Consider the following 57,671-nt stretch of genomic DNA (forward strand, 5'->3'; position numbering starts at 1 on the left):
AGGTATTCTATGGCTGCACGAATTACCCGAAATGCGATGAGGTCTACTGGGACAAACCGGTTGCCGAGCCGTGTCCGAAATGTGCGGCCCCGCATTTACTGCAGAAAACCACCAAGAAAGACGGCACGTTTCGCTATTGCAAAAACGAAGAATGTGATTATAAAATGGCTGTCGGCAATTCCGAAAACACGTCTGTCAGCGAAACGGAAACCGCAGTTCCGGTCGGATAGGTTTGGATGAACGAGAATATTCAATTCTTACAGGCATTCCTAAAGAACCCTGGAAAGGTCGGTTCGATCACGCCGAGCTCGCCCGAGCTTGCGCAGAAGATGATCAGCGGCCTAAAACCCAACGCCGATGACGTCGTTTTGGAACTTGGCGTCGGGACGGGAGCGATAACAAAGTTTTTGCAGGAGATCGTCCCTGACGACCGATCTTATCTTGGTATCGAACTCGACGGCGGACTTGTCCGTTCGTTGCGAAAGAACTTTCCGGATATGCGGGTCGTTCGCGGAAACGCAGTTGACACGTCGGCCATCCATCAACGTTCCGGTCTCGGAAAAGTGGGTTACATTATTTGTTGCCTGCCCTTCGTCTCGTTGCCTAACGAAGTTGGTGAAAAGATACTGCTCGAGATCGACAAGTTCATGCAGCAAGGCTGCACCTTCCGAACGTTCCAGTACGCTCACGGATATTATTTTCCATCTGCAATAAAACTCCGCGAATTCATGCGCGATAGGTACGGCAAATCAAAACGAAGCCAACTGATAGTGAAAAACGTCCCGCCTGCATACACGTTGACCTGGTCGACAAAGTAAGAAACTTCATGTTCGCTGATCAGATTTAGGTCAGCTGTGTGATATAACGTTGTTAATCCCTCGATTTCTATCAGTTCTTAGGAGAATCAATCAATGTTACGACGCAGGTTTATTGGCGCTTTCTTAGCATACGCGATCCTTTTACCAACAGCAGGTTTTGCTCAGCAAGCCGTAGGTATCGGCTCAACTCCGACCGCCCGTGTTTACACAGCCCCTAAAGAAGTGATCGACAAGATCAAAGACGAAGGGATGAACCGTTCTCAGGTAATGCAGACCTTAAGTTATTTGACGGATGTGATCGGAGGCCGTTTGACCAACTCGCCGAATATGAAGAAGGCGAATGAATGGACTCGAGACACGATGGCGAAATGGGGCATGCAGAATGCCAAACTCGAAGCTTGGGGACCCTTTGGCCGCGGTTGGTCTCTAAAGAGCTTTAGTGCCCAGGTCGTCGAGCCCCAAACGATTGCCGTGATCGCATATCCGAAAGCATGGTCCACCTCGACAAAAGGTGCCATCACTTCGGATGTGGTCTATTTCAATCCGCAGAATGAAGCTGAAATGGAAAAGTTCCGCGGCAAGCTTTCGGGCAAGATCGTATTGATCTCGGACATGCGCGAGGTCAAGGCCGACTTTGGCGGAATGGGAACACGCCGTTCAGACGAAGAATTACAGAAAATGGCTGAGGCGCAGCCGCAGGCAGCGCGCCCTGCCGGTCCGCAAAATCAGGGCGGCAATGCGGCACAGCGACAAGCGATGCTTTTCGGCATCAAGAGATGGAATTTTCTTTTGAGCGAAGGTGCGGCCGTTGTTGTCGACAGCAGCTCAAAAGGCAGCGGTGGGACATTATTCGTTGGCGGCGCGACCGCAGTTCAGGATCTGCCGACGGGTGACGCCCCGATCGGACCGCGGTCGGGCTTGAGGGTTTATGACAAAGCGTCGGAATCGCGGATCATTCCCCAAATGACGATGACCATCGAAGACTACAATCGGCTTGTAAGGATGATCAATCATGGCGTTACGCCGAAAATGCGAGTCGATATTCAAACCCAATATCACGATGAGGACCTAATGGGTTATAACACCGTCGCCGAGATCCCCGGAACCGATCCCGCTCTCAAGGACGAGATCGTCATGCTGGGAGGGCACCTCGATTCGTGGCATTCGGCAGGAGGCGCTACCGACAATGCGGCCGGAAGCGCAGTTGCGATGGAAGCGGCTCGGATCCTTATCGCGTCGGGGCTTAAGCCTCGGCGGACCATCAGGGTCGCACTATGGTCGGGCGAAGAGCAGGGATTGAACGGGTCGCGCGAATATGTGAAACAGCAATTCGGCGAAATGCGCGGCGCACCGGCATTCGGCCCTCCGGCCCCGAATGCTCCGAGGCCCGAACTGGTCAAGACCGCCAATTACGATAAATTGTCCGCCTATTACAATCTCGATAACGGAACCGGCAGGATCCGCGGTGTATATCTGCAGGGAAACGCCGCTGTTAAGCCGATCTTCGAAGCGTGGCTGGAACCGTTTCACGACATGAATGCAAAGTGGTTAACGATACAGAACACCGGGGGAACAGATCACCTTTCGTTTGATCGTATCGGGCTTCCGGGCTTTCAGTTCATTCAGGATGAGATCGAGTACAGCACTCGGACACATCATTCTAACCAGGACAATTACGATCGAATTCAGGCAGACGATATGAAACAGGCCGCGACCATAATGGCTGCTTTCGTTTATCAGACCGCGATGATGGATGAGAAGATCCCGCGAAAGTCTATGCAGTAGTCCGATTTCAAAGGGCCAATTCCATGAATAAAACCCCTGAGTAAGGATTCTCATAATAGGCGTCGATCGGGCGAAAGCCGTGAGCTTTGTATAAGCTGACGGCTTTTCCCATTTTTGGGGGATATGTGTCGAGACGCATCCTTTCGTATCCGATCGCGCGTGCATCAGCGATGAGAAGCTTGATGAGCGTATTTCCGATACCGTGTCCCCGAGCGGTCTCCCGAAGAAAAAGCCGCTTCATCTCGCAAATATCGCCGGTGAGTTCTCGCATTGCAATGCACCCGACGGGTTGATTGTCGACCAATGCAATATACAAGCGGCCACGCGGCGGGGCATATCTCCCCGGAAGGTTGCGTAATTCGTCTTCGAATCCTTGAAAACACAGATCTAGCCCGAGCCACTTCTCGTATTCTCGAAACAGGGACCCGACAGTCTCAAACTCTTCGGCGGTCGCCGCCTGTTTGATGATCACATCTGAACCTGAGATCACATCCATATTACATATGAGCTTTTCTGTTGAATTCGGAATGGTACCGCGATAACCTAATAGTATACCGTTACCTGCAAGCGCTTCGATCAAGGAGAATCTAAAATGGACAGACGCGCATTCCTAACGAATCTATCTGTGATATCCGGCGGCCTGGCCTTGGCCGGGGCATCGCTTCTCCGTCGCGAAGCAGTGTTTGCGCAAACAGGCGACGTTCTCAAATACAGAGCGACCGGCTTCGGCGAGCTCGTACCAACTGCCGCAAAGAACACAGGTGAAACATATCTCAGCTTGCCGAAAGGCTTCGAATATAATGTTTTGGGCAAGGTCAAAACACAAATGTCTGACGGGCGGCCGACGCCGGCGGCTCATGACGGACAATGGACGTTTCGGGTAAAGAACGAACTCCGGATCGTGAGAAATCACGAGGTTTCAGGCGGTAGTGTTCCAAAAGAGCAGGCCGGCATAGGGAGTCGAAACCACTACGACGAGACCTGCGGAGGCGGCACCACAACATTGGTGATCGATCCGAAAACGAACACACTTATTCGTGATTTCGTCAGCCTTTCCGGCACCTTGATAAATTGTGCCGGCGGCCCGACTCCGTGGGGGAGTTGGATCACGTGCGAAGAGACGACACTTGGCCCGAGCGTGCGAACGCGGGCCTCAGACGGCCGCAAAACGGGCGGCTATCCAAAGCCGCACGGGTATTGTTTTGAGGTGCCGGCATCGGCCAATAGCGAGGTTGTTCCGGTTCCATTGAAAGCAATGGGCAGATTTACCCACGAAGCGGTCGCTGTCGACCGCCGAACAGGCATCGTTTACCTAACGGAAGATTACAATCCATCAGGTTTCTACCGATTTATTCCTAAACGAAATAAACGCCTGGCCGAAGGCGGTGTCCTTCAAATGCTTGCGGTTGAGGGTAAACCCGAATTTGACACAAGGACAGGCCAGATCACAGGCGGTTCGTTGGCTTCAATCTGGGTTACCATCGACGAACCGGATCCGGCTGCGGCCGATATCGACCCGTCGGCCGTATACAAACAAGGCAAGGCAAAAGGCGGTGCCGCATTCGCGCGGCTGGAAGGCTGCGAGATCGATCGCAGTGGCCGAGTTTATTTTACCGCAACCAGCGGGGGCGAAAGCAAAGGCGGCCAGATCTGGATGTACGAACCGGCCGGAAAGGACGCCGGACGGTTAACACTTGTTTTCGAATCGGCCGACCAACGTGTCCTTCATATGCCTGACAATATTTGCTTGATGCCGAAAAGCGAACTCCTTTTCATTTGCGAAGACAGCGATTACGCGGGTCAAAATTCGATCAATCACATTCGGGTGCTTACGCCTGAAGGCAAGATCGCCGATTTCGCACGCAACATCAGCAAAGATTTCAGCCGCAGCGAATTCTGCGGATCGACATTTTCGCCTGACGGTAAGACGCTTTTCGTCAATCTCCAACTCGCAGGTGTCACGCTCGCGATCTGGGGCGACTGGTCAAGATTCAGGGCCTGATCCATTTAACCTTACGACCTGAAATACCCGCTGCGGAAAAAAAAGAGGTCTTTACGATGGCGGGTAATTGTCCTTTGAATCGGAATAGTTCGAAGCGTTTTGATTTGGTAAACTAATGTCGAAATGGAATTAGCGGTCGAAAAATATCGGGTAGCAGACGAACCATTCTATCTGCCGATCGGGAAGGAAGTAGAGTTGTTCGAAGCGGCGTATGCCGCCAAACTGCCGGCAATGCTCAAGGGGCCAACGGGCTGCGGCAAAACTAGATTTGTCGAGTACATGGCAAATCGGTTGAACCGGCCGTTGATCACAGTTGCGTGCCACGAAGACCTTTCGTCAACCGATCTAGTCGGCCGGTTCTTGCTCGAAGGTAACGAGACGGTTTGGCATGACGGTCCTTTGACCTCGGCAGTTCGGGCCGGAGCGATCTGTTACCTGGACGAGGTCGTCGAAGCCAGAAAGGACACGGTGGTGATCATCCATCCTCTGACCGACGACCGCCGGCGTCTACCGATCGAGAAGCGCGGTACCGTCATCGAAGCACCGCCTGAATTTATGCTGGTCGTCTCATACAATCCTGGGTATCAATCGATCCTGAAGGACCTTAAGCAATCGACGCGGCAGCGATTCGTTGCTCTTGAGTTCGATTATCCTGAGGCAGACGCCGAAACGCAGATAGTTGCGAAAGAAGGTGGTATCGATGAAGCAATGGCCGCAGATCTTGTTCGTATCGGACAAAAGGTCAGAAACCTGCGCGGACACGGCCTTGAAGAGGGTGTCTCAACGCGCCTGCTTATCTATGCCGCACAGATGATCGCGAAAGGCATCGCGCCGGTCGACGCCGCAGAGGTCGCAATCTGCTCGCCTATTACCGATGACCGCGAACTCCAGAGAAGCATCCGTGAGATCGTCACCACGATAATCTAATGTCGAGTTTACGAGTGGTCGCACATCTGATATCAAATTCCGACCGCATTGATGAAACGCGCGAGGTCTTGCTTGGGCTGATCGGACCGACGTGCGCAGAAGATGGATGTATCCGATACGAACTTCATCAGAATACTGCCGATCCGGCGGATTTTACGTTTATTGAGGAATGGACCGATGATGCCTCGCTCGATGCACATCTTAACTCTCCTCACCTCATTGCAGCGCGTGCTAGACTTGAACATCTACTTGCCGGTCCGGCAGATATTCGGCGCTATCGACTAATAGACTAAATCGATCCCATTTATCCGGTCTTTATTTATGACGAACCGCCGTGACTTTCTAAAGATCCTTGGATTAACGACCGCCGGTATTGCGGTCGGTTCGCAGCCGATTCATGGACAAACGCGACGCCGAAAAACGTGCGTTATCATCGGTTCTGGTCTTGCCGGTCTTGCCGCTGCCTTTAAGCTCCAGAATTCCGGTTGGGAGGTGACAATACTCGAGGCCCGCAACCGAGTTGGCGGCCGGGTCTTTTCGCATTCCCTTCCGGAGAACAAGGAACTGATATGCGAGCTTGGTGCCGAATGGGTCGGCGAAAGCCACGAACGCATCAAGGCTCTCTGTTCCGATTTCAACATACCGCTTCAGAAGCATCAGTTCGAAGACCATCTGCTTCAGAACGGAAAGGTCTCGCGGCCCGGCACGTGGGGCGTCTCAGATCAGGCACGATCAGCTTTCGAAAAGATGATCGCAGGCTATGAAAAACTGACTGCTCTCCAGAAGAACAAACTTGACCGTACCGATTGGTGGCGTCATCTCGCCGACATCGGTTTCAGCAGAGACGATCTTATACTTCGCGACCTGGCCGACAGCACAGATTTTGGCGAATCGATCCGCCACGTTTCTGCATTCGCGGCCCTTGCCGAGTACGCAGAATCCAGCCCCAAGAACGAGATGGACTATAAGATGACGGGTGGAAATTCGCGGCTAGTTCAAGAGTTCGCCAAACGGATCGGTACTGCGAATATCAGAACCGGCATCAAAGTGACCGAGATAACCCAGCGTGCCGGCATCGTCACCGTAAGGGCAGGTGAAGAGACGTTTCGTGCTGACGCATGCATTTGCACCGTACCAGTTCCGAGCCTGCGAAAGATAAAGTTTGACCCTCCGCTTCCTTCAGCTCAGCGCGATGCGGCTCAAAAACTTACGTACGCCCGGATCATCAAGAATTCGGTTCTTTACGATAACCGTTTCTGGAAGGATGAGAACTTCTCGATGGTCTCAGATACGACCTCGCATTACTACTTTCACTCGACCCAAAACCAGCCGGGAAAACAAGGCATTCTTACTGCGTATGCCATCGGCGATAAAGCCGACGTACTGGCATCGCAGGACGACATACGCCGAACTCAGATCGTTACGCGCGACCTTATCGATTTCAGTTGGGCGGCACCCAATCTTGCACGCGGGATAGCCTCTTACGCTTGGCAACGCGACGAATACACCGAAGGTGCCTATGCCCTCTATCGGCCTGGTCAATGGTTCGGGATCAGGCCGATCCTCGCCCGCCCACACCTTAAGGTCCTTTTCGCCGGCGAACACATCGCCGATTGGCAGGGCTTCATGGAAGGCGCGATCGAAACCGGCGAAGCCGCCGCCGCAATACTCACAAAGTAGATCACCTGAAACAGATCAGTTGACATAGCGCGCCGGACCGTGCCCGATCCTCTCGCCCTTCCCAAAAACAATTCACATTTTGTTAACATATCGGCCACTTCCTGTTAACTGTCCGCGCTTATCCTCAGTTTTGCTTCAAAGACAAAACAGATAATCGACAACCGGGCTGAACGGCGTATCTCCGTTCTGAATCTCGCCCGGCTGACGCAATTTTTCAATCTTTTTCAAATTTCGAGGAGTGACAATGATAACGAAACTCATAACCAGATGTCTTACGTTGGCCATTGCGTTCATTTGCGCCCAAGCCGCGTTTGCACAGGCGACAGGAAGCCTGACCGGAACGGTCAGGGACCAAAACGGCGCGGTTATTCAAGGCGCGACCGTTACGATCACGAATAATGAAACAAACCTGACCCGGACCGTCGTCACAAACGCAGACGGACGATGGACCGCTACTTTGCTTCCGGTCGGCACATATGGTGTGTCCTACGAGAAAGAAGGATTTAAGAGATCCGTCGACCAGGACAATAAGGTCGAGGCATCGGTGGTCAGGACGGTCGATGTAACCCTTGAGGTCGGGGCAACCGATGTATTCGTTGACGTAACTTCCGATCAGCCGCTAGTGCAGGCCGAATCTGCCGCCGTATCGCGTCAGATCACGGGTGAGCAAATAACCCGAACTCCGACATCTACGCGTAGTTTCACAGGCCTGCTTTCTGCGGAAGCAGGCGTTTCTTCAGAATTATCACCGGTTGGTGTCAACGGCAACGGCAACATTTCGCCATCGGTGAACGGGACTCGAACGACGTCGACCAGCCTGTCGTTCAATGGCATCGACGCGACCAACATCACAAGCAACGAAGGAAGCCTTAGCGACAACATCTCACCCGCACCCGAAACGCTGCAGGAGGTCAAGCTCCAGACATCGCTTTACGATGCATCGACCGGAAGGAGCGGGGGCGGCAACTTTCAACTTGTGACAAAATCCGGCGGAAATCAGTTCACCGGTACGGCGTATTATTACCTTCAAAACAAAGCGTTCAATTCGAACGAGTTCTTTCTGCAAGAGAGCGGAAACGAAAAGCCGCGGGCGGACCGAACCGAAACGGGATTCACGATCGGCGGACCGATCATCAAGAACAAGTTCTTTTTCTTTGGCGGTTATCAATTCACCGACGCCAACACGGGCTTTGTCCCGACGGCGCGAACTCGAACGATATTGCCGATCGCACTGAGCGTGCTTGGTGAGGATCGTTCAAAGGCGGCTATCGCCGCGGCGTTCAATCAGTTCAACGGATGCGCCGGTGCAAATTGTCTTACTGCAGGCGACATCAATGATGTTGCGTGGCGAATTTTCAACTTGCGTAATCCGGTCACCGGCGGTTTCATTTTGCCGACGATATCTAATTTCCGCGCTCTCAATATCGTTGACCAAAGCGGGGCAGGAAACTTTCAGTCAGGCGTGTTCCCGACCGTCACAAGCCGAACGATTCAGCGGAACAACCCGCTGGTCGAGGTCATTTCGGTCGAGCCTTCGAAGTTTCGGCAAAATCAGTTCACGACACGGCTCGACGGTCAACTAACGGAAAAGAACAACCTGAGCGGGACTTTTTTCTTCTCTGATTTTCCAGCCCTTGATTCCTTTCCCGACCCGAGCAGCCTGGCATCACCCTTCACATTGCGACGCGCGGACAAGAACCGCACCCTGTCGATCGGTGACACACATATTTTCACGCCGAACTGGATCAACGAGATCCGATTCGGGTACTTCTACCTTAACAATGCTCGCCGGCTTGATGACCCATTCCTCACGGACGAGCTCAGCAATGCCGCCGTCGGAGTAACGAATCCGGCGTCGACATTCGATAACAGCGTAGCTACTACACGTCTCGGGCACTACATTGGGCGCAACAATATCGCCAATTTCTCTTTCGGCGGCCCGAATGATTCGTTCAACCGACGCAAACAGGTCACCTACAGCATCGGCAACAACGTCAATTGGCTATTCAAGAACCACAATTTCAAATTTGGCGGCGAGTTCAAGAGTCACCAGTACGACAGTGATCTACCTGAAGAACAGGCGACCGAATTCGAGAAATTCGATTCTTTCACACAACTACTGACGGGAAACGCGACCGAAGCCGACACGCAGTACGGCATAACGGCAAAGCAGTTCCGCTTTAAGGACCTTGGATTCTATTTTACCGACGACTGGAAAGTTAACCGCAAACTGACGCTGAATGTCGGCCTCAGGTACGAACTGTTCATGTGGCCGACCGAGAAGAATGGATTTATCGGGAATTTTGATCTCGAGCCCTATCTTCCGTGCTTTACATCGGCTGGAACCAATTCGCTTTGCGATAACCCCACTGCTGGCTTTGTCATTCCGAAAAATGTCGGATCGACCGGCCTTGCCGTTGTCGATGGCGCAGTTGCGGCAACAAGGCTCGCTGATAACAACCACACATTGAAAGGACAGGACCTTAATAACTTCGCTCCTCGTATCGGGGCAGCATACGCGGTCAGCGATAAGCTTGTTCTTCGCGGCGGATACGGCTTGTTCTACGATCGCCCGTCGGCCGCATTCATCAATACGATCTTCTCGAATTATCCATTCCTGCGAGAGGTCGAGATCACCGTTCCGAGCGGCAACGTACCTATCGCGACTGCATTCTCGGGCGTACCGACAAACATTTCGCTCAATCAATGGCTGCCGTTTAGGATCCTCAGGTCGGCCGGTGCCGGAGGAACGTATTCGATCCGAGACAACACGCCCGTGTTCGTCGACTCAAGAGGAACCCCGCAGGGTTCCGGATGTAATCCGGCCACCGGTCTAAATTGCATCCGCGGAAATATTGCCGAGACCTTCGAGTTTCGTGCCATCGACCGCGACCTTCGGACGCCGTATGTTCATCAGTGGAACGTCGGAATGCAGTATGAAATACTCAAAGACCTGCTTGTCGAAGCTCGCTACATCGGCACCGCAGGACGCAACTTGCTGATCGCACGTGCTTTGAATCAAGGATTTGACCTCAATGATCCCAATACCCCGGATCATATCTACGAACGATTTAACCAGGCGTATCTGGCCGCCGGTTCGCCAAACGGACCGCTTAATGCCGGATCGTCAGCAAGAGCCAGAGGAACAGGTGTGGCATTCGGATTTCTGAATTCGGTCACAGGCCAGGTCGATCTGAACCTTGCAAACCCGGCAGGCCAGGTCATCAATTTCGAGGCTCGTGTTCCGATTCTCGGATTCAACGTTCCCGAGGCGATACTGCTTCAGTCGCAGGGGTATTCAAACTACCACGGCGGCCAGTTCAGCCTTACGAAGCGGCTCTCGCGAGGTCTGCAATTCAATGTCGCGTACACCTTCTCAAAGTCGATCGACATCATGTCGTCCGATCCGGGCAGCACTGCGGGTGGCGGCAAACCTGACGTGCCGAACACAGGGTTCATTGCTCAAGGTGACGCCCGTAATATCGAAAACAATAAGGGGCTGTCCGATTTCGATCGGACGCACCGTTTCAGTACGAACTTCGTATGGGACATCCCGACCGGCAAGTCTGCCAACGCATTTATCAAGGGATGGTCGATCTCGGGATTCTTCCAGGCTCAATCCGGAACGCCATTCACGGTGTTCGCTTCAGAGCCGGAGCTCCAAACGGCCGCACAGTATTCGAGCGTGACCCGCGGTGCTGGCGGGCTCAACAGGCCAGGATTCGGACGCCCAAATACGGTATGTGCAGCGTCGCAGGCGATACGAAGCTATAGTACGAGCAATCTGAACGCGATCGATGGTTCGTGCTTCACATCGGCACTCGGACAGTTCGGAAACCTTGGCCGGAACACTTTCCGAGGGCCTTCGCAAAACCGCTTTGATCTGAGTTTCGCAAAGAGTACAAAGATCAACGAGCGAATGAGCTTTGAGCTTGGGTTCGACCTGTTCAATGTGTTCGATACCGTAAACCTCGCGAGTCCGAATAGCGACCTTCAGGACAGCGTCGATTTCGGCGTGATCACGAGCACGGTCGGCGGCCCGCGGGTCGGTCAGTTCAGGGCAAAATTCCGGTTCTGATCAAAGACGATCGAGTAGGGGCGGTATAACAAGAAAAGGTGATGCGCATCGTCGCATCACCTTTTTAAATTTCCGGTCGATACTGTTTAACGAACGGCGGTCTGCTTCTCTCGCGGGTCATAAGGATTCGCCTGAAACCTTTTCACAGCTTCCTGCGCGTTGTCGTAATTGTCGCCGAGCTTTTCAGCACGCGAATACGCAGCGACCGCTCTCGTTCTGTCACCCTGAGCGTCGTACGCATTGCCGAGTTTTATCTCTGACCAGACCTGAAGCCAAGGCGGGCTGAGGGTTCCGCCGAGAGCCGCCCTGAAATTGTCTTTTGCAAGGTCGTAATTTCGCTGCTCGAGAAAGAGCAGTCCGAGATGGTAATAGATCCACGAATTCGAGCGATCGAGTTTCAACGCTGCTTCGAACTGCGCCTGGGCTTCGACATAATTTCCTTCCTTGAATTGTTCAATGCCCCGACGCGCGATCGAAGACACCCGCAGATCGGGCGAAATTCGCAGCAGCTTAAAACCCGGATCGATGATTATCTCAAGCGGCTTACCGTCAGATTCGATGTTGAAATCGGCGCTCGCCTCATCCATCTGCAGCTGTACCGTCTTGTAACCATCCTCGCCTTCATATCTCAACTGCACATCGACCGGCAGTCGCAAATTGTCGTAATTTTGCTTTACGGTTCCGCGAGCAACGAATTTGCCGGCGCGGGTTCGGATGATCAGGTAGTCAGCAGTAAACTCAGGCACGCCGGTGCTCTCTACCCAACGGGCGAAGAAGTAACGCATGCTTTGGCCTGCGACCCGCGAAGTTAAACGTTCGAATTCGTCGATCGACGCATTCTTGCCGCGGAATTCAGTCAGGAAGGTCCGCAGCAATTGGTCAAATCGCTGAACACCGATGGTTTCGCGAAGCAGCTTGAAAACGAATGCTCCCTTCGCAAACATTATGTATTGATAGGCGATCGACTGGTCGTCCAAATTGGCGGGCGTGCGAAGCAGCGAAGCGGTTTGTTCGAAGGTCAACGATTTCTCAAGCAGCTCGCGACGCAGCGCATCGAGCTGCGGGCCGGTCAACTGGCTTTCGCGCAGCGAGAACGCACTGTACTCAGCAAGGCCCTGCGATAGCCATGCGTCGTCAAATGACTTGAGGCCTACCGTCAATCCCCACCATTGATATGCTGCCTCACGCTGCAGTCGCTCTTCAGTAATGCCGCGTGCCTGAAGAAACTGGCGATCGGAGATAAAGAGCATGCCGGCGGCAGAATAAAATTCGAGGCTTTCGTCGTCGATCTGGACAACATTCAGCCTTTTGCCCATCTCTGGCTCGCCGAAACGCTTTGTGTAATATTCGAACGCTCGGCCAAGTGTTTCTCCATAACTATCTATGAATTCGCCGCTACCGGCACGAGTGTAGAAATTGATCTCATATTCGCCGAACTTCAGATTTCGATTAACAAACTTTCCATAGGCGAAGTTTCCGACCAGACCCGGCTTCGATTGCGTGAACCTCGCCTTTCCGGTTCCCGCACTTGCGGCAGGGGTGTCATTAAACCCGACCACTTGCAGGCCATTCGGAACGTTGATCGTAATGTCAGACGTCGCAAGGTCGGCGGCATAGTCGTGGAACGGGAACCAGCGTGCGGCATACATCAAATATCCTTGGGTTTCCCCAACGTATGCGAGCCGCTTGTTCAATAGCGGTCCGCCGCTCGGCGTGTTAAGAACACCGCTGTATTTGAACCTGAGCGTGACCGGAGTGTCCTTGGTAACGCTTTCGCCAAGGTCTATACGGACACTCGGGCCAAGATCTGAAACACCGACCTGATCCTGGACAAATGTTATCTGCGCGATCGGCGAAGGGGTTGGACGCGGCTGTGTTTGACGTGGTGACGTTCGTACGACCGGCGGCGTGCTGACCTGCTGAGGACCGATCTTCGAGATGGTCTCGATCTTAAGCGAACCGTTAAGTTCAAACGCGACGGTACGAAGATCTTCGAGCGGTAGAAAAGTAACGTCAGCCGTGGCAGTCAGTTTGTTGTCGATCGGAGAGAGTTGGACGTCAATAACGTAGCTTTTCACGTCGATCGACGCACGATTCACCTGCTGAGCGGCCGCCGGAGCGGTCGCAAAAATCATCAAACCAACAAGGAATACGGAAATACCGATAGATTTCTTCATTCTGATAGTAATTACCATCGCTTGGAATAGGTTGCCAATCTAAGATGATTTTGACCCTAAAATCGTTTGCTTTACCGACAAAACCATTGAAATTACTTGAGAAAATCAACTGACACGACCTTTTCGGCGATCTCGCGTCCGAAAGCCGCAACCTTTTGATGTTCGGGATGTTCGGTGTAATGGTCCAGTTCTTGCCGCCCTGCGTAAACCGCAACCAGCCCGGTATCGAAGGAGCGGTCAAGCTGCAAAATATCGCTTCCGACATCAAAGCTAATGATATCGGGGATTATCGAAGGCAATGCCTTTAATCGTGCAATATGGTCAGCTCGCTGTTCGGCCGTGGTTCCAGGCTTATATTTCCAGCAAACGATGTGTGTGAGCATAGGTCATTTACTCTCGCACCATTCTTTAGTTACCCGGTGGCGAAAATCGAACATCTTTTCGATCCTTGGCATTATGAAAAGCGGCACGGCCAGATCGCCGATAAATGAAAACGGCGGTTCGAAATCGATCTCGTCACGAAGCAAAGCACCTTCGTCGTCCGGCAAAATGATGTGTTTATGCCGCCAACTCGCAAATGGCCCCGAGATCTGAACGTCCTCGAAAGAGCGCGGCGGGTCGTAAGCGGTGTGCTCTGCCACCCATTGCGACGGAACCAAGCCGAAGATCTTCTGTTCGATGATCGCCCGCGATCCGATCACGGAAATATCAGCCTTTTGAACTAACTTTGCATTTTCCCAAGGAGGAACCAGCCGTTCGAAGGCATCGGGTAACTCATGAAATGCAAAAACCCTCTCGGGTGTTGCTTTAATGACTGTCTCCTTTACAAACTTCATTAAGCTCAAAAATACCACAAGCGTGCGACGATAAGCATTCGTTTCGCAGGCTTTGAAAACAGATCGTTAAACTGCTTTAATACCGCAACTCAAGAAAGATGACGGAAACATCAGGCGATTTAGGTGCCTTCTACAACGACCAGGTCTCTAAGGCAAAAATATGGCAGGTGATCGGTGCATCGGCTGTCGGCACAATGATCGAATGGTACGACTTCTATATCTTCGGAAGTCTTGCCCCGATAATAGCCCCGCTGTTTTATCCGCCGGGCAACGATACCTTTGCATACATTGCGTATCTCGCGACCTTTGCGGTCGGCTTTGTTGTAAGGCCGTTCGGAGCATTGTTCTTTGGTCGGATAGGCGACATTGTCGGTCGAAAATACGCGTTTCTGGTGACCCTGCTGATCATGGGCGGAGCGACCGCGGTCATCGGGTTCCTCCCGACATTTGAAACGATCGGTTACGCTGCGCCTATAATTCTGCTGCTCGTTCGCGTTCTGCAAGGCCTCGCACTCGGAGGTGAATACGGCGGTGCGGCAGTTTATGTCGCCGAACACGTGCCCGATAACCGTCGCGGATTCTACACATCATTCATTCAAATAACCGCAACACTGGGACTTTTTATGTCACTCGCGGTGATCCTCATCATCCAGAACATGATGAGCCCTGAACAGTTTGCGGGTAAGGCGGATGGCATCAGCGGTTGGAGAATACCTTTTCTGATCTCGATCGTCTTGGTCGTCATTTCACTCTATATCAGGCTGAAGATGGAAGAATCGCCGATCTTTCAGCAAGTGAAGACAAGCGGGATGACGTCAGCAAATCCATTGATCGAAGCCTTCACAAAATGGCGAAATCTGAAGATCGTCCTGATCTCGTTATTCGGCGCAACCGCAGGACAGGGCGTTGTCTGGTACGCCGGTCAATTTTATGCCTTGTTCTATTTGCAGTCCATTTTGAACGTTACGCCGACGTCGGCCAATTATATCGTAGCGATCGCTCTGCTATTGGCGATGCCCTTTTTTGTTTTCTTTGGAGCATTGAGCGACCGCATCGGTAGAAAGTGGATCATACTTGGCGGATGCTTTCTGGCAATGGTCACATACGTTCCGATCTATCAGGCTATGCAGGCGGCGGCCGGCTCCGAGGTCGTAACGGCGACATCGCAGAGAGACCCGGTCACCGGCGCGATCAAGCTTACACCGCAGACGATCGGGATCGACGGAGAAATAAAAAACGCCGAGAAAGTGCTGCCTTACACTAACTTCAACGATCTTGTATCGAACCGAGCGACCTGGCAGCTTGTCCTGCTTGTCTTTATTCAGGTATTTTGGGTGACGATGGTTTACGGGCCGATCGCGGCTTACTTGGTCGAGGCGTTTCCCGCAAAGATCAGGTACACCGCGCTGTCGCTTCCGTATCATATCGGCAATGGCGTATTCGGCGGTCTGCTTCCTGTCATTGGCCTAAGCCTGATCGCGCAAACCGGGAACATCTACGCTGGCCTCTTTTATCCTATGGCGATCGCTGGCCTGACATTTGTTGTAGGGTCGATCTTTTTGAAAGAGACGCATGGTCATAAGATCTGGGACGAGGTCTCACCAAATTAGAGTTCGCAAATGCTGATTCGAGAGGCAACATCGAACGATATTCCTTCGATCTTCGATATTAGGTTTTCGGTCATAGAAAATGTATTGTCGGATCCGAAAAAGGTTACGGTCGAGATCTGTAACGATTTTCTGAATCGCCGAGGGAAGGGTTGGGTCGCTGAGGTAGATGAGACGGTTGCAGGCTTTTCAATCGCATCTCTTGAGGACGGCTCGATCTGGGCGCTCTTCGTTCGACCGGGCTTTGAAGGGCGAGGCGTCGGAAGGGAACTGCTTAAAAAAGCGATGGACTGGTTATTCGCCGCTGGTGCTAGCGAGGTACATCTGACCACCGAACCCGGAACCCGCGCCGATGGATTTTACTTGAAACAGGGTTGGTCGCGCGGTGAAACGACCCCTGAAGGCGAAGTTCGATTTAGTATCCGGCGAACCTGACCGCTCGCGTCAGCTTACATTTTTCTGCAGGCTTTCCTTTAGAATGTTCCAAACCTTTTCGAGATGCCGTTCCTCGACGCGGATACTGCCGACTGAAAGCCGCATCGTGAACGTACCATTCAGCTTCGTATGCGAAAGGTAGGCCTGGCCCGAGGCATTGACCTCGTTCATCATCGTTTCGTTCAATGAATCGAGATCATCGACGCCGGACGGACAGGCACGAAAGCAAACAAGTGCAAACGGCACCGGCGCCATCATCTGAAAATCGGGCGAAGCTTCTACCCACGAAGCAAATGTGCGTGCCAGACGGCAATGTTCTCGTATCCTCGAAGCCAGCCCTTCGCTGCCAAAGTACCGGATCACCATCCAGAGCTTGAGCGCCCGAAATCGTCGGCCGAGCTGGATGCCGTAATCCATGCCGTTCTTTATGCCGCTTTCATCGCTTGTCCTGAGATATTCCGGAACGAGTGAGAATGCCTTCTTCAATTCACCGAGATCACGGCAGTAGAGGACCGAAAGATCGAAAGGTGTGAACAGCCATTTGTGGGGATTGATCACGATCGAGTCGGCCCTCTCCCATCCGCTGAACATGGGCTGCATTTCCGGAACCACAGCCGCCGAGCCCGCATATGCGGCATCGACATGAAGCCAAATTCCATACTTCGCGCATATATCTGCCACAGCATCGACCGGATCGATACTGGATGTCGAGGTCGTGCCGATGGTCGGGATGACGCAGATCGGTAAATAGCCGGCCTCGGTGTCTTCCTCGATCGCTTCAGCAAGTTTCTCCGGAATCATCTCAAACCGGTCGTTGCACTCGATCTTTCTGAGGCTCTGTATACCGAGGCCAAGCGTGATGCACGCCTTGTCTATCGACGAGTGGACATGTTCGGAACAGTAAACACGAAGGAGCGGAAGATCGTTGCGGCCGCTCATCCCTAATTCTCTAATGTTCAGCCCGATACGTTCGCGCGCGGCCGCAATGGCGTGCATTGTTGATACCGACGCCGTATCGTAAATGATGCCTTCGAATTTCGCCGGAAGGCCCAACATTTGTCTCAACCAATCCAGGACGACATCTTCAAGTTCGGTTGATGCGGGCGACGTCCGCCAGAGCATCGCTTTCATATCGAACGCCGCCGAAAACATCTCGCCGAAGATCCCGACGGATGAGGCAGACGTAGAAAACAGGCCATGAAAGTTTGGATGGTTCCAGTGCGTTACGGCCGGAAAGATGAGCCGATCGATGTCATGCAGGACCTCGCCAAAGTCATCTCCGGACGCCGGAGCATTCCCGGGAAGGTTCTGCTTTAGCCAGTTCGGTTCGATCTGCGACAGGACGGGAAACGACTCGATCTGTTCAAAATAGTCAGCGATCCGATCGACGATCTCATAACCATATCGTCGAAACTCTTCAGCCGGCATATCGCCAAGATTGTTGTCCCTGTTCATGATATCGCACCAATTAGTCGAAACATTAAGCTTGTAATTACTGCAGCACCGATTATACAATGCTTGCAATCTCACTTTTCCCATTTTCGGATCCACTTCGAAATAAATAATCAAAAAACGAATTGGCGCTTTGTTCAATGAGGTATAAATGAATCAAAAACTGTTCCATCTATTTCTATCTCTTGCCGCATTCTTAGCGTTCCCGGCGATCGCCGCGGCTCAGGAGAAAGGACTCGACGAAAGGATCAATGACGCGTTCAAGCCAGTTGCAGACTGGTGGGGAAGCATTATCTTTTACCCGCTTCCATTTGATGCCCCTTACAACATACCGATCGTTCTATTGCTTTTGATATTTGGCGCGGCGTTCTTTACGGTCGCGTTCGGGTTTGTAAATATCCGTCGTTTCGGATTGGCATTGCAGGTAGTTCGCGGTAAATACGACAACATCGAAATGGCCGCCGATCCTGAGCACGCCGAGCCGCACGACGCAGATCCGCATGCCGAGGTCTTTATTGTCGAAGGGGATGTAATTGACACCATCAGGGATGAAAGTCATCACGGCGAGGTAAACCACTTTCAGGCGCTCGCGACCGCCGTGTCAGGAACAGTTGGGTTAGGCAACATCGCCGGTGTTGCGGTTGCCATCGGGATCGGCGGGCCTGGTGCGACGTTTTGGATGATCGTCTGCGGGCTGCTTGGGATGTCGTCGAAGTTTGTCGAGTGCACGCTTGGCGTCAAGTACCGAGATATAGGGCCCGACGGCACTGTCTACGGCGGGCCGATGTATTACCTATCAAAGGGCTTTGCCGAAATAGGTTTGGGCGGTGTCGGAAAAGTGATGGCCGTGCTGTTCGCGATATTTTGCGTTGGCGGTTCTTTCGGCGGCGGAAATGCGTTTCAGGCAAATCAGGCAACTGCCCAGATCACAACGCTTCTTAATCTTCAGGGCGGGGCAGTTAAGACCATCATCGGAGTGATACTTGCAACGCTGACCGGTATCGTTATCATCGGCGGCATTAAACGCATTGCAACCGTTACCGAGAAACTCGTACCTTTGATGGCGATCATTTATATCATCGCGTCGCTGATAATTATTTTCGCGCATTTCACCGAGATCCCTGCCGCGATCGGACAGATAATTTCAGGTGCATTCACACCGACTGCCGCCGTCGGCGGAATCGTCGGTGTCATCATTCAAGGTTTTCGACGAGCGGCATTTTCGAACGAAGCTGGTGCAGGCTCGGCCGCTATCGCCCATTCGGCCGTTCGTACAAAATTTCCGGCTAGTGAGGGAATAGTCGCTCTCCTCGAACCGTTCATAGACACCGTAGTGATATGTTCAATGACTGCCATCGTCATCATACTTTTCAATATGGATGGCTACTTCCAGTACGGAGGCGTGGGCGGCAACGTTATGATCGGCAATGAGGTTGTCAACGGCGTCGATCTAACGGCACGCGCCTACAACGATGTACTTCCCGGATTCAATGCGATCCTTACGGTCGCGATCGTTTTCTTTGCTTTCTCGACCCTGATCTCGTGGTCGTATTACGGTCTGCAATCGTGGAAGTATCTATTCGGAAGATCAAAAGCGTCTGACCTTACGTTCAAGGTCATCTTTTGCATATTCGTCGTGATCGGTTCAGCGGCATCGCTTCAGTCCGTGATCGATTTTTCAGATGCGATGATCTTTGCGATGGTCTTTCCGAACATGATCGGGTTGTTTTTTCTGTTTCCTAAAGTAAAAGAGGAGCTTAGTAAATATCTCGCTGTTATCGGAAAGCGGTAGCAAATCTTGATCGAAAGGCACACAGCAACAAATAACGGGAATGGGTTATAGGCCCATTCCCGTTTTGAGTTTTTGACTCTAAAATCACAAACCACGACAAAAAAGGTGTTTGCGCTCGACACCGCAGTCAATAAACGTATAATAGCGAAGTTAAATCTCCTGCCGTAGAGCATAACAACACAAATAGGAGCAAACCGGAACCACGTCACCTCAACGGTTCCGGAAGGGCACTGGCTGCTCGACCTGTATATGGCAACAGACGTTGCTGAAACAGAACAGGAAACAAAGGAAGGATTCATTCGAGGCCTCGGTCTGCTTGATTCGACAATGATCGTTGCCGGATCGATGATCGGTTCGGGCATATTCATTGTGTCCGCCGATATTGCCCGACAGGTCGGCTCTCCGGGTTGGCTGCTCGTTGTTTGGCTGATCACCGGATCACTAACGATCGGGGCGGCACTTTCATACGGCGAACTGGCCGCGATGATGCCGCGTGCCGGCGGCATGTATGTATATCTCAAAGAGGCATATTCGCCGCTTTGGGGCTTTCTGTACGGCTGGACTCACTTCCTCGTTATCGGCACTGCGACCATAGCGGCGGTCGCGGTCGCTTTCAGCCGGTTCACAGGCATACTCATCCCGCAGATATCAGAAGCAAACTACATCATCGAACCTGTTCGGTTAGGATCATCGAGCTACGCGTTCTCGCTCTCGACGGCGCAATTGCTCGGGATCGTGATGATCGTTTTACTTACACTGCTGAACACACGCGGCCTGAATCTTGGCAAAATGATCCAGAACGTCTTCACCTTTGCAAAGACCGGTTCTCTTGTCGCGTTGATCGTTCTCGGCATCATTGTCGGGTTAGTCTCATATCCTGAGATCGCGGCCGCAAATTTCAGCGACCTGTGGACCGTACGCGGAAACTTGCAGGATGTCGGTCACGGGTTGACCGCAGTTGCTGCATTCGGGCTCTTTGTCGGCATTTGCGTCGCGCAGACCAATTCTCTGTTCTCTGCGGACGCATGGCACAACGTCACCTTTACCGCGGGCGAAGTCAAAAACCCGAAACGAAACCTGCCTCTATCACTTTTGCTCGGGACGGGCGGCGTCATTTTGCTCTATCTGCTCGCAAATATCGCCTATCTGACGACGCTTAGGTTCGAGGACATTCAAACGGTGCCGAGCGACCGCGTCGGATCGGCGACGGCCGAAGTGATATTCCCGGGTGCCGGAGCGGCCTTGATGGCAGTTGCGATCATGATCTCGACCTTCGGCTGCAACAACGGCCTGATCTTCGCCGGCCCCAGAGCTTATTTTGCGATGGCAAAGGACGGCCTCTTTTTCAAGGCTGCGGGCCAGCTCAATAAGTTTCACGTACCAGCGTGGGCACTGGTTATTCAGGGAATACTCGCCTGTCTCTACGTTCTGCCGCGAACGGTCAGGGCCGACGGCAGTTACGGCAGTCTCTACAATGACCTTTTGACCTACGTGATCTCTGCGGCACTGATATTCTATATTCTCGCGATCGCAGCCGTTTTCGTTCTTCGCGTGAAACAACCAAATGCGGAACGACCGTATAAGGCATTTGGATATCCGATAATTCCGGCGCTATATTGCATCGGCGCAGCAATTATTCTCGTCGTATTGTTCGTTTATCAAACGACCGCAACGTGGCCGGGCCTGTTGATAGTTCTTACGGGCGTACCTGTTTATTTCATTTGGAAAGGCTTGTCCGGCGGCTTACCTGCAGCCGAGCAATCGTAGTTATTTCACCCTCCAGGAGGTTTTGATGTCACTTTTCGCGACCAAACCAATTTCGCAGATCATTGCCGAGGCATCTGAGACCGGCACACATACCCTTAAGAAAACATTGACCGGACTTGATCTGACGATGCTCGGCATCGGCGCGATCATCGGTACGGGTATATTTGTTTTGACCGGACAGGCTGCCGGCAAACATGCCGGACCGGCAGTGGTGATCTCGATGATCATTGCAGGTTTCGTTAGTGCGTTTGCGGCTCTTTGTTATTCGGAGTTTGCCGCCAGCGTCCCTATCTCAGGCTCAGCATACGCATACGGGTATGGAACGCTCGGTGAATTCGTCGCATGGATCATCGGGTGGGACCTTATCCTCGAATATGCGTTTGGTGCGGCAACCGTGGCTGTCGGGTGGTCGGGATATACGGTCAGCCTTTTACGGGACACACTTGGGATAAACTTCCCTCTGGAGTTGAGTGCGCCCCCCGGAACCGAGATCAGGCTCCTCGATGGAACCGTCGCTACCGGTATATTCAACCTACCGGCATTTTTGATATCGGTTGCGGTAACACTGCTGCTGATCCGCGGCATAAAAGAATCGGCAAGTTTCAATTCGATCATCGTGATCGTCAAAGTACTTGTCGTAGTACTGTTCATCATTGCCGGGATCGGATATGTGAATACAAGCAATCTCGGTATCGGCTGCGTCGTGGGCAGTCCGGGTTGCGCGGAATTCATGCCATTTGGTTTCAGCGGGGTTGTTACCGGTGCGGCTGTCATCTTTTTTGCTTATATCGGATTTGATGCTGTCTCGACTGCGGCACAGGAAGCCAAGAACCCGCAGCGGGATATGCCGATCGGTATTCTTGGCTCGCTCGCGATCTGTACTGTGCTCTATATCCTGGTCGCCGGGATCATGGTCGGCCTTGTCGATTACAAACTGCTGACGAATGCCGCGGCCCCGATAGCAGTTGCGATCGATGCGGCGCTTCAAACGGCGCAGGGAACAACAATGGGCACTATCCTTGCGGTGTTTCCAACGATCATCAAGGTTGGCGCCGTGCTTGGCCTAAGTTCCACAATGGTCGTGATGGTGATGGGACAGCCTCGCGTGTTCTATTCGATGTCGAAAGACGGCCTGCTTCCCTCATGGGCGGCAAAGGTCCATCCGAAGTATCAGACCCCGCACATCACGACCGCGATCACCGGCGCGATCGTAGCGATCCTCGCAGGTTTTGTGCCTATCAGTTTGCTTGGCGAATTGGTGAGTATCGGAACGCTCTTCGCGTTCGTTATCGTCGGTGTGGGCATCATCATTCTCCGGTCGTCGAATCCGGCGCTCGAGCGGCCATTCAAAGTACCGCTTTCGCCATTTATCCCGATCGCAACGGTCGTGTCAGCGGCGTATCTGATGAACAGCTTGCCGCTCGATACCTGGATCCGTCTGATCGTATGGATGTCGATCGGCCTGGTGATCTACTTTGCTTACAGTTATCGCCACAGTAATCTCCGGAAAGTCTCGGATGCTGACGCTAATGAATCAGAATCCCGAGCAACACCCCCGGTTGCCGCGATCATTGCTGTGATATTGACCATCCTCCTCACGCTTTATCAGGTGCCATATCTAATGGACCTTAAGTCTGAGGTGATCCCGATCAACCTGGGTATTCGCCTTTTTGCATGGATCGTCACAGGTGTCCTTGTAGCGATGCTTATGTACGGCAAGCAGGATACTCGGGGAGGATATGACGCACGGATCCAGAAGTTCGGCCTGATCGCTTCTCTCGCAAATCTGGCGGTTTGGGCAGGAATCACTTATTGGTTCTTCCTGCATTTTGCCGAATTGCACGCTAAGTAATTCTTATTGCTTGCCTCGGAAATACGGCCACCAAGCGCTCAGAGTCAGACTCTCTGTGAACTTAGTGGCCGATTTTTTATGCATAAACCCATCGTCAAATGGCTGGTCACTATCGGCATCGGCGTTCTGATCTTTCTATTGCCGCGGCCCGAGGCCGTGACGGTCGAGGCATGGACGCTGCTTGCGATCTTTATTGCCACTATCGTCGGCTCGATCGTTCAGCCGTTGACAGGAAGCGCAATGGTTCTGCTTGGCGTGGTAGCCGTTGCATTGTTTCGCGCGGTGCCCATCGAGAAAGCTCTGAGCGGCTATGCTGATAAGTTCGTATGGCTGGTGCTGGCCGCCTTTTTTATATCGCGAGCGATGATCAAGACCGGGCTTGGCCACCGAATAGCATTGATCTTTGTCAGGCTGATCGGTAAAAAGACCCTTGGGCTGGGCTATTCGCTCGTTTTCACGGATCTCATACTTGCCTCGTTCATACCCTCGACCGGTGCGCGTTCAGGCGGCATCATTCTGCCCATCGCCCGCAGCGTGACCGAAACGTACGATTCGCGGCCGGATGACGGCACCGCGGGGCGTCTGGGTACGTTTTTGATGACGATGCTGTATCAGTGTGAAGTGATACTCTGCGCCACCTTTCTTACAGGTCAGGCCTCGAACGTCATTATCGCCGGGTTTGCCGCTAAGCAAGCGAATGTCGATCTGAACTATTCTATTTGGTTCATTTCGGCGATCGTGCCGGCGATGGTCTCCCTAACGATTATTCCGCTGATGATCTATAGGCTGTACCCGCCTGAAGTAAAGGAAACGCCGAATGCTGTCTCGTACGCCACCGAGGAACTACGCAAACTCGGTGCTTTGAACCGATCGGAGAAGACGCTTCTCATCGTGTTTGTCGCGGTTGTGATCATGTGGATAACTGCCAAATGGCATGGTATCGATTCGACGGTAGTCGCACTTGTCGGGATATCTGGTCTTCTTGTAACGGGCGTACTTGAGTGGCGCGATCTTATCGATGAGACACACGCCTGGGAAGTGTTCATCTGGTACGGCGGACTTGTAATGATGGCAACCGCACTCGGCGAAACGAACGTGACGACCTTGTTCGCCAATGGTATCGCGGCAACGATCAGCGGCGTCGAATGGCCGATCGCACTTGCCATACTTGGGCTCATCTTTTTCTACGCACACTACGCGTTCGCGTCGATCACGGCGCACGTCACTGCGATGTTCATTCCCTTCCTTGCCGTCACCATCGCTCTCGGTGCTCCGGCCGGCCTAACCGTCCTGTTGCTGACCTATTTTGCCAATTTAAGCGCGGGTTTGACACACTACGGCACAACACCTGCGCCGGTGTATTTTGGCTTGGGTTATGTAACTCAGACCCGCTGGTGGACCGTCGGGCTGATCGCATCGATCCTGAACATCATCATCTGGTCGACAGTAGGTCTTTTTTGGTGGAAGCTGATCGGTTGGTGGTAAATAGGCGAAATACCTTCACGCCAAGAAAAAGGCAAAACACCGAGGGTGCTTTGCCTTTCGCGATTTGATTGAACCAAACATCACATACCGGGGAAGCCGGACGGCGACGCCGGTGACACCTCGTCGAGCTTTGCGATCGCATCGGGATAGATCTTGATGCTGCCGGACGATTCCATTCTTTGCCTTGCGGCTGCTACATAGTCCGAAAAGACCTCACCGCGTTTTCGCAACAGCATCTCTTCGGTCAACTTGTCACGCTGCTGAGCAAACTCTTCCATGTTCGCCTCCGTGCGATTGGTGACGCCGACCACATAGTAATTTTCACCTATCTTTATCGGGTCCTTGCCTACTTCGCCCGCGCGTAAACCGTAGATCGCATCTTCAAGCTGTTCGCTGGTCGAAGCCGATGGGCCCTCACCAAGCGGTGACCCAAGAATGAAGGATTTTGATTCACCCGCCTTCAGCCCCTTTGCGGTCGCCGCTGCGGCGATCGCCGTTGGCGATCCGGAACCGGAAGCGATCTGGCGCGCGATCTCTTCGATCTGCGCGCGAGCCTTTTCAACCTTCACGATCTCGGTGATCCGCGCTCTGACCTCATCAAATTCGGCATCTCTCGGTTCTTTCTTGTCAACTAGAAGCGGGATTGCAAAACCCTCCGGTACCGGTATCTCGTCGCCTACGTCCATCGCATTTTCAAGTCCGGCGATACCGTCTTCGAACTGCGGCGATGTGCCGATCTTATCGACGTTGTCGCCCGGTTTGACATATGCCGTCTCTCGGACCATATCCGCCACGGCCATGTTCGCCTGAGCTGAAAAGTCCTGAGCGGTCTTCTGCACGTCCTTGTTTTCCCGCAATGCGGCAACGGCCTTTTTTGCCATTTCGGCAGCCGCTGCGTAGGCCCGACGGTTGCGGAGGCCGACCTCGAGTTCGCGTCTGGCATCTTCAAAGGGTTTCGGCACTGCCTCGCCGCGTCGAAGTATGAAATACCGGCCCTGATAGTTTATCGGTTCAGTTATTTCACCGGGTTTCATTTTGATCAGACGCTGATACGGATCGTCCGGCTTGTTCAGATTCTCACGTACCGGTCCAGGCAACGCACCGCCCTTCACCGAACTAACGGCATTTTCCGATTGGCCTTTTGCGATCTCGGCGAATGCTTCCTGCGAAACGATCGGCCCGTCCTTTCTCAGGCGCTCTACTAATGTTGTCGCCTTTTCGTAAACCTGGCCATCGAATTCCGGCTTTGGTATCCGTAGCACGATCTCCTGACCCAGAACGCCAGCGTTCTTTTTGTCTTCGGGCAGTTTGTCGTATTCCGCCCTCAGGTCCGCATCGGTGATCGAAAGCTTTTCGCCGATCTTCGCGGTGTTAAGGAACACGTAGCGGATCTTCTTTTGCGGAACGCTGATGTAATAAGCCTGTTTGTTTTTTTCAAAGTAATCTCGAAGATCCGCATCCGAAGGCGTGATAGACTTCGCAAGATCGGCCGGGCTTATCACAACATATGAAAGGTCGAATTTTGCATTGTTTCGCTGAAAATCTTTTAGAACTTCTTCTTCTGAGACCGTGACCCCAGAGGATATGAAAGCCCGCAGCTTGCTTGCGCTAAGGTCATCACGAACGCCATCTTCGAATGCGGCGATGTTGCCATACTGTTCGACGATGCTCTGTTCGTATTGTTTCTGGTCGAATGGTTTGCCGTCCTGAGGCTTGAACTGGCGGCGGATCTCGGCCGCTACCTCGGCATCAGATGCCGTAAGTCCGAGCCGAGCAGCCTCAACACGGGCTATCCGGCTGCTTATAAGGCCGTCGAGCACAAGCCTTGCCGGATATGGCCTTCCCTGCATAAATCGGCTGTAGTTCTCTTTTTGCCGTGCGACCTCGCCGACGGTGATATATTCACCGGAAACGGTTGCCGCCGTCTCGCTGCTTTGCGTCAGGTTGGCGGCAAGGTCCCCGCGAGTCGGAGCATAAAAGAAAACAAGGCTCGCCACCATCAGGATGGCGAATGCGAGAAGAACGAAATTACGTGTCTTCTCAAGACGTGAAATAAACCTTAACATCTGATATTACCTAAGCTTTTCGAATTTGCTGATTTTTCGGACAAACCGCAATTTTAGCAAAATAACGCCCCGATTCCAACACGAACACCCCCGGTGTCTTCGGCGGATCAGCCAACGCCCGGTCATCAACAAATGCAAAGCGTTGATATTTCCGGCGATTTCATCAATACTTTCACGTCAGAGAAACTTGATCTCTGGAAGCAACTTTCGCAAGCAAGACGATGGCAAAAGCCGGAATCTCAAATGTCGGTATCGCAGTCAAGCGAGATCATGCCGAAGCGCTCAGGACGGCTCATGAGCTGTCGGAATGGCTCGGCAAGCGCGGCATAAAGGTCCTCGGTGATCCATATGTCAGCCCAGCCGCCGATTCCTCACGCCATTTCGCTGGCGAATCAGAAGGTCTGTTCGGTGCATCTGCTGATCTGATCGTCGTTCTCGGCGGTGACGGAACGATGATCTCGACGGCGCGATTGATCGGCGATGCCGAGTGTCTTGTTCTGGGGGTGAATTACGGCAGTCTTGGCTATTTGACCGATTTCCGGATCGAAGAGATGTACGAAGCGCTCGAGGCGATCTTTGCTGGTGAATATGAGATAGATCGACGAGTGATGCTTACGGCCGAGCATTGGCGGGGCGACGAGATGCGTGCGAAGGGACGCGTGCTTAACGATGTCGTGATAAACAAATCTGCCCTCGCCCGCATCATCGAGATCGAGGCAAGACTCAACGGGCTTTTTGTGAACTCGTTCCGGGCTGATGGATTGATCGTTGCGACTCCGACCGGTTCGACGGCGTATAATCTTTCGGCAGGCGGCCCGATAGTCTATCCGTCAATGAACGCCGTTGTCCTGACTCCGATCTGCCCGTTTACCTTGACCAATCGCCCGATAGTCGTGCCGGACGATGCCGAGATCGAACTAAACCTCCAGAACGAGAACGAAGGTGTCGTTCTGACGCTCGACGGCCAGACGGGCTACCCGATGCATTCTCACGACCGAGTGATCATTCGAAAAAGCCGAACGACATTTAACCTCGTCCAGCCACCGAACCGAAATTACTTTGACGTTTTGAGGAACAAATTGAAGTGGGGCAGGTGAATCTCAGCCTTTAGCGACGCGGATTCAAGACCGAGCAGACTGCAGGTCATTACCATGTGAGCAGGCTTGGTTGTCGATCGTCGTCAGGACCTGATCCGTCTGGATACCACGTGAACCTCTTTAGGTCGCATCGTCCTTTCGAATCAAATTCGACGCCCTCCTGCTCAAGCATCTCCTGCTGAAGATTCAATGGGATCGTAAGCCGTCCGGTCGAGCATTTTCCCTGCGAATTGATGACACGCTGCCAGGGAACGCCTTCGCTGTCCGTTGCGTGCATTACATATCCGACCGTTCGGGGTGTATAGCCCTCGCCGAGTATTGCAGCGATCTGTCCATAGGTCATTACTCGTCCCGGAGGTATCTGACGGACGAGTTTGTAAACCCTTTCTTTATAGGTCTCGTCGCTTACATTCATCGTTGTATCAGTACGGTCCGAGCCGGTGAGCCGTCGCCTGTACCGCCGATGTATTTTAGCGGCATGCAAATAATATCGTAGTCGCCTGACGGAACTTCACGCAGATCGACACCCTCGAGAATAACGACCTCGCGCTCAAGCAACGCAAGGTGAACCGGATGCCCCGTCGAGCCAAAGGCTTCGATCGATAGGTAGTCGATGCCGACGAGTTTGATGCCCGTTTCAGCCAATTTGTCAGCGGTCGCTTGCGATATTGCGGTGAAGTCCGTCCTGAAGCCGGCCTCAGGCGTGCTCCAGAATGCGGAGTTTCGGGTCTTAAAGAGCACACGCTCCACGCCGTCGAGTTCACCGATATTCTCAGGCTCGATCAGCATAACTTCGTCGGGAACCTCGATCACCCGGCACGGCCCCATCAGTTTTTCAAGGTCGAGCTCGTCGACCGTTCTTGTACCTTCAATAAAGTGGTTCGGAGCGTCGACGTGTGTTGCTGTATGGACGCCAAAACACATTTTTGAGACGTTCGCTGAATCACCACGTTCAAGTGCGGCAAACGACTCGACCCGAGCTTCGGAATCACCATCGTAGATCGGCACACCATTGCTGATCGGTACCGTAATATCGTATATCCTCATTTCGAAAAGAATATTTTAACTTGCTTTGAAGAACAAATCTTGCTCGAGCCCTTTGCGTCTTCACGCCTTTGCGGGAAACTGTCGATATGGATATAAAGCACATCGAAAAAGGCGGACGCGGCGCATTTCTTATAAAGGTAGACGGTAAACGCCTTGCTGAGATGACCTATGTAACCGCCGGCGAGACCGGCATTATCATTGATCATACCGAGGTCGACGAGAGCCTACGCGGCCAGAAGGTCGGCGACAAATTGCTCGCCGCAGCTGTGGATCATGCGCGTTCAAAAGGCCTGAAGATCTTTGCGACCTGCCCATTCGCACTTCGGAAACTAACGAATAACAGCGAATACCACGACGTCTTTTCGGCTTGATCGATACAGGCGCACGGTTCATTTCGAGGCTGATTCTTCAACGGCGGACCATTCTTTTTGTTTGAGTTTTCTGCAAAAATGCTGTTATATTGGGTGATGGCGACCTCCTGCGCTGTCCGATAACTTCCCATCTTCACTTCCCGAAATACCTGGCTTTAGTTTGGTAAACGCCCTCTTCCTTCCGCCGTTATTAAGAGTGATCTTCATATGAAACCAGCATCCATACTAACGTACTCGTTTTTGCTATCGGTGATCTGCGTTGCAGTCTCGACAGATGTAGATGCTCAGAGTTGCATCGGACTGGGAGGCAGCAACCCGACCTCTCATAGCCAGAATTTCAACGGCCTTGGTTCGAGCCCAGCGCCGCAGTTCACGGATTCGGCGAATGTTTTTGTGCTTAATCCGAGCGGTCCACGAAGATACCTCGGAAAGTTTGACAATGCGATCGCCGATAATGGCGGCACTGTTAATGTACCGGGCTGGGCAATAGTCGAAGAAGGGACAAACAGCAGTTCAGTAACCGGGCGCTACGCCGCCGGAAACGGTTCGGGTGGCGGCGCGAATGCATATAGCTTCGGTTCCGACTCCGATCGAGCACTCGGTTCAATAAATGACGATTCGATGGCCATCGTTTATGTCGGCGGCTGTTTTACAAATACGAGCCTCGGAGCGATCAATTCGGTTGAGATCGCGTTCTCGGGCGAGATGTGGCGTCGCGGAGCTAGCGGGGCGCAAACTGACCGTCTCGATTTTGAATATGCGGTCAACGCGACAAACCTCTATAGCGGATCGTACACACCGGCCGACGCGTTTGATTTCGTTACTCCGAATACCTCAGGAGGCGCCGGTGCCCGCAACGGTAACGACCCTGCATATCGTACGGTCTTTCCAACTGCGACACTTAATGTAACGGTTGCTCCGGGCGAATCGCTTTATATTCGTTGGGTGGACACGAACATTGCCGGTGCCGACGATGGACTTGCGATCGACGACTTTGCCATCTCGTTCTTCATTCCATCTTCATCGCCTGTTGAGATCGCCGGACGTGTAACGGATTCGCGGTTACGAGGGGTGGGTAACGTCCGACTCGAACTGCAAGGCCCAAGCGGCGAGACCTGGATAACCATCACCAACCCATTCGGTCATTATCGATTCACGGGTATACCATCGGGCGAGACTTACCTGGTTACTGCGTCGGGTAAGGGGTTGGTCTTTGCTGAACCAAGCCGCATTATCGATGCCGGCGAGAATCTGGACGACGTTGATTTTCAAACGCTTCCTGATTCAAAAAGAGTTCGGTTTTAGCATTTCTTATTAGGCGTTCTACAATTTGATCAATGAACGAGATCGATATGCCTCGGATCGCTGCTTCGAGCTACTCGAATACCGCGCCTCTGGTTTGGAGTTTTTTATACGGCTCTCAGCATGGCAGGGTCGAGCTGATCCTGGACAACGCGCCCGCCCGCTCAGCCGAGCTTCTGAGTCAGGATCGTGTCGATGCTGCACTCGTGCCGGTCATTGCTTCGCAGTTTATTGATGGGGTTCGATTGATTCCGGATGTGTGCGTCGGAGCGGCCAAAAGCGTTCGAAGTGTCTGTATTGCGACCAAAGGCTGCGAATTGGAAGATGTCCGGACGGTTTCGCTTGATGTCTCTTCACGAACCTCTGTTCTGTTGACCAAGATCATTTTCCGCGAGTTCCTCGGATTCGAACCCGAATGGCGGGAAGCTAGACCGAACATCGACGCTATGCTAACCGAATCAGACGCTGCATTGCTGATCGGCGACCCGGCACTCTCGATCGTCGTCGCCGGTCATTCGGGCAAAGGTTCGGACCGCGAAGTGACGATCCGGACGTTCGATCTTGCCGAACTATGGCATCGATACACAGGGAATGGATTTGTTTTTGCTATGTGGATGACACGGAGGGCGAAATGTCCCGTCGATTTTGCCGCTGCGCGGGATGAAGGCTTGCTTCACATTTCAGAGATCGCCTCGAACTACCAGCCTGAGATCGGACTGACGCGAGACGACATGATCGAATACTTGACCGGAAATATTTCTTATTCGATAGACGAGTCAATGCGTTCGGGTATGGAATTGTATTTTGAACTTGCCGAAAAGAACGGACTGATCGAGACGAACCGCCGACTGGAATTTGTCTATTAGCTGAACAATCCCGAGTAGAACAAAAGCAACCATCCTGCAACGATCACAAAGACCAGCAGGCCAATATCGGTTGTTCCAATTTGATTTTCGCGATCTTGCATACCGAGCGTTCCTTCAAATATTGCTTTCCTACCCTAATACGCGTAGAAATTTGCTCACGCGTATCAAACCAACGACAAATGGTGATTCGACGATCACACCTCAATAGATTTAAAGACGCAAAGCAGGCAATATTCTTGCCGATCTTCAGAAGATCGGCCGCTTCAGCTCATTATTGAGGGATTCATATTCGATCTTTCCATCGTTCTTCTTGATATGCTCGATGAAAGTGAGGGCTGCGTGGATGCGTTTGTCGACGTCTTTTATCTTACCGATGAAGTAAAGCATCGATCTCTTTTTGCCCGCCGTGAGTGAATGAAACAGCTTGTCGCCCTCGACGTCCTGATTCAGGACCTCCTGCAGTTCTTCCGGCATCGGCAGGCCGTACTTGCTTTTGTCAACCGTGAGTTCGACCGAGACTTTGTCGCCGGCCGAGATCCTTAGTTTGTCTCGTTTCGCCTTGTTGACGATGATGGCAAAGATCTCGCCCATGGGGATGAGCGCGCATTGAAACGTCTCTGCCCCGTTAATCGTGCAGACCACACGCCGCGACCCATCTTTCTTTTCAAACCGACTCCCGAACTTCGGTTCGACCGGGATGAAATGCCAGCCCGATTCGGCCGCCGGCTTAGTTAGAATAGCTTTGAATTTGACTGTTTTCGGGGCTTTTGGCATCTGATATCACTTGATCCATTTGCTACAATGAGAACAACGGCGATATATGCTGATCGCTTTGCGAGCGATGCGGAAAATATTTTCACCGAAACCGCAGCTGCGTGCAACGCGAATTCTTATGTGGTTTAAGAAATGAGCACCGGTATCCAAACAATTCTCGATAAGGCTCTTGCGGGTGAACGCCTCTCGGCTGCAGACTGCACAGCGCTGCTTGAATCCCACGATTTTGTCCGCATCGGCCTTGCGGCTGATGAAATTCGTCAGCGAAGGAACCCGGGCGATGTTGTCACCTACATTATCGACCGCAATATAAACTACACAAATGTCTGCAACGTGGTCTGCACGTTCTGCGCATTCTATCGCCGGCCCGGCAAACCGGAAACGTATGTTCATTCGATCGATGAGATCTGCAACCGGATAGATGAAACGATCGCTCTAGGCGGCACCGGCGTTTTGATGCAGGGCGGGCTGCATCCGGATTTCAACATCGAATGGTATGAAGATCTGCTGCGAACGCTCCACGCAAAATACCCGACCTTCCAGCTCCATTGCTTTTCGCCGCCTGAGATCCACAACATTTCACTGATCTCGAAGCTTGATTACGAGACAATACTCCGAAGGCTGAAGGCGGCCGGCCTGAATTCGATGCCCGGCGGCGGCGGCGAGATATTGGACGATGAAGTTCGCAAACGTGTATCGACAAAGTGCAACACCCAGGAATGGCTGGACGTTATGCGGGCCGTTCACAAGGTCGGCCTGATCTCGACGGCGACGATGATGTTCGGCATCGGGGACAAGGTCGAACATCGCGTAAGGCATCTCGAACGCGTCCGGCAGGTTCAGGACGAAGCTCTCGCGAACAAAGCGGTCGATCCAGACTACGGCGAGTTCACAGCGTTCATCCCGTGGACTTTCCAACGTGAGAACACCGCGCTCGGGCGTAAGATCACCGAAGAACCGACCGGCATCGATTACCTCAAAATGCTGGCCGTCTCACGGCTTTTTCTCGACAATATCCAGCACATTCAGGCTTCCTGGCTTACGCAGGGCATACGCCTTGGACAGGCCGCTCTCCGATTCGGGGCCGACGATATGGGCTCGATCATGATAGAGGAAAACGTCGTCTCCGCCGCCGGTGCCAATAACGAAGCCAACGAGCGCGACCTCCGTTACCAGATCCGCGAAGCAGGTTACCGCCCACAGCAGCGAGATATACTCTACAACTATATCGACCGCGAAGACTCCATTGATCTCGACAGCCGCCGGTCGATGCCTTTGAAGCAGTTGAGTGTTGCTTTTGCTGATTGAGTCAGCATTTGATACAGCCGAATGACGTTTAGCTCGTGGGTGAAATTGCTAACAGGCTTCGTAGTTGTTTTCGCTCTTTTTCAGACTCTCGGATATTTTTTTCAGAGCGACCGTGGACAGGCTGGTGTAACCATAGGCATCGCGGTTGTTTCGGCCACTTTGGTTTTTCAAATTCTGCTCCACCACACCGGTTTGAGAAAGAGCATCGTTGGCCTCGGTCTTGGTGCCCCGTCCGCTCGGGGAATTTTTGCCTCGGCCGGAGTGAGTTTCCTGCTGCTTAGCATCTTTCCTGCCTATTCGATCGCCAACGGCATAGATCTAGTTTTGTCGGCTCAGTGGCTATGGTCGATTCCCGGCTTGTTCTTCCAGGCCGGAATTGCTGAAGAAACGCTCTTTCGCGGATACCTATTTGGCAACTTGCGCGAAGGGCGAACATTCTGGCGAGCGGCGATCCTATCGGCGATCCCGTTCGCGGTTGTTCACATTTTTCTCTTCTTCACAATGCCTTTCCTGGTCGCGGCGGCTGCGTTTCTGCTTGCGGTAGTGATGTCATTTCCGTTTGCCTATATGTTTGAACTGGGTGGACGAACGATCTGGGCCCCGGCGCTGCTTCACTTCGTCGTCCAGGGGGCGATCAAGCTTGTGACCATGCCTGACGATGCCTTGCAAAGCCTGGCGATCGTTTGGATGGCGGCTTGTGCGATCATACCGTGGTGCGTTTTTCTCATTCCGCAACGGGCCGCAAACGTCGAGTCGGCATTATGACGAGATCGATGAAAATGGCGGTTGGTTTTTTTGCGGTTGTCGCACCGCTTCTCCATTTTGTTTCCGATCTAATGGAATGGATCGCGGCCGGTTACTCTTCACCTCAGCTGCTCATCAATTATGTCGGATTTTTGATGATGCCTTTCATCTTCATCGGCCTTTATGCTGTGCAGATCCCGCGTGTCAGCATCGGTGTTCTGGTCGCAGCCATTTTATATGGTTCGGTCTTTGTCTATTTCGGGCACACGACACTCTACGCCCTTCAGGAAAATATTGCCGATTACGAAGCTCTCTGGTTCCGGCTCGGGCCGGTTTACACGATCCACGGCATCTTGATGGTCGTCAGCGGTCTTCTTTTCGCGATTTTGTCTTTCGGGCGAGGAGTATTGAATAGGACAGGGCTTGCTATCTTTATTCTGGGTATCACAATGAACCTGGTGATCGCATTTTTGCCGGTCGGCGATCTGGTTCAGATCGTCGGAAGTTCGATCCGTAATCTTGGCCTCGTGATCATCGGTATCGGTCTTATCCTCGAAAAAAGTCCCGACGTATGATCGCCGGATTTGAAGGTGCTTATGAAAACAGATCCCTTACGTCCAGACTCGGTAACCAAGTACATCGCCGGCTTTCCGCGTGAGTTTCAGAAAGAATTAAAGATGATCCGTGCGACGATCAAAAAAGCGGCGCCAGAGGCCGTTGAATCGATCAGCTATCAGATTCCCGCGTACAAACTAAATGGAAAGATACTTATATATTTTGCGGGGTTCACGAAACATATAAGTGTTTATCCCGCACCTCGTCAGGCAAGAGAATTCAAAAAAGAACTATCGGCATATAAGGGCGGGAAGGGAACGGTTCAATTTCCGCTCGATCGGCCGATCCCTTACGACCTCATAACACGCATCGTGAGGTTCCGATCGGATCTGATCTTGGCCAATAAAGAAAAGCCCGCTCCGAAATGAAGCAGGCTATCTATTCGGCGAATATTTCAACCATCTACCACGGACGCTTTTGGTAGTACGTTACGAAGGCATCACCGTCGACCATCAGCATCGGGTCGCCTGTCCGCGGATGATTGCGTCGTTCAAGCGTGTAGGTCTTGGTTTGTCCGCTGTTCGAGCGGGCGGTCAGCGTCGTCGCGGTCGCACTCCAGCGGCCATAATCCCAACTCTGCGAATTCGAACCTCCATAAGGATTCGAATTGCTGGCCTCACCGTAATATTCATACGTTCCGTCTGCCTTGAGCGTGAAGCAAATGTCCGATTGGCGGCCGCCCCCTTGTGCTTGAACATTGGCCTGATAACACCATTTGCCGACCAGATCTTGCGGTGTTCCGCCACCGCCGTTATTGCCACCACCACCGCTGTTCCGGCCCGAGGCGCGTTTTGACATCTGAAGCTCTTCGATCTCTTCAGGCGTCATTCGTGTGTAGGTGACCTTGCGCATATCCACCCAAACGGTGAGCACCTCTCCCGTTAGCTTATACGGAAACCCCATCGAACCCTCATCGTTGCTGACAACGATCGTCGATCCGATAATGGCATAATCATATTCTCCTTCATTGATGGTTATTCGGCTACCGGTCTTGAACTCGATCACGGCCTCAGTGCTTTTCCAATAACCCTGGAGTTTCTTTTCCGGGGTATCTTTGTTCCCTGCGTTGCGACCGCCAGTTTGTCCGGCTGACGAATTTGTCATGACAAGAACGACCGTTACGGCCATTAGGAACCAGAATTTCTTATCCTTTGCTAAAGCCGACCGAAATAGTTGCATTTTTCCTCCGCGAAACTGATGAGTTTGAGGCGTGCGATACTGCCATCCTAATACACGCACATTCGAAGTCAATTTACATCGAAAATCGTCATTGCGCCACAAATATTTTCGTATAGGGATTGAGCTATCCCTTATTTGTGGGACAATTAACGAGTTGACCAGCCTCACAATGGGAGCAAAGCTCGCCGCGTTCACCATTACGTTGATCTTGCAGATCGCCTTCGGAGCGGCTTCTTTCTTGTTGCTCATCGTTGTGTTAAATGGCTATAACGAGAGCGATGCGACATACGGAATCGTTACATTCTCTTTGCTCGCTCTTGCTGTCTCGGTGGCGACGAGTCTCGCGGCGGCGTCACTTGTCAGCAGGCTATTGGCCCGAGGGTTTCGCGTGTCCGTCTCGGTAATTTGGGCAGTCGCCATCTGTTCGACTGCTGGTTTTGTTCTAAAAGCAATAAGCGGCATCACGGGGGTTGCGGTGGCCGAGATCGTCCGCTCGATCTCCTAGTTGTTTCCTACCTTTTACTCAACTATTACAAACGATCGGCAATCCGGCTGTTACTCTTATAGGGACAGATCATTTCGATCAAGGGAAATCTCATGCAAAGCATCCTCACAATCAAACGGGTCCGCGAGACGATCAATTGGAAGAACGTAGCGATGGTCTCATTCTTCCATCTTTTGGCGATTCCCGTGGTCTTTACCTTCAGCTGGCAAAATGCGGCGGCGTTGCTGATAGGTAACTGGATCGTCGGAAGTCTCGGCGTCGGGCTCGGCTGGCATCGCCTGTTGACACATCGCAGTTTCAGAGCTCCGAAATGGCTTGAATACACACTGTCGATCCTGGCAACGATGTCAATGCAGGATTCGCCTGAAAAGTGGATCGCCACGCACAGAATGCACCATAAGTTCGTCGATACCGATAGCGATCCGCATTCAGCACGTTCCGGTTTCTGGTGGCCGCAGATCGGCTGGGTAGTGTGGGGCAAGGCGCAGGACCACGACGAACCTACGTTGAAGCGATATATTCCCGATCTTCTCAAAGACCCGATCCATGTCCTGATCTCCCGGTTCTATCTGGTTCCGATCGTGATATCTGCAGTTGTTCTGTTCGCGATCGGCGGCTGGACAATGGTCGTTTGGGGTGTTTTCGGACGTGTGGTCTTAGGGTGGCACACCACGTGGTTCGTCAATTCGCTATCGCACCTATACGGCCAGCGTCCGCATGAGACCGGCGATCTTTCGACCAACAATTGGTTCGTCGCGATCCTCACCTTTGGTGAAGGCTGGCACAACAATCATCATATGGCGCCAAATTCGGCCCGCCACGGGTTGGAATGGTATCAATTTGATATGAACTGGATAGCGATCCGGATATTTGAAAAGTTAGGCTGGGCAACGAACATCCGCGTGTTCGAAGCCCCGAAAGCGCCTGTGGAATTGAAACAGGCGGCATAAGGTATTAGTATTCCCGAAAAACGGAGAAACGCTATGCCGAAAGAATTGCAGAGTTACAGCGAATTTTGGGACTTTTACGTCCGCGAACACTCTAAACCTTTTACGCGTTTGCTGCATCTGGTCGGGACGTTATTGGGCATCGCTCTTTTGGTGTTCTTTGTTGTGCGCGGACAATGGTATTTCTTTCCGCTATTTTTTGTTGTCGGGTATGCCTTTGCGTGGTTCGCTCATTTTGTTGTGGAGAAGAACCGGCCGGCTACCTTCAAATATCCGTTTTGGTCCTTCATAAGCGATTTCAAGATGATCTGGTTCATGATAACAGGCCGAATGCGTGCCGAATCCGAACGGGTCATGAGCATCGACCGGGGATAGAATTGCGGGATCGGGGAAGTGAGATCGAATTATGGCAGCAGGCGATATTGTAAACCTAAATCCAACGGCGATGAGTTCGACCATCGAGTTTCTTACGGCGATGATCACACCGGCGTTGTTGATCTCAGCGACCGGTTCTCTCGTCCTTTCGACCTCGACCCGTCTCGGACGTGTGGTCGATCGAGCACGCGATCTTGAAAAGCGGCTGAGTGAGGTGATACTTGCTGAGGACAAAGACGCAATTCCGCTTTACGATCACAGGCTCGAGGTGATCGTAGACCTTCTCGACAAGGTGACCACCCGCGCACGCATACTCCAACGTGCTCAAGGCGCGTTTTACTACGGACTTTGCTTTTTTATCTTGACGAGCGTCACGATCGCGGTCGCCGGGCTTTTTGGCATATACAGGTGGCTTCCCATACCTGTCGGAGTGGTCGGCATTTTGTTTTTGCTCTACGGCTCGGTACAAATGCTTCGGGAAACAAGTATGGCAACCGCGACGATAAATGCCGAGATGGACTTCACCTGGAAACTTGCAAAAACCGTCGCACCAAAAGAGATCGTCAGTAGGTACACAATGACCGATGTCGGTGTACTTGAGCGAACCGACGAACCTGTCAGCGATAATACAGGACGCGAATGAACGCACCGGGGTACATCAGATTGCTTCGGTCCGGTGAGCTTGACCAACGCGTTGAAAAGCTCGAGGAATTGCTCCGATCCTGTAACGTCTGCCCGAAGGACTGCGGCAACGACCGTCTCTCCGACGAGATCGCGGCATGTTATTCGGGCCGCTTGCCGATCGTTTCATCTTTCACGGCACACTTTGGCGAAGAGCCCTGTCTGAGCGGAACAAATGGCGCCGGAAATATTTTTTTCGGCAACTGCAACCTCCGCTGCGTCTATTGCCAAAACCATCAGATCTCGCAAACCTGGAAAACGCAGAAAAAGAACGAGATAACCCACGAACGCCTCGCCGAGATGATGCTCGATCTGCAAGATCGCGGCTGCCATAACATTGGCTTTGTCTCGCCCACGCATTTTGCTCCGCAGATGGCCCGCGGAATTTTGCTCGCCGCCCGACAGGGATTGAACCTGCCGATCGTTTACAACACAAATGCGTACGATTCGCTCGAGGTCTTACGATTGCTCGACGGCATCGTCGACGTCTATCTGCCAGATCTCAAGTACGCTGATTCCGTTGCGGGTTTTCAGTATTCCAAGGTCCGCGATTACAAGGAACACGCTCGGGCCGCGATCAAGGAAATGCACCGGCAGATGGGCGACACGCTTCAGTTTGGCGAAGACGGCCTGCTCAAACGCGGCCTCATGATCCGCCTTCTCGTCCTCCCAAACGGCATCGCCGACATCGAATCAAACCTCCGCTGGATCCGCGACGAGCTGTCCCCCAAAACTGCCATCTCTCTCATGGCCCAATACTACGCCACCAACAAAGCCGGGACCGACGACAGGTATATTCTCCTCTCCCGCCGCATCTCCGAAGGAGAATGGTTCGACGCAGTCTCGCTGCTCGATGAGCTCGGGATGGAGGAAGGTTTTATGCAGGAGTATGAATCGGCATCGCATTACTACCGGCCGGATTTTACCGACAAGGACAAGCCGTTTCGAGATATTCGCGATTTTCAGTAGTTTCCTGAACGAAGATCTTTGCCTGCGTGGCTCTCTCGATGAACCCGTCCTATTATTGCTATTTTGAACGTCTTCGTTGATATGAAAAACGCGCTTCATTACATATCAATATTCCCCATTTTCCTTGTTGCATTGGCATCAGCGTTCTATTCAGCACCCGCGATCGAAGAGATCGATCGCACTCGAATCGCAGAGGTATACAGGATCGGCGAAAGACTTCAGGATCAACTTTGGCCCGGATGGAGCACGGCTCCCTTCGGTATCTTGTTCATCACTGATGACCACGAATTCTTAATTCGGCATCCGAAACCGAATGATGAATTCACGTCGATCGGACACGACAAACTCTTTAAGAGCGAGGTATTTGTCCGGCAACGGAAATTTCAAAAGAGCTTTCTTGCGACGTTTCCTGCCCTCGGCAACGGGCCTTTGATCGTTGTTGGAAAAGCTGAAAATACGTCAGACAAGACTTCGACGCGTTGGGTCTTTGTCGTCCTGCACGAACATTTTCACCAACTGCAATACTCGCGACCTGATTATTACCCGAGCGTCAACTCACTCGATCTTGCCGGCGGCGATACCACCGGAATGTGGCAGATCAACTATCCCTTTCCATATAGCGACCAAAAAATCGCCGGAGGATTTCGCGGGCTTGCCGACCTCCTACTGGCTGCGTACGAGACAAAAAGCGATGTCGACAGAAGGTCGAAGACTGCCGAATATTTGTCTGTCCGCCGGCGGTTTGCCGATTCGTTGAAGCCGAATGATCTGAGATACGCTTCGTTTCAGCTTTGGCAGGAGGGTATTTCGCGATACACCCAATATCGGATGGCAGAACTCGCGGGCCGAAAGATGAAGCCGAGCAAGGCGTTTCGTTCGCTGCCTGATTACGTTCCGTTCGATCGAGAGGCCGAGCGCCTACTCGCGTCGACATTGAAAGAAATGCGATCGCTGGATATGGGAACCCGGGAACGTACAGTGTTCTATCCATTCGGTGCGGTCGAGGGTTTGCTGCTGGATCGTTTTGCTCCAAAATGGCGTGAAGACTATTTTAAAAAGAAATTCTCGCTCGAAAAGTTGTACCCTAACTGGATAACAAAATGAACATTGGAATCAACGCTCCGGAGTTTTCGCTGAAGGACGGCAATGGGACTCAATGGTCGCTCGACGATCATCGCGGACAGACGGTCGTGCTGATCTTTTACCCTGCGGATAATTCACCCGTTTGCACGGCTCAGCTTTGTTCGGTGCGGGACCACTGGTCGGAGTATCAGGCGACCGGGGCTGAGGTTGTCGGGATATCGACTGACTCGGTTGAGTCGCATAAGGGGTTTGCCGAGAAAAATGAGCTGCCGCTGCGGCTATTGGCGGACACTGATGGCAAGGTTTCGGCGATGTATGGGATGAAGTCGTGGATTCCGGGGCGTTCGGCCCGTGGTGTGGTTGTGATCGATGGTGACGGAAAGATCGCCTATCACAAAGTGCAGGCCCTTAGCCTGTTCAAGCCGGCTGACGAAGATGTCCTGGCGGCTATCGGGCGTGCCGGATAGATTTGAAATCAGCGCCCTGTGGTAGAATTTTAATATGGCGTTATTCGGCGAAAAATTTAAGTGCGGGCGGTGCGGGCAAAAGACTGAGCCGATGGGCTACGCTCCGATCCCGACCGAGCTCGGGCAGAAGATAGGTGCCGAGATGTGCGGCGAATGTTGGAAAGAATGGCTGAAAAAGCAGAACCAGCTTATCAATCATTTTGGGATCGATGTTTCGAATCCAGACTCTCACGAGTTTCTTTTCGACAACATGAAGATCTTCTTTTACAACGAAGGCGTGGAACTGGCACAGATCGATACATCGCAGGAAGGCAAGGTCAACTGGTAATTGCCGTTTTTGTCCGGCGACAGCGCTCCGAACAGAATTTAATGGCTTCCCAGTTTCGTCTCCAGCGTGCACGCCAGACCATCGGACGGCCGCACCGCTCGCAGATCTTGGTTGGAAGGTCACGCTTTTTGTATTTTCCGAGCGGTTTCATTCCTTTCCGATGTTCTTCAACGACCTTGAGCTAATCAACGAACAATTCAATTGTGATTTCGCTCGCCCAGACCAGATGGATGCTCTCTGGGAGCAAGGTTGGCGTCATTTCGGAAATCACTTCTTCCGATACAATCTCGGGTTCCACAACGACGAGATCCAGTGTGTCTTGCCGCTCAGGATTCGCCTCGCGCATTTCACGTTCTCAAAAAGCCAGCGTCGAAACCTTCGGCGTAACACGTCGCTGCGGACGAAGATCGGCCCACTGAACCTCACTCCTGAAGCCGAGAGACTTTTCGTCCGGCATAAGATCAGATTTCGCGAAGGCGTCCCGGAGTCGCTCAGCAATTTTGTCCCGCGTCGTGCGGCCGATTCGCCGGCCGATACTATGCAGCTGAGCGTGTTCGACGGCGAACGACTCGTAGCCGAAAGCTATTTCGATGCCGGTGCGACCGCCCTTTCAGGTATCTATGCGATGTTCGATCCGGAAATGGCAAAGTATGGCCTCGGCGTGTTCACGCTCTTGAAAGAGATCGAGTTCGCGATCGACGCCAAAAAGGAACTCTACTATCTTGGCTATGCTTACGAGGGAGCGTCCTTTTACGATTACAAAAAACGCTTCCGTGCAACGGAAGCGTTCGATTGGGCCGACACCTGGTATCCGGTCGCGGCAAACACCGCGTGATCGCGAATTTCCGAGACCATTTTGTTTGCCGCAACTTCGTTTCCGAGTTCAACAGCGTCAACCGATGATGCTCAGTTCGGTCGGCAGCACGCGATCGTTTGCCGGATGTGTCTGTTGCAGGGTTGATGCGAAAGCGGCTTCCATGAATTTCGGATCAGTGATCTCAATATATCTCTGCGTCTGTTCGGGCGTCATAACTTCCAGCATGAAAGTGTTCTCGAGCCATACCTCGACGAGCTGAAACAATCCGCCGCCGCGATTGCAGACAAGCACGCGCCAGCCTTCTCGTTTCGCCAACTCGCGGATCTCATCAATGCTTTTAGAGGTGTTGATGTTCAGATGTGTCGCTACATAACGCGGAACGAACTCGCTTCTAACGAACTGTGCTTCGTGCTCTTCGGTGACGGCATCAGGGTCGTTCTCATCCGGTAGCCCCTCGCCCGGGACGAGCACGGTTCCTGCGGGCGTTATCTCAACAGCCGATCCTCGGCCGTCGTTGGCAAGAACGAAAAATGAATTTGGTGCGGGCGGAAACGGATAAACATAACCGTCCCAAAGCTCTGCCAGAAAATTAGCGACCCTTTCGGGCTCATTAACAGCGATTGAAATATGATTGATCATTGCCAAAAACTCCTCGAATATATGATCGGGACATTTCGTCTCCATCCACATACGCGGAGTTTTGCGGCGGCGCGTGTCAGGTCAAAGCATCTTTGTCAGCGCAATATACTTTTTCGAATCGAACTTCTTTCCGGTGCTGCCGCTCGTCATGTAGCGTATCTGGCCGAACACGGGCCGTTCCATCCACGGCCGGTCGTGCTTGCCGAAGCACCAGAGGATGCCGGCATATGAGTTCGGGTTGCGGCCGTCGAGGCAGTATTTATTGTTGAGGTGAACAAGTGTCTCAAAAGCGAGCTCGTAAGACGGCGACCACGCAATGACGTTCTTGCCCCAGAGCATCCTGACGTAGTTATGCATCTCGCCGGTCGTGACCATTTCACGCTGGCAGGCGTTCCAAAGTTCGTCGTGCGTTTCGCCTGCTTCGAGTTGTTCGAGCGAGTATGTAACGTCACGTTCGTCTGCGGCATGCGCCCGCATTGTCTTATGTACCCATGACGGAAGTGCCTCGAGCGAATCGTATTTCGGATTGTGCCGTGTCATGTTATACGAAAGCTCCCGCCGAACGATAAGCTCTTCGAGGTAAGCATCTTTCGATTCTTGAGGTGCGTCCGCGTCCTGTACGGCGAGTGCGATCTCAAGCGGTGACAAGAAGCCAAAGTGTAAGTACGACGAAAGCCGCGACGATCCTACGCGGTCGGGTTTGTTTCGTGCAGTTTCGTAATCGGGCAAGATCTCTTCGACAAATTTCTTGAGACGCTTTCGGCCGTTCGCCGTCCCGCCATGATAAACATCCGACGGCTTCACCGAATGATCGATATCGCACGCGGCAACCAGCGAGCTTATCGCTTCAGCCGTCACGACCGTCTCCGGACAATCGACGTCCAACTCGAGCGAGCCGTACTCGACCGATTCCTCGACGAACGGCTTTAAATAATTCGGAAGCAGCTTTTTGATCTTCGGCCTGATCGTGTATGCCGCGTATTCTTCCTTGTCGAACTTGGACATCGGCACGATCCCATTCGAATCGACCGCGTGGACGGGAATGTCCGCCCGCTCGGCGATCCGTCGGTTGTGGCCGGGAATGATGAAGCAGGGAAAGTCGTCAGTGACGATCAACGCGGCATCTTTCGCGAGCGTCGCGACCGTGTTCTTCGCCGAACTTTCATCCTTCTGCAGATAGAAGATGTAACGAATGCCGAGCCGTTCAAATTCTTTACGCTTCTCCTCAACACCCTCAAGAATGAACGTATGCAGCCGGTCGCTCGCCCACGGGTAGTAATACTTCAACCCTTCATAAACCACCAGCGGCAGTTTAAGTTCGTTCGCCTTCCGTATCGCCCAAACAAGCGCATGGTTATGCGACGTCCGCTTGAACATCTGAATCCAATACACAACATAGCGACCCTTTGTGTTGATATCTTTCTGATTTAGCAGGACTACTCTTTCGTTGATCCGCATCTTCGATTTAATATAATCCACAGAGGTCACAGAGAGCACCGAGAAATATGAAATATATAAGTCTGTTCTTCCGCGAACTTTTATCTACCTATCGATTCGTCAAGCCGGCTCATTTGGTTTTCACCCTCTGTGCCCTCTGTGTTCTCTGTGGCAAAACTCCCGCACAGGATTTCAAACAGCTCCATCCCGGCGTCGAGTACGCACAAGTCGAACACAAACTCGGCGATGATCCGGTGAAGATCAACCTCCTGCGGCTCGACCGAACAAAGATCAGACTCGATGTCGTGCATGCCGGAGATTCGGCGATCGGGGTGGAGACCACGTCTTCGATCGCGAAACGCCGAAATGCTGTCGCCGCTATCAATTCCGGATTCTTTCGGCTCGACAAGAGTGCTTACCTCGGAGATGCCTCGGGCGTGCTTATGATCGACCGCATTCTTTTCAGCGAATCCCTAAATGATCGGACAGCACTTTTCATTTCGGACTACCCAGTAACGAACCTCGGTTTTGGTCAGGTTAGGACCGAACATTTCCTGGAATGGGACGGCCGAAAGCTTCCGGTCCACGGTATCAACCGTGAAGGAAAGGCGGACGAGATCGTCGTTTACGAAAAGGCGTTCGGTTCCTCTACTCCGCCTGGCTTCGCTGGCGTCAACATAACCATTCTGAATGGCAGGGTGGCTTCAGTAAGCAAGGCGGCAAACATAGAGATACCAGCCAAAGGATACGTGATCTCTGCCTCAGGAAAGCTTGCCACTGAGCTTTCGGGTATCCGGCCCGGTGACGACGTTAGCTACTATCGGCTTCCACTGCTTCTTCGGGATGGACTTCGGCTGCCGCTTGAGATGGTGGACGACATCGTTGCGGGCGTCCCCCAACTCATCAAGAACGGCAAGATCGACATAACTTGGGAGCAGGAGAAGGCGAGCAGGTCGTTTGCCGAGACGCGGCATCCGCGGACGGCGGTGGCGAAATTGAAGGACGGCAAGTTTCTGATGATGACGGTCGATGGCCGCCAGCCGGGCGTGAGCGTCGGGATGTCGCTGCAGGAATTGGCGGAGTATCTTTTCTCGCTCGGTGCGGTCGACGCAATGAACCTCGACGGCGGCGGATCGACGACGATGTTCCTCGACGGCAAGGTTGTCAACAAACCCTCCGACCCGTCCGGCGAACGCAAGATCGGCGACGCGATCCTGGTAACATTGCGAAAGAACAGGTAAGCGGCTATTCGAACTTTTGCAGGTACTGCCCGATTCGGTTCGGCGAGAGGTCGTCCGAGAGCAGCCCAATGTAGTTGTCCGGCCGAAGGATCACAAAGAACGGATCGTTATAGCCGAACGCCTCCTGCACCTTCGTGTCGAGTGGATATACGTGCGAATCAATTCGTTCCTTCCATTTGTTCAAGAGCGCATCAGGAAGAGGCAGGATCTCGGAGGCTGCATCTGAGAAGATAACAAGGTGAAATATCGGCGCACGAAGGTCGTTGTAAATACTCCGTCCGTCGATCTCAAGCCAGGGCATTCGATCCCCGGCTTTCACTGCAAAGCTGCCTACTGTCTCGCTCAGCGAACTCTCACGATAACTTATACCGATCTGCGAGACGAGTGGAAAAACGATCCTTTTCACTGCGTCGAAGCTTAGCGCAAAATTCGCAACATACGGGAAAACATTTTTCCTGACGAATGAGGTGAACCATTCATCGCTTGCCGCAAGATCGAAGACCCGGTCAGTTGTGCTGAGTAACCGCTTGGCGTTCGGCAGCCTTTCCTCGTTATAACTTTCAAGCAGTGAATTCGGAGAGCCGTACTTCAGAACCTGAGCAAGCTTCCACGCAAGGTTATATCCATCTTGAATTCCGGTGTTCATTCCCTGTGCACCGGCGGGCGTGTGAATGTGAGCTGCGTCACCCGCCAAGAAACATCGTCCCATCGAAAAGCTCTCCACGGATCGTGAGTGGACTTTGTAAACAGAACTCCAGTTGACTTTGATTATGTCAAACTTCAGCTCCGTGTCTTGCGTTACCTGTTGCTCGATCTCGTCAAAGAGTATCTCGCTCGGGTCTTTCTCATGCCCCTCGGGGAATGTGCCGACGATCCTCCAACGTCGCGTCCCGACCATCGGGAAAAAAGCAGTGAGCGTTTCGTCACCCAGATTAACGTGCAGCGCGTCATGCGAAAACTCCCAGTCGAGTTCGACGTCCGCAACATAGAACAATCGCTCAAAAGTAGCTCCTTCGAACTTGAGCCCAAGCGAATGACGAACCGGACTATGAGCGCCGTCGCAGCCGACAATGTACCTGGCGCTAATTTCATCGCGGACTTCTTTGCATACGATCTGAGCGGAGACCGATGTCTCGTCGTGTGTAAAGCTCTCAAGTTTGCTCTGCCATTTCACGTCAACGCCGTACGATCTAAGATGGTCGTAAAGCAATGTCTCGTGAAGGCCTTGTTCGACAATTAGGAGAAACGGGAAAGGACTCATTCCCTTACCGATGTTTCGAAGATCGATCTCACCACGTACTTCACCGCCGCTGACGAGTCGAGCTTTCTCGGCGTGCGAACCCTGCGCGATAAGCCTGTCGGCGATTTCCATCTGCTCATAAATCTCGAGGGTCCGAGCCTGAACACCGATCGCCTTCGAATGCGGAGTTGTTCCTTCGCGTTTATCGACGATCGCGAAGTCGACTCCGTATCGAGCCAGTTGGTTGGCCAATGACAACCCGGTTGGTCCGGCTCCTACGATCAAGACGTCCGTTTGCATATGTGAATTGTATTCCTATACTTTTGAAACTGAAAACTCCTGCTCATTCATCACAAATCTGATATGAAGCTGAAACAACCCGCCGTATTTTCATTCGCCGTCCTGTTGCTGACACTCTCAGCGACATTTTCCGTTCGTGCCGACAATGTCGACCGTATCGTGCTTGAACGAATGAAGGAACAAAATATTCCCGGTGCGGCCGTCGCTGTTATCAAAAATGGAAAGACCGTCAAGGTGAAAGGATACGGCATTGCCAGCCTTGAATTTGGTGTTCCTGTTTCGACCGATACGGTCTTCGAGATCGGTTCGGTTTCGAAACAAATGACCGCGGCGGCGATCATGATCCTTGTCGAAGACGGCAAAGTACGTCTCGATGAAAAGATATCAGCGTACCTTCCCGGCACGCCCGAAGCGTGGAAAGATGTGACCGTAAGACATTTGTTAACACATACTTCGGGGATCAAGAGCTACACTAGCCTGACCGGATTCGAGCTTTCGCGGCGAGTCACGATCGATGGGTTCATCAAACAACTGTCGCCGTATCCACTCGAATTCACGCCGGGCGAAAAGAACATATACAGCAACAGCGGTTACAACCTGCTTGCATATATCATCCAGACACAGAGTGGAAAGCCGTATATGGAATTCATGCGTGAGCGCATTTTCTTGCCGCTCGGAATGACCCGTACCGGCGACCGCGACCCGCAGTTCATCATTCCGCAGCGTGCTGGCGGTTACGAATGGCGCACCGATCGCTACGTCGGACGCGACGGCAGTCTGACCGATCTGATGGGCGCGGGTTCGATCACTTCGACGATCGCAGACATGATCAAATGGGAAGCCGCACTTCGCGGCAGCAAGTTTTTGAAACCGGAGAGCAAGCAGGAGATATGGACACAGTACACGCTCAGCAGCGGCGAACGATCGGTCTACGGTTTTGGTTGGCGCATTTCTGAAGTGCGCGGCCACAAGCTTATCGGCCACACCGGACAGACCGCGGGATTTGGTGCCGCCATTCTTCGTTACATCGATGATGATGTCACGGTGATCGCACTCACGAATCTGGGCGAACTCGGAATGGGAAATTTGATCGCTTCGCGCGTCGCAAAACTTTTTATTCCGACGCTGTCTTTGAAATTTTTCAAAAAAATTTCTGATCACGACAAAAATAAATTCGAACTGATTTCACGAGCGTTACGCGCTCGCATTGCCAACGAATCAGACCTGAGTATATTCACTCCCGAGTTTGTACGAACTTTCACAACCGAACGATCTAAGCGCACAACGCAGCTTGTCTCCTCATCCGGTGCGATCCGCGCGATGGATGTTGTAGGCTTTGAAACTGTTGGAAATACAAGGGTTTACCGTCTTCTTTCAAGCTCGGAAAAACATATCTTCTTGTGGCGTGTCACGTTGGACAGCGATGGCAAGATCAACGATATGGTGCTTGAGGAATACGAGTGATCCGGTCGAAGTGACACGACGTTCTCTTCCGCGCTTTTCGATCCGGAACCGGCCGCCGCCGATCGCGTAGCCTAACGTCAATAGTTTTCTTACACATACAACGCAAAACCTAAACAAAAACTTTACACAATTTAATAAAGTTGTGATACGTTATATTCGGTTACTAAAGCTTTACCCTAATCCACTTTGAAAGACTAGAAATATGGCAGCAAAAAAACCAGCAGCAAAATCACCAGCGAAGAAGGCAGCTCCTGCAAAAAAAGCAGCAGCTCCTAAGAAGGCGGCTCCGGCCAAGAAAGCAGCTCCTGCAAAAAAAGCAGCAGCTCCGAAGAAAGCGGCTCCTGCTAAGAAGGCGGCTCCTGCAAAGAAAGCAGCAGCTCCGAAGAAAGCAGCTCCGGCGAAAAAAGCAGCTCCTGCAAAAAAGGCGGCAGCAAAAAAACCGGCAGCAAAAAAACCGGCAGCCAAGAAAAAGTAGTTAAGGCTACTTTCAACTTAAATGGATAAAGGCCCGACGAACTTTCGACGGGCCTTTACCTTTTCGACCGTTCACGACATCCAGCCTTGTCAATATAAACCGAAGGCGAACTCGATCGCCATTGCCGTGATGAATGGGAGCAGCATTGCTGTTATCCCGAATGTGAAAACCCGACCGCTCCGCTGCGGGCCACCGTTGACCGGATAGGTCGGAGACATCAGTTGGATCTTCTTATCTGAAATGCCAAGCACTTTGGCGAGGCGTCCTCCGTCGAATTCGAGCGGAACATTTTTCACACCTGGTGTCGCTTCGACCCGACGGTAGACCTTTCCGTATTCCCATGCCGCTGTGATGAAAGCGGTCGCGAATAAAACCAACCAAGGCGACCAACCGCCGTAGCCGTAAAAGACCGAAAGAAAATGCGGTATAAGACCGCCGAAAAAAAGCGGAACCGCAAGCATTAAAAGGAAGATGAATTCCCGGCGGCTGACCTCTCTCTTTCGATGGTTGAGAGCGACGATGATCGTGCCGAAGACAAATGAACCGATCGAGACGGCCGCGCTTTCCGCAAAGAAGAGCCAGATGCTGCCGCTGCCAAAAAGCAATACGTTCAACGCGATCTGAAAAGGAATGGTGAGCGTAATGAAAAGTGCGACCGGAAGCGATCGGGGAATAGCATATCCGTTCGCAAGAAAAAGCGAATACATGAGGACCGCCGGAAAGCCGAGCACACAAAGGTACTTCGGAAGTTCGGCATTCGGGAACATCATGTACGCGGCGACGACAGCTAACGACGGAAGCAAAAGCAAGTAAACGAAATGGATCCACATCAACGCGCGAACAATATGGTCCATAAGAGCAGGCTAAACATCAAGAAGTAACGTATCGTCTTTCACTGTTACGTTGACGCTTCCGCCGGCAGCAAGCTTTCCGAATAACAACTCGGCGGCAAGCGGTTGTTTGATCTTGTCGTGTATCAACCGCGCCATCGGGCGCGCACCATAGCGTGCATCGAAGCCATTCTTTGCAAGCCATTCGCGAGCCTCGTCGTCGAGCTTTATCAAGACGCGTTTTTCGGCCAATTGGCCATTCAATTCGCCGATAAATTTGTCAACGATCAGCTTGATCACATCGATGTCGAGAGCCTTGAACGGGACCCATGCGTCGAGGCGATTTCGAAACTCCGGTGTAAACGTTCTTTCGATGGCGCCTTTCGCATTTCCTTTCGTGTCCGAAGCATTACGAAAACCCACGCCGCCCGACGAAAGGTCACGCGCGCCGGCATTCGTGGTCATTATCAGGATCACGTTTCGAAAGTCGGCCTTCTTGCCGTTGTTATCGGTGAGCGTCGCCGAATCCATCACCTGAAGAAGCAGATTAAAAAGATTCGGATGAGCTTTCTCGATCTCGTCCAGCACGAGCACGGCATGCGGCGTTCGCATGATCGCTTCGGTGAGTAAACCGCCCTGGTCAAAACCGACATATCCCGGTGGCGCGCCAATGAGGCGCGAGACGGTATGCGGTTCGGCGTATTCACTCATATCAAAACGAATGAACTCGATCCCGAGCTGTTCGGCCAACTGTTTGGCAACTTCGGTCTTGCCGACTCCGGTCGGGCCGGAGAACAAAAACGATCCGACAGGTTTCGTCTGATGGCCGAGCCCGGCCCTCGAGATCTGTATCGCATCGACCACTTTATCGATCGCTTCATCCTGCCCGAAGATGTACCGCTTGATATCGTCACGAAGCGATCTGAGTCTTGCTTTCTCATCGCCGACGACCGATTTCGGGGGGATCTTTGCCATGCGGGCGACGGTATTTTCGACCATCTGAACCGAGACCTTTTTCGGACGCCGGCCGGCCGGCATAAGCTTTACGGCCGCGCCAACTTCGTCGATCACGTCGATCGCTTTATCAGGCAAAAAGCGGTCATTAATATATTTTCCAGCCAACTCTGCCGCCGTACGGAGCGATTCATTAGAATATTTAACGCCGTGATGGTCTTCGTAAAATCGTTTTAGGCCCTTTAGGATCTGAAATGTTTCATCTACGGTCGGCTCGCCGATGTCGATCTTCTGAAATCGGCGGGCAAGCGCCCGATCGCGGTCGAAGGCCGCTTTATACTCGGCATGGGTGGTCGAACCGATACAACGCAACTCACCCGCAGCAAGCGCAGGTTTCAGAATATTGGACGCATCCATCGAACCGCCCGATACCGATCCGGCCCCGACGATGGTATGTATCTCATCGATAAAAAGGATCGCGTTGTCTTCTTTCTTAAGGTCGGCAATTATCGCTTTGAACCGTTGTTCAAAATCGCCGCGATACCGCGTTCCGGCAAGCACCGCGCCCATATCTAAAGCAAAGACCTTTGCGTCTTTCAAAACCTCGGGGACGTCACCTTCACTGATCTTCAAAGCAAGCCCCTCGGCCAATGCGGTCTTTCCGACGCCGGGTTCTCCGACATAAAGCGGATTGTTCTTTTTCCTGCGGCAAAGGACCTGTATCGTTCGCTCGATCTCGGCCCCGCGACCGACGATCGGGTCGATCAAACCTTCTTTCGCGCGTGCGACCAGTTCGACCGTAAAGCTCTCAAGCGGTTTCGCCTGCGGACGTTGTCCGCCGCCGCCCGAGAACTCATCGTCTTCATCAAATCCTTCGGGCATCGGCCCGACGCCATCGACCTTCGAGATGCCATGAGAGATATAATTGAGAATATCGAGGCGTGAGACGCCTTGCTGCAAAAGCAAGTAAACCGCGTAGCTCTGCTCAGCCTGGTAAAATGCGGCGAGGATATTGCCGCCGTCAACCATCGGCTGTCCGCTTCCCTCGGCCTGAAGAACAGCATAATTTATGGTCGATTGAAACGTTGCGGTGAGCTCGGGCAGATGCTTGACATCCTCGGGCATCTTTTCGAGAACGGTCGAGAAATACTCTTCAAGCGAGTCGGCAAGTTCGTCGATGCGTGCTCCGCAATTGAACAAGATGTTTCGGGCAGACGTGTCCTGGAGCAAGGCGAAAAGCAGATGCTCAAGCGTCACGTATTCATGACGGTACTTTACAGCTTCATCAACCGCGAAACTTAGTGTCTCTTCTAATTCTCTAGACAGCATTCAACTCGATTCTAACAGTTTTCCTGCGATTAAGAATACCAAAAACTATCTTCGTTCTGTTTCCGTAACGCCGTTGCCCGAAATCGGCGAAACGTACGTGAGGAAGTCGATACCGCTCCTTGAATAGACGCTGATCATCGCTGCCTCGACCGATTTCGCGACGACTCTCGTCTCGCTCAGCATAAAGATCGACGGGCCCGATCCCGAGATGCCGCCGCCGAGCGCTCCGGCTTCGAGCGAAGCCGATCTGACCTCTGCGAAAAGCGGTATCAGCTTGCTGCGAACAGGTTCGACGATATGATCGGTCATTGCTCGTGCAAGCAATTGCGTGTCGCCGCTGTTAATTGCGGCAACAAAAGCTCCGAGATTGCTCCAATTCTTGACAGCGTCTCGAAGCGGGACATTATTAGGCAGAAGGGCTCTAGCGTCAGCGGTCCTGATCTCGATCTGCGGATGAATTACCGTCGCCCAAAACGGCGGCTTGCCGAGGCGGACGATATCGAGCGGGTCGGTCGACCGCACCAGCACAAAGCCGCCGTATATGCATGGAGCAACATTGTCAGCATGCCGCGAACCCGAAGCGAGCTCCTCGCCGGCCATTGCAAGCTCGACCAATTCCGGATCCGAGAATCGACTGCCAAGCAATTTATTAGCAGCGACGACCGCACCGCATGCGCTTGCCGCGCTAGACCCGATGCCGCTGCCCGGTTTGATGTGTTTCGTTGAAATGATCTCAAAACCGTTCTTGCAGCCAGCCCTTTCGATCAAAGCCAGAAGTGCGATTCCCGCAACATTCCGCCACGGGTCGTCAGGCAGCCCGAAATCATCTAGATTCGTGATCTTCACGGTCGGCTCATCGATCTTTCTGACGGTCATTTCGTCAAAGGGTTCCGATAGAGCAAATCCCAGACAGTCGAAGCCGCAGACGACGTTAGATACTGTTGCCGGAACTCTGACGGTTACTTCCTGCATATTTCTGATTCGAATTCTGACGTATTATCATTGACGTCGGTTGTTTCGGACATTCCTCTCGTCTTCAGATGCAATACTTTAGCACAAACCGCATTTCTCGCCCGGTCTCGTTCCGCGAGGCTGTTTTGACCGGTCAGCCGGACGACAAAGGGCTTTATTTTCCGGACGCCATTCCTTACATCGACGAGGATCTCCTCGTACAGTTCAAAAAGATGAGCAATGGCGAGGTCGCTTTCGAGGTGATCCGGCCATACGTCGGCGACGAGATACCCGACGACACTCTGCGGCAGATCTGCATCGAGACCGTCGATTTCCCTTTTCCGCTTGTGGAAATCTCGGAACAGATCTCCGTGTTGGAGCTCTTTCACGGTCCGACACTTGCGTTCAAGGACGTTGGGGCTCGGTTCATGAGCCGCTGTTTGAAGTACTTTTCAAAAGATAGCGGCCGAAAAACGGTAGTGATCGTCGCAACTTCCGGTGATACCGGCGGGGCGGTAGCAAACGGATTTCATAACGTCGATGGCGTGGAGGTAGTGATCCTCTATCCGAAAGGGAAGGTCAGCAAGGTTCAGGAGCTTCAGTTGACTACGTTAGGCGGCAATGTAATTACAATGGAGATACGCGGGGATTTCGACGATTGCCAAAAATTAGCTAAACAAGCTCTTGCCGATGAAGAGCTTAAGGCGAGAGTGTCTCTCACCTCGGCTAATTCGATAAATGTGGGCAGGTGGCTTCCACAGCAGTTCTACTATTTTTTTGCGGTAACCAATATTGATGGTGAGCCGCCTGTGATCTCGGTCCCGAGCGGCAATTTTGGCAATCTCGCCGCGGGTATGCTCGCGAATGCGTCGGGCCTGGCGGTTGGCAAATTCATCGCCGCCTGTAATGCAAATGATGTGATCCCGCGATATTTTGAAACGGGCACGCTCATGCCTCGACCTTCGGTCGCGACGATCTCGAACGCGATGGATGTTGGTGATCCGAGTAATTTTGTGAGGGTCGAAGAGTTGGCGGATCACAACGTCGAAAGGCTTCGCGAAAGCCTCGAAGCGGTGAGCATCTCAGATGAAGAGACCATTGAGACGATGCGTCGTGTCTATGCCGATCACGGTTATGTCTTGGACCCGCATGGCGCGGTTGCATACGCAGCTCTTTACAGGCATCTTTCAAAACGTCCTGAGCTGAAGGGCATAATTCTCGAAACTGCCCATCCGGTTAAATTCGAAACGGTTCACGAAGTCCTTGGAACATACGGCAGTGTTCCGTCGTCGATCGCCGCTCTTGAAAACCGAGAAAAGGTCAGTATCGAAATGGATGCTGATTACGACGCGCTTCGATCGGTATTGTTAGAAAGGGTCGTTTAACGCCCTGTACCGGATCCGGCGACGGCACGAATACCTGTTTAGAATAACCCAGGCGAGCACATCTTTGCTTCGGTTCGATCTCTTGCTCGGCGAGAAAATATATGAAAGTCATGAAGTTTGGCGGGTCATCCGTGGCGAACGCCGAGACTATCGAAAAGGTGATCAAGATCATCGGTCGATCAGCGGCGGAGGACAGGTGCATTGTCGTTCTTTCAGCATTTCACGGCACGACGGACGCGCTGATCGACACAGGCCGGCTTGCAGAATCGGGTGACGACGGCTTCATCGAGAGGATCAACGAGATCGAAAAAAATCACAATGAGGTAATGCTTGGCCTATTTCCCGAGTACATTCCGGCTCCGCTTGATGAGTTTGTAGAATCGACGATCGCCGAGCTTGAGAGCATCTGTGAAGGCGTTTTGCGTATACGCGAACTCTCGAAAAAAACGCTCGAGCGGATCCTCAGTTTTGGCGAGATCGTCTCATCGAAAATAATATCCGAGAAATTACGTGATGCAGGCATCGACAATCAGTGGAAAGATGCCCGTGAACTGATCGTAACCGATTCTTCTTACGGCCATGCCGGGGTCGATCTCGAGTCAACATACGCTCGCATTCGCGAATTCTTAGTGTCTTCAGAAAGCCGCGTTATAGTCGTTCCGGGGTTTATCGCGCGTGATGCCGCCGGCTCAACTACGACCCTTGGCCGCGGAGGATCCGACTATACCGGTGCGATATTTGCCGCAGCGGCCGATGCCGAAATTCTGGAGATATGGACCGACGTCAGCGGGATGATGTCAGCCGATCCGCGGTTCGTCAGGAACGTCAGACAGATCCCGAACATAAACTATCGCGAAGCGATGGAGCTATCACATTTCGGTGCCAAGGTCATCTACCCGCCGACCATACAGCCGGTCATGGCAAAACGCATACCGGTGTGGATAAAGAACACATTCGCCCCGGAAGACCCGGGAACGCTGATAGAGGCTGAGACGGCTGACGCCGGCAGCATCGTCCGCGGTATATCCAGCATCGACCAGATCGCCGTGCTTAGCCTGGAAGGAAGCGGAATGGTCGGCATCCCCGGATTTTCAAAGCGGCTCTTCGAAGCTCTGTCTCGCGCCCAGATAAACGTCATTCTGATCACACAAAGCTCATCCGAACATTCGATCTGCGTTGCGATAGACGATAAATTTGCGAAGCAGGCCAAGTATGTTGTCGATCAAGAATTCGAGAACGAGATAACGGTCGGCAAGATCGATCCGCTCGGTGTCGAAACAGGTTTCTCGATCCTTGCCTTGGTCGGCGACAATATGAAGGCGCACACCGGTGTCAGTGGACGAATGTTCGCTACGCTCGGCCACAACGGCATAAATATTCACGCGATCGCGCAGGGTTCATCAGAGCGGAACATATCTGCGATCATCGACTCGGTCGATGTAAGAAAGGCAGTCAATTCGCTCCATGAAGAGTTCTTTTCGGACGGGACCAAACAAATAAACCTGTTCATTGCCGGTGTCGGCACCGTGGGCAAACGTTTGCTAGATCAGATCGGTTCCCAACATCGATATATCGCTGACGACCTGAGGCTGAACCTTCGCGTTATCGGCATTGCGAACAGCAAGCAGGGCTTGTTTGCTGACGAGGGCATCGATGTTTCCGATTTTGTTTCGCAGCTAGCCGATGCACCGCAGATGACGATAGCAGAATTCACGGACCGGATACCCAAGCTCAATCTGCGAAACTCGATCTTCGTCGATGTGACTGCCAGTCCGGCGGTTGTCGAGACCTACCCGAAACTGCTCGAACGAAGTATCTCGATCATCGCGTGCAACAAGATCGCCGCCTCATCAGAATACAATGAGTATATTCACTTAAAGGACCTTGCCCGCGAGTTCAACGCAAATTTCCTTTTTGAGACCAATGTTGGTGCCGGGCTCCCGGTTATCAACACCCTTAACGATCTGACCCGCAGCGGCGACCGCGTAATGCGCATTGAAGCCGTATTGAGCGGGACGCTCAACTTTGTTTTTAACAATTACGACGGCACTCGAAAATTTGCAGAGATCGTCAGGCAGGCTCAAAACGAAGGCTACACCGAACCTGACCCTCGGCTTGACCTAAACGGAACCGATGTCGCTCGAAAAATACTGATACTTGCCCGCGAGTCTAAGAACGTTCTGGAAATGGGCGATATCGAGAACCGAAGCTTTCTGCCCGCGGCTTGTCTCGATGGAACAGTTGACGATTTCTATCGTGAACTCGAACGTAACGAAGGTCATTTTCTCAGCTTGATCGAAAGTGCAAGATCACACGGTAAAAGACTGAAATACATCGCAACGCTCGATGCGGGCAAGGCGAGCGTCGGCCTTGAAGAGATCGGCTCTGAACACAATTTTGCGAACCTTTCGGGAAAGGACAACGCCGTGCTTTTCTACACCAAGCGATATTCGGAACAGCCGTTGGTGATAAGAGGCGCCGGAGCCGGTGCTGACGTGACCGCGGCGGGGGTTTTCGCTGACATCATTAGAGCGTCGCGTTCATAGGTTCAATCTTATGCAGACCATATTTCGTACATTTTTTGTTTTGTTCATTCTCGCGTTAACTGCGAACGCGCAGTCGACCTACGTACCGACGGCCGGTGCCTGGGAACGCCGAACACCGGAGGCGGCGAGGTTCGACGCTGTGAAGCTGAAGGAAGCGGTAGACTTTGCGATCGCTAATGAGTCGAAAGCTCCGCGGAGCCAGGAACTGGGGCAAGCACAGACATTCGGACGCGAGCCTTTTGGCGAAGGAATCGGGTTGTTCAAGGACCGCGGCGAGCCGACGGGGTTGATCATTCGGAATGGTTACATCGTTGCGGCGTGGGGCGAGCCCGAACGCGTCGATATGACCCACAGCGTGACGAAGAGTTTTCTCTCGGCGGTCGTCGGACTTGGCCTACGATCGGCGGCTGATCAGGTCGCTGCAGGATAGGGCGGGTGATTATTCAGCCGTTACGTTGACTTATGACCCGCAGCAGCGTTTCGCTGAGGCCGAGAACTTTGGCAAACAGCAGTACATCGATCTTTTCACTTCCGACCATAACCGCAAGATCACCTGGGAACATCTGCTGCGTCAAACGAGCGATTGGGAAGGTACGATTTGGGGCAAACCGGATTGGGCCGACCGGCCGGACCGCGATGCCTCGTC

53 protein-coding genes and 1 pseudogene (2 of these 54 running past the window's edge) are annotated in these 57,671 nt (G+C 52.6%); 37 read left to right on the forward strand and 17 right to left on the reverse strand.

Annotated elements, in window-relative coordinates; translation table 11 throughout:
• The 3 genes from topA to IPM28_12155 form a co-directional block, all read left to right on the forward strand.
• A protein-coding gene (topA, locus tag IPM28_12145; GenBank protein ID MBK9173730.1) for a type I DNA topoisomerase crosses the window boundary here: on the forward strand, positions 1–230 show its 3' portion. It extends 2,293 nt beyond the left edge of the window; 230 of the gene's 2,523 nt are visible here — the last part of the coding sequence; its start codon lies off the left edge, out of view; the stop codon is at positions 228–230.
• Positions 231–236: 6 nt separating this feature from the next.
• Positions 237–818 (forward strand): hypothetical protein, encoded by a 582-nt coding sequence (locus tag IPM28_12150; GenBank protein ID MBK9173731.1) that lies wholly within the window; start codon positions 237–239, stop codon positions 816–818.
• 93 nt (positions 819–911) lie between these two features.
• The gene (locus tag IPM28_12155) at positions 912–2,603 is read left to right on the forward strand and encodes a M20/M25/M40 family metallo-hydrolase (GenBank protein ID MBK9173732.1); all 1,692 of its coding nucleotides are present in this window, start codon (positions 912–914) and stop codon (positions 2,601–2,603) included.
• A gap of 7 nt (positions 2,604–2,610) precedes the next feature.
• Here the strand turns inward: IPM28_12155 and IPM28_12160 are convergent, their stop codons facing one another.
• Positions 2,611–3,099, reverse strand: coding sequence for a GNAT family N-acetyltransferase (locus IPM28_12160; GenBank protein MBK9173733.1), 489 nt, complete (start codon positions 3,097–3,099; stop codon positions 2,611–2,613).
• Between the two features lie 96 nt (positions 3,100–3,195).
• Here IPM28_12160 and IPM28_12165 point away from each other — a divergent pair, with 96 nt between their 5' ends.
• The 5 genes from IPM28_12165 to IPM28_12185 all read left to right on the forward strand — a co-directional run bounded on the left by IPM28_12165 (position 3,196) and on the right by IPM28_12185 (position 11,290).
• Entirely contained in the window at positions 3,196–4,605 is a 1,410-nt protein-coding gene (locus tag IPM28_12165; protein MBK9173734.1) for a DUF839 domain-containing protein, read from the forward strand.
• Positions 4,606–4,728: 123 nt separating this feature from the next.
• Positions 4,729–5,532 carry a CbbQ/NirQ/NorQ/GpvN family protein gene (locus IPM28_12170; protein ID MBK9173735.1) on the forward strand — a complete coding sequence of 268 codons (804 nt, stop codon included), beginning with the start codon at positions 4,729–4,731 and terminating at the stop codon, positions 5,530–5,532.
• The gene (locus tag IPM28_12175) at positions 5,532–5,825 is read left to right on the forward strand and encodes an antibiotic biosynthesis monooxygenase (protein ID MBK9173736.1); all 294 of its coding nucleotides are present in this window, start codon (positions 5,532–5,534) and stop codon (positions 5,823–5,825) included. Before IPM28_12170 ends, IPM28_12175 begins: the two co-directional genes overlap by 1 nt.
• 28 nt (positions 5,826–5,853) lie before the next feature.
• On the forward strand, positions 5,854–7,212 hold the full coding sequence (locus IPM28_12180; protein MBK9173737.1) for an FAD-dependent oxidoreductase: 1,359 nt from the start codon (positions 5,854–5,856) through the stop codon (positions 7,210–7,212).
• A 244-nt stretch (positions 7,213–7,456) separates the two neighbouring features.
• A complete protein-coding gene (locus IPM28_12185; GenBank protein MBK9173738.1) occupies positions 7,457–11,290 on the forward strand; it encodes a TonB-dependent receptor in 3,834 nt (1,277 codons plus the stop codon).
• A gap of 86 nt (positions 11,291–11,376) precedes the next feature.
• Here IPM28_12185 and IPM28_12190 read toward each other — a convergent pair whose 3' ends face one another.
• The 3 genes from IPM28_12190 to IPM28_12200 all read right to left on the reverse strand — a co-directional run bounded on the left by IPM28_12190 (position 11,377) and on the right by IPM28_12200 (position 14,303).
• Positions 11,377–13,467: a tetratricopeptide repeat protein gene (locus IPM28_12190; protein MBK9173739.1), complete on the reverse strand. Its 2,091-nt coding sequence runs from the start codon at positions 13,465–13,467 to the stop codon at positions 11,377–11,379.
• 92 nt (positions 13,468–13,559) lie between these two features.
• A complete protein-coding gene (locus tag IPM28_12195) occupies positions 13,560–13,850 on the reverse strand; it encodes a Dabb family protein (protein MBK9173740.1) in 291 nt (96 codons plus the stop codon).
• 3 nt (positions 13,851–13,853) lie between these two features.
• Positions 13,854–14,303, reverse strand: a complete 450-nt coding sequence (locus IPM28_12200; GenBank protein MBK9173741.1) for an SRPBCC family protein — start codon at positions 14,301–14,303, stop codon at positions 13,854–13,856.
• Between the two features lie 98 nt (positions 14,304–14,401).
• On the opposite strand from IPM28_12200, the gene IPM28_12205 reads away from it, so the two are divergent.
• Together IPM28_12205 and IPM28_12210 are read left to right on the forward strand one after the other, a co-directional pair.
• Complete coding sequence (locus tag IPM28_12205) at positions 14,402–15,913, forward strand: MHS family MFS transporter (protein MBK9173742.1); 1,512 nt, start codon at positions 14,402–14,404, stop codon at positions 15,911–15,913.
• Between the two features lie 9 nt (positions 15,914–15,922).
• A complete protein-coding gene (locus IPM28_12210; GenBank protein ID MBK9173743.1) occupies positions 15,923–16,345 on the forward strand; it encodes a GNAT family N-acetyltransferase in 423 nt (140 codons plus the stop codon).
• 9 nt (positions 16,346–16,354) lie between these two features.
• Here the strand turns inward: IPM28_12210 and IPM28_12215 are convergent, their stop codons facing one another.
• On the reverse strand, positions 16,355–17,800 hold the full coding sequence (locus tag IPM28_12215) for an amino acid decarboxylase (GenBank protein MBK9173744.1): 1,446 nt from the start codon (positions 17,798–17,800) through the stop codon (positions 16,355–16,357).
• A gap of 148 nt (positions 17,801–17,948) precedes the next feature.
• Here IPM28_12215 and IPM28_12220 point away from each other — a divergent pair, with 148 nt between their 5' ends.
• The 4 genes from IPM28_12220 (at position 17,949) to IPM28_12235 (ending at position 24,693) form a co-directional block, all read left to right on the forward strand.
• Positions 17,949–19,589 (forward strand): alanine:cation symporter family protein, encoded by a 1,641-nt coding sequence (locus IPM28_12220; GenBank protein MBK9173745.1) that lies wholly within the window; start codon positions 17,949–17,951, stop codon positions 19,587–19,589.
• 249 nt (positions 19,590–19,838) lie between these two features.
• Positions 19,839–21,356: an amino acid permease gene (locus tag IPM28_12225; protein ID MBK9173746.1), complete on the forward strand. Its 1,518-nt coding sequence runs from the start codon at positions 19,839–19,841 to the stop codon at positions 21,354–21,356.
• A 25-nt stretch (positions 21,357–21,381) separates the two neighbouring features.
• The gene (locus IPM28_12230; GenBank protein ID MBK9173747.1) at positions 21,382–23,208 is read left to right on the forward strand and encodes an amino acid permease; all 1,827 of its coding nucleotides are present in this window, start codon (positions 21,382–21,384) and stop codon (positions 23,206–23,208) included.
• Between the two features lie 78 nt (positions 23,209–23,286).
• Positions 23,287–24,693 (forward strand): DASS family sodium-coupled anion symporter, encoded by a 1,407-nt coding sequence (locus IPM28_12235; protein MBK9173748.1) that lies wholly within the window; start codon positions 23,287–23,289, stop codon positions 24,691–24,693.
• An 80-nt stretch (positions 24,694–24,773) separates the two neighbouring features.
• Here IPM28_12235 and IPM28_12240 read toward each other — a convergent pair whose 3' ends face one another.
• A complete protein-coding gene (locus IPM28_12240) occupies positions 24,774–26,759 on the reverse strand; it encodes a peptidyl-prolyl cis-trans isomerase (protein ID MBK9173749.1) in 1,986 nt (661 codons plus the stop codon).
• A 221-nt stretch (positions 26,760–26,980) separates the two neighbouring features.
• On the opposite strand from IPM28_12240, the gene IPM28_12245 reads away from it, so the two are divergent.
• Positions 26,981–27,856 (forward strand): NAD(+)/NADH kinase, encoded by an 876-nt coding sequence (locus IPM28_12245; GenBank protein MBK9173750.1) that lies wholly within the window; start codon positions 26,981–26,983, stop codon positions 27,854–27,856.
• A gap of 49 nt (positions 27,857–27,905) precedes the next feature.
• On the opposite strand, the gene IPM28_12250 is transcribed toward IPM28_12245, so the two are convergent.
• Both IPM28_12250 and IPM28_12255 read right to left on the reverse strand, forming a co-directional pair.
• A complete protein-coding gene (locus IPM28_12250; GenBank protein MBK9173751.1) occupies positions 27,906–28,271 on the reverse strand; it encodes an MGMT family protein in 366 nt (121 codons plus the stop codon).
• Positions 28,268–28,903: a cyclase family protein gene (locus IPM28_12255; GenBank protein ID MBK9173752.1), complete on the reverse strand. Its 636-nt coding sequence runs from the start codon at positions 28,901–28,903 to the stop codon at positions 28,268–28,270. The genes IPM28_12250 and IPM28_12255 overlap by 4 nt, the downstream gene beginning before the upstream one ends.
• Before the next feature lie 86 nt (positions 28,904–28,989).
• On the opposite strand from IPM28_12255, the gene IPM28_12260 reads away from it, so the two are divergent.
• The 3 genes from IPM28_12260 to IPM28_12270 all read left to right on the forward strand — a co-directional run bounded on the left by IPM28_12260 (position 28,990) and on the right by IPM28_12270 (position 31,442).
• Positions 28,990–29,274 carry an N-acetyltransferase gene (locus IPM28_12260; protein ID MBK9173753.1) on the forward strand — a complete coding sequence of 95 codons (285 nt, stop codon included), beginning with the start codon at positions 28,990–28,992 and terminating at the stop codon, positions 29,272–29,274.
• 207 nt (positions 29,275–29,481) lie between these two features.
• Positions 29,482–30,579: a carboxypeptidase regulatory-like domain-containing protein gene (locus IPM28_12265; GenBank protein ID MBK9173754.1), complete on the forward strand. Its 1,098-nt coding sequence runs from the start codon at positions 29,482–29,484 to the stop codon at positions 30,577–30,579.
• A gap of 32 nt (positions 30,580–30,611) precedes the next feature.
• The gene (locus IPM28_12270) at positions 30,612–31,442 is read left to right on the forward strand and encodes a menaquinone biosynthesis protein (GenBank protein ID MBK9173755.1); all 831 of its coding nucleotides are present in this window, start codon (positions 30,612–30,614) and stop codon (positions 31,440–31,442) included.
• Between the two features lie 246 nt (positions 31,443–31,688).
• Here IPM28_12270 and IPM28_12275 read toward each other — a convergent pair whose 3' ends face one another.
• The gene (locus IPM28_12275; protein ID MBK9173756.1) at positions 31,689–32,216 is read right to left on the reverse strand and encodes a DUF1905 domain-containing protein; all 528 of its coding nucleotides are present in this window, start codon (positions 32,214–32,216) and stop codon (positions 31,689–31,691) included.
• A 132-nt stretch (positions 32,217–32,348) separates the two neighbouring features.
• Between IPM28_12275 and mqnC the strand changes: the two genes are divergently transcribed.
• The 4 genes from mqnC (at position 32,349) to IPM28_12295 (ending at position 35,251) form a co-directional block, all read left to right on the forward strand.
• Complete coding sequence (gene mqnC / locus IPM28_12280; GenBank protein MBK9173757.1) at positions 32,349–33,524, forward strand: dehypoxanthine futalosine cyclase; 1,176 nt, start codon at positions 32,349–32,351, stop codon at positions 33,522–33,524.
• 21 nt (positions 33,525–33,545) lie between these two features.
• Positions 33,546–34,289, forward strand: a complete 744-nt coding sequence (locus IPM28_12285) for a CPBP family intramembrane metalloprotease (protein ID MBK9173758.1) — start codon at positions 33,546–33,548, stop codon at positions 34,287–34,289.
• A 71-nt stretch (positions 34,290–34,360) separates the two neighbouring features.
• A complete protein-coding gene (locus tag IPM28_12290) occupies positions 34,361–34,843 on the forward strand; it encodes a hypothetical protein (GenBank protein MBK9173759.1) in 483 nt (160 codons plus the stop codon).
• Between the two features lie 21 nt (positions 34,844–34,864).
• Positions 34,865–35,251: a DUF1801 domain-containing protein gene (locus IPM28_12295; GenBank protein ID MBK9173760.1), complete on the forward strand. Its 387-nt coding sequence runs from the start codon at positions 34,865–34,867 to the stop codon at positions 35,249–35,251.
• Between the two features lie 34 nt (positions 35,252–35,285).
• On the opposite strand, the gene IPM28_12300 is transcribed toward IPM28_12295, so the two are convergent.
• The gene (locus IPM28_12300) at positions 35,286–36,062 is read right to left on the reverse strand and encodes a hypothetical protein (GenBank protein MBK9173761.1); all 777 of its coding nucleotides are present in this window, start codon (positions 36,060–36,062) and stop codon (positions 35,286–35,288) included.
• Positions 36,063–36,216: 154 nt separating this feature from the next.
• Between IPM28_12300 and IPM28_12305 the strand changes: the two genes are divergently transcribed.
• From IPM28_12305 to IPM28_12340, 8 genes are all read left to right on the forward strand, one after another.
• Complete coding sequence (locus IPM28_12305; GenBank protein ID MBK9173762.1) at positions 36,217–36,567, forward strand: hypothetical protein; 351 nt, start codon at positions 36,217–36,219, stop codon at positions 36,565–36,567.
• A 92-nt stretch (positions 36,568–36,659) separates the two neighbouring features.
• A complete protein-coding gene (locus IPM28_12310) occupies positions 36,660–37,517 on the forward strand; it encodes a fatty acid desaturase (protein ID MBK9173763.1) in 858 nt (285 codons plus the stop codon).
• Between the two features lie 33 nt (positions 37,518–37,550).
• On the forward strand, positions 37,551–37,889 hold the full coding sequence (locus IPM28_12315) for a DUF962 domain-containing protein (GenBank protein MBK9173764.1): 339 nt from the start codon (positions 37,551–37,553) through the stop codon (positions 37,887–37,889).
• Positions 37,890–37,920: 31 nt separating this feature from the next.
• Positions 37,921–38,532 (forward strand): DUF2721 domain-containing protein, encoded by a 612-nt coding sequence (locus IPM28_12320; protein ID MBK9173765.1) that lies wholly within the window; start codon positions 37,921–37,923, stop codon positions 38,530–38,532.
• A complete protein-coding gene (locus IPM28_12325; GenBank protein ID MBK9173766.1) occupies positions 38,529–39,539 on the forward strand; it encodes a radical SAM protein in 1,011 nt (336 codons plus the stop codon). The genes IPM28_12320 and IPM28_12325 overlap by 4 nt, the downstream gene beginning before the upstream one ends.
• 81 nt (positions 39,540–39,620) lie before the next feature.
• A complete protein-coding gene (locus IPM28_12330) occupies positions 39,621–40,643 on the forward strand; it encodes a hypothetical protein (protein ID MBK9173767.1) in 1,023 nt (340 codons plus the stop codon).
• Positions 40,640–41,089, forward strand: coding sequence for a peroxiredoxin (locus IPM28_12335; protein ID MBK9173768.1), 450 nt, complete (start codon positions 40,640–40,642; stop codon positions 41,087–41,089). Before IPM28_12330 ends, IPM28_12335 begins: the two co-directional genes overlap by 4 nt.
• A gap of 34 nt (positions 41,090–41,123) precedes the next feature.
• Positions 41,124–41,417, forward strand: coding sequence for a Fe(2+)-trafficking protein (locus IPM28_12340; GenBank protein ID MBK9173769.1), 294 nt, complete (start codon positions 41,124–41,126; stop codon positions 41,415–41,417).
• Here IPM28_12340 and IPM28_12345 read toward each other — a convergent pair.
• Positions 41,407–41,568, reverse strand: a complete 162-nt coding sequence (locus IPM28_12345) for a DUF2256 domain-containing protein (protein MBK9173770.1) — start codon at positions 41,566–41,568, stop codon at positions 41,407–41,409. The genes IPM28_12340 and IPM28_12345 overlap by 11 nt on opposite strands.
• A gap of 9 nt (positions 41,569–41,577) precedes the next feature.
• Here IPM28_12345 and IPM28_12350 point away from each other — a divergent pair, with 9 nt between their 5' ends.
• Entirely contained in the window at positions 41,578–42,252 is a 675-nt protein-coding gene (locus tag IPM28_12350) for an arginine-tRNA-protein transferase (protein MBK9173771.1), read from the forward strand.
• 57 nt (positions 42,253–42,309) lie between these two features.
• On the opposite strand, the gene IPM28_12355 is transcribed toward IPM28_12350, so the two are convergent.
• Positions 42,310–42,873: a hypothetical protein gene (locus IPM28_12355; protein MBK9173772.1), complete on the reverse strand. Its 564-nt coding sequence runs from the start codon at positions 42,871–42,873 to the stop codon at positions 42,310–42,312.
• 81 nt (positions 42,874–42,954) lie between these two features.
• Positions 42,955–44,352 carry a deoxyribodipyrimidine photo-lyase gene (locus IPM28_12360; GenBank protein ID MBK9173773.1) on the reverse strand — a complete coding sequence of 466 codons (1,398 nt, stop codon included), beginning with the start codon at positions 44,350–44,352 and terminating at the stop codon, positions 42,955–42,957.
• 26 nt (positions 44,353–44,378) lie between these two features.
• Between IPM28_12360 and IPM28_12365 the strand changes: the two genes are divergently transcribed.
• Entirely contained in the window at positions 44,379–45,551 is a 1,173-nt protein-coding gene (locus IPM28_12365) for a phosphodiester glycosidase family protein (protein ID MBK9173774.1), read from the forward strand.
• A gap of 4 nt (positions 45,552–45,555) precedes the next feature.
• Here IPM28_12365 and IPM28_12370 read toward each other — a convergent pair whose 3' ends face one another.
• Complete coding sequence (locus tag IPM28_12370) at positions 45,556–47,091, reverse strand: FAD-dependent monooxygenase (GenBank protein MBK9173775.1); 1,536 nt, start codon at positions 47,089–47,091, stop codon at positions 45,556–45,558.
• Positions 47,092–47,154: 63 nt separating this feature from the next.
• Between IPM28_12370 and IPM28_12375 the strand changes: the two genes are divergently transcribed.
• Both IPM28_12375 and IPM28_12380 read left to right on the forward strand, forming a co-directional pair.
• Positions 47,155–48,555 carry a beta-lactamase family protein gene (locus tag IPM28_12375; protein ID MBK9173776.1) on the forward strand — a complete coding sequence of 467 codons (1,401 nt, stop codon included), beginning with the start codon at positions 47,155–47,157 and terminating at the stop codon, positions 48,553–48,555.
• Positions 48,556–48,757: 202 nt separating this feature from the next.
• Positions 48,758–49,030, forward strand: coding sequence for a hypothetical protein (locus IPM28_12380; protein ID MBK9173777.1), 273 nt, complete (start codon positions 48,758–48,760; stop codon positions 49,028–49,030).
• Positions 49,031–49,119: 89 nt separating this feature from the next.
• On the opposite strand, the gene IPM28_12385 is transcribed toward IPM28_12380, so the two are convergent.
• From IPM28_12385 to IPM28_12395, 3 genes are read right to left on the reverse strand one after another with little or no spacing between them, the layout of a single operon-like run.
• Entirely contained in the window at positions 49,120–49,884 is a 765-nt protein-coding gene (locus IPM28_12385) for a hypothetical protein (GenBank protein MBK9173778.1), read from the reverse strand.
• 9 nt (positions 49,885–49,893) lie between these two features.
• Entirely contained in the window at positions 49,894–52,143 is a 2,250-nt protein-coding gene (gene clpA, locus IPM28_12390; protein ID MBK9173779.1) for an ATP-dependent Clp protease ATP-binding subunit ClpA, read from the reverse strand.
• A 45-nt stretch (positions 52,144–52,188) separates the two neighbouring features.
• Positions 52,189–53,115, reverse strand: a complete 927-nt coding sequence (locus IPM28_12395) for a homoserine kinase (protein MBK9173780.1) — start codon at positions 53,113–53,115, stop codon at positions 52,189–52,191.
• Positions 53,116–53,183: 68 nt separating this feature from the next.
• Between IPM28_12395 and thrC the strand changes: the two genes are divergently transcribed.
• The 3 genes and pseudogenes from thrC to IPM28_12410 all read left to right on the forward strand — a co-directional run.
• Entirely contained in the window at positions 53,184–54,479 is a 1,296-nt protein-coding gene (gene thrC, locus IPM28_12400) for a threonine synthase (GenBank protein ID MBK9173781.1), read from the forward strand.
• 101 nt (positions 54,480–54,580) lie between these two features.
• Positions 54,581–57,025 carry a bifunctional aspartate kinase/homoserine dehydrogenase I gene (gene thrA / locus IPM28_12405; GenBank protein ID MBK9173782.1) on the forward strand — a complete coding sequence of 815 codons (2,445 nt, stop codon included), beginning with the start codon at positions 54,581–54,583 and terminating at the stop codon, positions 57,023–57,025.
• Positions 57,026–57,035: 10 nt separating this feature from the next.
• Positions 57,036–57,671, forward strand: a pseudogene (locus IPM28_12410) (serine hydrolase) (it continues 580 nt past the right edge of the window).

The sequence above is a fragment of the Chloracidobacterium sp. genome (assembly GCA_016716305.1).
Taxonomy (GTDB): Bacteria; Acidobacteriota; Blastocatellia; order Pyrinomonadales; family Pyrinomonadaceae; genus OLB17.

What these genes read in the sequence shown, in the direction of transcription:
- IPM28_12330 (MBK9173767.1), top strand. Translation starts at nt 39,621, where the DNA reads ATGAAAAACGCGCTTCATTACATATCAATATTCCCCATTTTCCTTGTT.
- IPM28_12355 (MBK9173772.1), bottom strand. Translation starts at nt 42,873, where the DNA reads ATGATCAATCATATTTCAATCGCTGTTAATGAGCCCGAAAGGGTCGCT.
- thrA (MBK9173782.1), top strand. Translation starts at nt 54,581, where the DNA reads ATGAAAGTCATGAAGTTTGGCGGGTCATCCGTGGCGAACGCCGAGACT.
- IPM28_12255 (MBK9173752.1), bottom strand. Translation starts at nt 28,903, where the DNA reads ATGAGGATATACGATATTACGGTACCGATCAGCAATGGTGTGCCGATC.
- IPM28_12165 (MBK9173734.1), top strand. Translation starts at nt 3,196, where the DNA reads ATGGACAGACGCGCATTCCTAACGAATCTATCTGTGATATCCGGCGGC.
- IPM28_12155 (MBK9173732.1), top strand. Translation starts at nt 912, where the DNA reads ATGTTACGACGCAGGTTTATTGGCGCTTTCTTAGCATACGCGATCCTT.
- IPM28_12150 (MBK9173731.1), top strand. Translation starts at nt 237, where the DNA reads ATGAACGAGAATATTCAATTCTTACAGGCATTCCTAAAGAACCCTGGA.
- IPM28_12160 (MBK9173733.1), bottom strand. Translation starts at nt 3,099, where the DNA reads ATGGATGTGATCTCAGGTTCAGATGTGATCATCAAACAGGCGGCGACC.
- IPM28_12250 (MBK9173751.1), bottom strand. Translation starts at nt 28,271, where the DNA reads ATGAATGTAAGCGACGAGACCTATAAAGAAAGGGTTTACAAACTCGTC.
- IPM28_12275 (MBK9173756.1), bottom strand. Translation starts at nt 32,216, where the DNA reads ATGCCAAAAGCCCCGAAAACAGTCAAATTCAAAGCTATTCTAACTAAG.
- IPM28_12310 (MBK9173763.1), top strand. Translation starts at nt 36,660, where the DNA reads ATGCAAAGCATCCTCACAATCAAACGGGTCCGCGAGACGATCAATTGG.
- IPM28_12300 (MBK9173761.1), bottom strand. Translation starts at nt 36,062, where the DNA reads ATGCAACTATTTCGGTCGGCTTTAGCAAAGGATAAGAAATTCTGGTTC.
- IPM28_12260 (MBK9173753.1), top strand. Translation starts at nt 28,990, where the DNA reads ATGGATATAAAGCACATCGAAAAAGGCGGACGCGGCGCATTTCTTATA.
- IPM28_12395 (MBK9173780.1), bottom strand. Translation starts at nt 53,115, where the DNA reads ATGCAGGAAGTAACCGTCAGAGTTCCGGCAACAGTATCTAACGTCGTC.
- IPM28_12335 (MBK9173768.1), top strand. Translation starts at nt 40,640, where the DNA reads ATGAACATTGGAATCAACGCTCCGGAGTTTTCGCTGAAGGACGGCAAT.
- IPM28_12375 (MBK9173776.1), top strand. Translation starts at nt 47,155, where the DNA reads ATGAAGCTGAAACAACCCGCCGTATTTTCATTCGCCGTCCTGTTGCTG.
- IPM28_12340 (MBK9173769.1), top strand. Translation starts at nt 41,124, where the DNA reads ATGGCGTTATTCGGCGAAAAATTTAAGTGCGGGCGGTGCGGGCAAAAG.
- IPM28_12380 (MBK9173777.1), top strand. Translation starts at nt 48,758, where the DNA reads ATGGCAGCAAAAAAACCAGCAGCAAAATCACCAGCGAAGAAGGCAGCT.
- IPM28_12210 (MBK9173743.1), top strand. Translation starts at nt 15,923, where the DNA reads ATGCTGATTCGAGAGGCAACATCGAACGATATTCCTTCGATCTTCGAT.
- IPM28_12295 (MBK9173760.1), top strand. Translation starts at nt 34,865, where the DNA reads ATGAAAACAGATCCCTTACGTCCAGACTCGGTAACCAAGTACATCGCC.
- IPM28_12365 (MBK9173774.1), top strand. Translation starts at nt 44,379, where the DNA reads ATGAAATATATAAGTCTGTTCTTCCGCGAACTTTTATCTACCTATCGA.
- IPM28_12220 (MBK9173745.1), top strand. Translation starts at nt 17,949, where the DNA reads ATGAATCAAAAACTGTTCCATCTATTTCTATCTCTTGCCGCATTCTTA.
- IPM28_12180 (MBK9173737.1), top strand. Translation starts at nt 5,854, where the DNA reads ATGACGAACCGCCGTGACTTTCTAAAGATCCTTGGATTAACGACCGCC.
- IPM28_12370 (MBK9173775.1), bottom strand. Translation starts at nt 47,091, where the DNA reads ATGCAAACGGACGTCTTGATCGTAGGAGCCGGACCAACCGGGTTGTCA.
- mqnC (MBK9173757.1), top strand. Translation starts at nt 32,349, where the DNA reads ATGAGCACCGGTATCCAAACAATTCTCGATAAGGCTCTTGCGGGTGAA.
- IPM28_12205 (MBK9173742.1), top strand. Translation starts at nt 14,402, where the DNA reads ATGACGGAAACATCAGGCGATTTAGGTGCCTTCTACAACGACCAGGTC.
- IPM28_12170 (MBK9173735.1), top strand. Translation starts at nt 4,729, where the DNA reads ATGGAATTAGCGGTCGAAAAATATCGGGTAGCAGACGAACCATTCTAT.
- IPM28_12290 (MBK9173759.1), top strand. Translation starts at nt 34,361, where the DNA reads ATGGAATGGATCGCGGCCGGTTACTCTTCACCTCAGCTGCTCATCAAT.
- IPM28_12285 (MBK9173758.1), top strand. Translation starts at nt 33,546, where the DNA reads ATGACGTTTAGCTCGTGGGTGAAATTGCTAACAGGCTTCGTAGTTGTT.
- IPM28_12385 (MBK9173778.1), bottom strand. Translation starts at nt 49,884, where the DNA reads ATGGACCATATTGTTCGCGCGTTGATGTGGATCCATTTCGTTTACTTG.
- IPM28_12190 (MBK9173739.1), bottom strand. Translation starts at nt 13,467, where the DNA reads ATGAAGAAATCTATCGGTATTTCCGTATTCCTTGTTGGTTTGATGATT.
- thrC (MBK9173781.1), top strand. Translation starts at nt 53,184, where the DNA reads ATGCAATACTTTAGCACAAACCGCATTTCTCGCCCGGTCTCGTTCCGC.
- IPM28_12345 (MBK9173770.1), bottom strand. Translation starts at nt 41,568, where the DNA reads ATGAAACCGCTCGGAAAATACAAAAAGCGTGACCTTCCAACCAAGATC.
- IPM28_12325 (MBK9173766.1), top strand. Translation starts at nt 38,529, where the DNA reads ATGAACGCACCGGGGTACATCAGATTGCTTCGGTCCGGTGAGCTTGAC.
- IPM28_12175 (MBK9173736.1), top strand. Translation starts at nt 5,532, where the DNA reads ATGTCGAGTTTACGAGTGGTCGCACATCTGATATCAAATTCCGACCGC.
- IPM28_12200 (MBK9173741.1), bottom strand. Translation starts at nt 14,303, where the DNA reads ATGAAGTTTGTAAAGGAGACAGTCATTAAAGCAACACCCGAGAGGGTT.
- IPM28_12245 (MBK9173750.1), top strand. Translation starts at nt 26,981, where the DNA reads ATGGCAAAAGCCGGAATCTCAAATGTCGGTATCGCAGTCAAGCGAGAT.
- IPM28_12315 (MBK9173764.1), top strand. Translation starts at nt 37,551, where the DNA reads ATGCCGAAAGAATTGCAGAGTTACAGCGAATTTTGGGACTTTTACGTC.
- clpA (MBK9173779.1), bottom strand. Translation starts at nt 52,143, where the DNA reads ATGCTGTCTAGAGAATTAGAAGAGACACTAAGTTTCGCGGTTGATGAA.
- IPM28_12215 (MBK9173744.1), bottom strand. Translation starts at nt 17,800, where the DNA reads ATGAACAGGGACAACAATCTTGGCGATATGCCGGCTGAAGAGTTTCGA.
- IPM28_12235 (MBK9173748.1), top strand. Translation starts at nt 23,287, where the DNA reads ATGCATAAACCCATCGTCAAATGGCTGGTCACTATCGGCATCGGCGTT.
- IPM28_12230 (MBK9173747.1), top strand. Translation starts at nt 21,382, where the DNA reads ATGTCACTTTTCGCGACCAAACCAATTTCGCAGATCATTGCCGAGGCA.
- IPM28_12320 (MBK9173765.1), top strand. Translation starts at nt 37,921, where the DNA reads ATGGCAGCAGGCGATATTGTAAACCTAAATCCAACGGCGATGAGTTCG.
- IPM28_12225 (MBK9173746.1), top strand. Translation starts at nt 19,839, where the DNA reads ATGGCAACAGACGTTGCTGAAACAGAACAGGAAACAAAGGAAGGATTC.
- IPM28_12240 (MBK9173749.1), bottom strand. Translation starts at nt 26,759, where the DNA reads ATGTTAAGGTTTATTTCACGTCTTGAGAAGACACGTAATTTCGTTCTT.
- IPM28_12270 (MBK9173755.1), top strand. Translation starts at nt 30,612, where the DNA reads ATGAACGAGATCGATATGCCTCGGATCGCTGCTTCGAGCTACTCGAAT.
- IPM28_12350 (MBK9173771.1), top strand. Translation starts at nt 41,578, where the DNA reads ATGTTCTTCAACGACCTTGAGCTAATCAACGAACAATTCAATTGTGAT.
- IPM28_12185 (MBK9173738.1), top strand. Translation starts at nt 7,457, where the DNA reads ATGATAACGAAACTCATAACCAGATGTCTTACGTTGGCCATTGCGTTC.
- IPM28_12195 (MBK9173740.1), bottom strand. Translation starts at nt 13,850, where the DNA reads ATGCTCACACACATCGTTTGCTGGAAATATAAGCCTGGAACCACGGCC.
- IPM28_12265 (MBK9173754.1), top strand. Translation starts at nt 29,482, where the DNA reads ATGAAACCAGCATCCATACTAACGTACTCGTTTTTGCTATCGGTGATC.